Origin of the sequence: Kordia antarctica, from assembly GCF_009901525.1 — a bacterium.
GTDB classification, from domain to species: Bacteria; Bacteroidota; Bacteroidia; order Flavobacteriales; family Flavobacteriaceae; genus Kordia; species Kordia antarctica.
Window position 1 is genome coordinate 634,387 of sequence record NZ_CP019288.1, and the last position, 57,671, is coordinate 692,057.

60 protein-coding genes (2 of these 60 only partly in view) are annotated in these 57,671 nt (G+C 33.0%); 21 read left to right on the forward strand and 39 right to left on the reverse strand.

Annotation, left to right across the window (positions count from 1 at the left end):
- From IMCC3317_RS02765 to IMCC3317_RS02875, 24 genes are all read right to left on the reverse strand, one after another.
- A protein-coding gene (locus IMCC3317_RS02765; RefSeq protein ID WP_160127982.1) for a glycosyltransferase family 2 protein crosses the window boundary here: on the reverse strand, nt 1-495 show its 5' portion. 507 nt of this gene lie to the left of the window's left edge; only the first 495 of its 1,002 coding nucleotides appear in the window; its start codon is at nt 493-495; its stop codon lies off the left edge, out of view.
- 8 nt (nt 496-503) lie between these two features.
- Nucleotides 504-1,346 carry an FkbM family methyltransferase gene (locus IMCC3317_RS02770; protein WP_160127983.1) on the reverse strand — a complete coding sequence of 281 codons (843 nt, stop codon included), beginning with the start codon at nt 1,344-1,346 and terminating at the stop codon, nt 504-506.
- The gene (locus IMCC3317_RS02775; RefSeq protein ID WP_160127984.1) at nt 1,339-2,484 is read right to left on the reverse strand and encodes a glycosyltransferase family 4 protein; all 1,146 of its coding nucleotides are present in this window, start codon (nt 2,482-2,484) and stop codon (nt 1,339-1,341) included. Before IMCC3317_RS02775 ends, IMCC3317_RS02770 begins: the two co-directional genes overlap by 8 nt.
- Nucleotides 2,484-3,884, reverse strand: a complete 1,401-nt coding sequence (locus IMCC3317_RS02780) for a glycosyltransferase family 28 protein (protein ID WP_160127985.1) — start codon at nt 3,882-3,884, stop codon at nt 2,484-2,486. The genes IMCC3317_RS02775 and IMCC3317_RS02780 overlap by 1 nt, the downstream gene beginning before the upstream one ends.
- Complete coding sequence (locus tag IMCC3317_RS02785) at nt 3,869-5,443, reverse strand: hypothetical protein (RefSeq protein ID WP_160127986.1); 1,575 nt, start codon at nt 5,441-5,443, stop codon at nt 3,869-3,871. The genes IMCC3317_RS02780 and IMCC3317_RS02785 overlap by 16 nt, the downstream gene beginning before the upstream one ends.
- On the reverse strand, nt 5,440-6,138 hold the full coding sequence (locus tag IMCC3317_RS02790; RefSeq protein ID WP_160127987.1) for an acylneuraminate cytidylyltransferase family protein: 699 nt from the start codon (nt 6,136-6,138) through the stop codon (nt 5,440-5,442). The genes IMCC3317_RS02785 and IMCC3317_RS02790 overlap by 4 nt, the downstream gene beginning before the upstream one ends.
- Nucleotides 6,138-7,295, reverse strand: coding sequence for a UDP-N-acetylglucosamine 2-epimerase (gene neuC, locus IMCC3317_RS02795; RefSeq protein ID WP_160127988.1), 1,158 nt, complete (start codon nt 7,293-7,295; stop codon nt 6,138-6,140). Before neuC ends, IMCC3317_RS02790 begins: the two co-directional genes overlap by 1 nt.
- A gap of 143 nt (nt 7,296-7,438) precedes the next feature.
- Complete coding sequence (locus tag IMCC3317_RS02800) at nt 7,439-7,732, reverse strand: four helix bundle protein (protein ID WP_228054929.1); 294 nt, start codon at nt 7,730-7,732, stop codon at nt 7,439-7,441.
- A 67-nt stretch (nt 7,733-7,799) separates the two neighbouring features.
- A complete protein-coding gene (locus tag IMCC3317_RS02805) occupies nt 7,800-8,804 on the reverse strand; it encodes an N-acetylneuraminate synthase family protein (protein WP_160127989.1) in 1,005 nt (334 codons plus the stop codon).
- Nucleotides 8,805-9,090: 286 nt separating this feature from the next.
- Nucleotides 9,091-10,305 (reverse strand): glycosyltransferase, encoded by a 1,215-nt coding sequence (locus IMCC3317_RS02810; RefSeq protein ID WP_228055048.1) that lies wholly within the window; start codon nt 10,303-10,305, stop codon nt 9,091-9,093.
- Nucleotides 10,305-10,904, reverse strand: a complete 600-nt coding sequence (locus IMCC3317_RS02815; protein WP_160127991.1) for an HAD-IB family hydrolase — start codon at nt 10,902-10,904, stop codon at nt 10,305-10,307. Before IMCC3317_RS02815 ends, IMCC3317_RS02810 begins: the two co-directional genes overlap by 1 nt.
- A complete protein-coding gene (locus tag IMCC3317_RS02820; protein ID WP_160127992.1) occupies nt 10,897-12,498 on the reverse strand; it encodes a hypothetical protein in 1,602 nt (533 codons plus the stop codon). Before IMCC3317_RS02820 ends, IMCC3317_RS02815 begins: the two co-directional genes overlap by 8 nt.
- Nucleotides 12,499-12,500: 2 nt before the next feature.
- Entirely contained in the window at nt 12,501-13,142 is a 642-nt protein-coding gene (locus IMCC3317_RS02825) for a class I SAM-dependent methyltransferase (RefSeq protein ID WP_160127993.1), read from the reverse strand.
- A complete protein-coding gene (locus IMCC3317_RS02830; RefSeq protein ID WP_160127994.1) occupies nt 13,142-14,002 on the reverse strand; it encodes a UbiA prenyltransferase family protein in 861 nt (286 codons plus the stop codon). Before IMCC3317_RS02830 ends, IMCC3317_RS02825 begins: the two co-directional genes overlap by 1 nt.
- A gap of 31 nt (nt 14,003-14,033) precedes the next feature.
- Entirely contained in the window at nt 14,034-15,188 is a 1,155-nt protein-coding gene (locus IMCC3317_RS02835) for a glycosyltransferase (protein ID WP_160127995.1), read from the reverse strand.
- 9 nt (nt 15,189-15,197) lie between these two features.
- Entirely contained in the window at nt 15,198-16,151 is a 954-nt protein-coding gene (locus IMCC3317_RS02840) for a class I SAM-dependent methyltransferase (RefSeq protein ID WP_160127996.1), read from the reverse strand.
- Complete coding sequence (locus tag IMCC3317_RS02845; RefSeq protein WP_160127997.1) at nt 16,139-17,395, reverse strand: ABC transporter ATP-binding protein; 1,257 nt, start codon at nt 17,393-17,395, stop codon at nt 16,139-16,141. The genes IMCC3317_RS02840 and IMCC3317_RS02845 overlap by 13 nt, the downstream gene beginning before the upstream one ends.
- On the reverse strand, nt 17,395-18,285 hold the full coding sequence (locus IMCC3317_RS02850; RefSeq protein ID WP_160127998.1) for an ABC transporter permease: 891 nt from the start codon (nt 18,283-18,285) through the stop codon (nt 17,395-17,397). Before IMCC3317_RS02850 ends, IMCC3317_RS02845 begins: the two co-directional genes overlap by 1 nt.
- Nucleotides 18,286-18,301: 16 nt before the next feature.
- Entirely contained in the window at nt 18,302-18,679 is a 378-nt protein-coding gene (locus IMCC3317_RS02855; protein ID WP_160127999.1) for a hypothetical protein, read from the reverse strand.
- Nucleotide 18,680: 1 nt separating this feature from the next.
- Nucleotides 18,681-18,830 (reverse strand): DUF5989 family protein, encoded by a 150-nt coding sequence (locus IMCC3317_RS23195; protein WP_164484240.1) that lies wholly within the window; start codon nt 18,828-18,830, stop codon nt 18,681-18,683.
- Between the two features lie 4 nt (nt 18,831-18,834).
- Nucleotides 18,835-19,974 carry an SGNH/GDSL hydrolase family protein gene (locus IMCC3317_RS02860; RefSeq protein ID WP_160128000.1) on the reverse strand — a complete coding sequence of 380 codons (1,140 nt, stop codon included), beginning with the start codon at nt 19,972-19,974 and terminating at the stop codon, nt 18,835-18,837.
- Nucleotides 19,975-19,978: 4 nt separating this feature from the next.
- On the reverse strand, nt 19,979-21,871 hold the full coding sequence (locus tag IMCC3317_RS02865) for a carbamoyltransferase family protein (RefSeq protein ID WP_228054931.1): 1,893 nt from the start codon (nt 21,869-21,871) through the stop codon (nt 19,979-19,981).
- A gap of 18 nt (nt 21,872-21,889) precedes the next feature.
- Nucleotides 21,890-24,352 carry a tyrosine-protein kinase gene (locus tag IMCC3317_RS02870; protein ID WP_160128001.1) on the reverse strand — a complete coding sequence of 821 codons (2,463 nt, stop codon included), beginning with the start codon at nt 24,350-24,352 and terminating at the stop codon, nt 21,890-21,892.
- A 4-nt stretch (nt 24,353-24,356) separates the two neighbouring features.
- Nucleotides 24,357-25,160: a polysaccharide biosynthesis/export family protein gene (locus IMCC3317_RS02875; RefSeq protein ID WP_160128002.1), complete on the reverse strand. Its 804-nt coding sequence runs from the start codon at nt 25,158-25,160 to the stop codon at nt 24,357-24,359.
- Nucleotides 25,161-25,271: 111 nt separating this feature from the next.
- On the opposite strand from IMCC3317_RS02875, the gene IMCC3317_RS02880 reads away from it, so the two are divergent.
- Nucleotides 25,272-27,134 (forward strand): ABC-F family ATP-binding cassette domain-containing protein, encoded by a 1,863-nt coding sequence (locus IMCC3317_RS02880; RefSeq protein WP_160128003.1) that lies wholly within the window; start codon nt 25,272-25,274, stop codon nt 27,132-27,134.
- Between the two features lie 21 nt (nt 27,135-27,155).
- Nucleotides 27,156-27,920 (forward strand): O-methyltransferase, encoded by a 765-nt coding sequence (locus IMCC3317_RS02885; protein WP_160128004.1) that lies wholly within the window; start codon nt 27,156-27,158, stop codon nt 27,918-27,920.
- Between the two features lie 25 nt (nt 27,921-27,945).
- Here IMCC3317_RS02885 and IMCC3317_RS02890 read toward each other — a convergent pair whose 3' ends face one another.
- Nucleotides 27,946-28,374 (reverse strand): DUF4352 domain-containing protein, encoded by a 429-nt coding sequence (locus IMCC3317_RS02890; RefSeq protein ID WP_160128005.1) that lies wholly within the window; start codon nt 28,372-28,374, stop codon nt 27,946-27,948.
- Nucleotides 28,375-28,695: 321 nt separating this feature from the next.
- Between IMCC3317_RS02890 and IMCC3317_RS02895 the strand changes: the two genes are divergently transcribed.
- The 6 genes from IMCC3317_RS02895 (at nt 28,696) to secA (ending at nt 34,162) form a co-directional block, all read left to right on the forward strand.
- The gene (locus IMCC3317_RS02895) at nt 28,696-29,511 is read left to right on the forward strand and encodes a class I SAM-dependent methyltransferase (RefSeq protein WP_160128006.1); all 816 of its coding nucleotides are present in this window, start codon (nt 28,696-28,698) and stop codon (nt 29,509-29,511) included.
- A gap of 3 nt (nt 29,512-29,514) precedes the next feature.
- Nucleotides 29,515-29,670 carry a hypothetical protein gene (locus IMCC3317_RS02900; protein ID WP_160128007.1) on the forward strand — a complete coding sequence of 52 codons (156 nt, stop codon included), beginning with the start codon at nt 29,515-29,517 and terminating at the stop codon, nt 29,668-29,670.
- Complete coding sequence (locus IMCC3317_RS02905; protein WP_160128008.1) at nt 29,667-29,813, forward strand: hypothetical protein; 147 nt, start codon at nt 29,667-29,669, stop codon at nt 29,811-29,813. Before IMCC3317_RS02900 ends, IMCC3317_RS02905 begins: the two co-directional genes overlap by 4 nt.
- Nucleotides 29,797-30,372, forward strand: coding sequence for a cob(I)yrinic acid a,c-diamide adenosyltransferase (locus tag IMCC3317_RS02910; protein ID WP_160128009.1), 576 nt, complete (start codon nt 29,797-29,799; stop codon nt 30,370-30,372). Before IMCC3317_RS02905 ends, IMCC3317_RS02910 begins: the two co-directional genes overlap by 17 nt.
- Nucleotides 30,373-30,500: 128 nt before the next feature.
- Nucleotides 30,501-30,722: a DUF2795 domain-containing protein gene (locus tag IMCC3317_RS02915; RefSeq protein WP_160128010.1), complete on the forward strand. Its 222-nt coding sequence runs from the start codon at nt 30,501-30,503 to the stop codon at nt 30,720-30,722.
- 71 nt (nt 30,723-30,793) lie between these two features.
- Nucleotides 30,794-34,162 (forward strand): preprotein translocase subunit SecA, encoded by a 3,369-nt coding sequence (gene secA, locus IMCC3317_RS02920; protein WP_160128011.1) that lies wholly within the window; start codon nt 30,794-30,796, stop codon nt 34,160-34,162.
- Nucleotides 34,163-34,451: 289 nt separating this feature from the next.
- On the opposite strand, the gene IMCC3317_RS02925 is transcribed toward secA, so the two are convergent.
- Both IMCC3317_RS02925 and IMCC3317_RS02930 read right to left on the reverse strand, forming a co-directional pair.
- Nucleotides 34,452-34,844, reverse strand: a complete 393-nt coding sequence (locus tag IMCC3317_RS02925; protein ID WP_160128012.1) for a hypothetical protein — start codon at nt 34,842-34,844, stop codon at nt 34,452-34,454.
- Nucleotides 34,828-35,412: an RNA polymerase sigma factor gene (locus tag IMCC3317_RS02930; protein WP_160128013.1), complete on the reverse strand. Its 585-nt coding sequence runs from the start codon at nt 35,410-35,412 to the stop codon at nt 34,828-34,830. The genes IMCC3317_RS02925 and IMCC3317_RS02930 overlap by 17 nt, the downstream gene beginning before the upstream one ends.
- Before the next feature lie 402 nt (nt 35,413-35,814).
- On the opposite strand from IMCC3317_RS02930, the gene IMCC3317_RS02935 reads away from it, so the two are divergent.
- The 7 genes from IMCC3317_RS02935 to IMCC3317_RS02965 all read left to right on the forward strand — a co-directional run bounded on the left by IMCC3317_RS02935 (nt 35,815) and on the right by IMCC3317_RS02965 (nt 42,866).
- Complete coding sequence (locus IMCC3317_RS02935) at nt 35,815-36,165, forward strand: DUF6249 domain-containing protein (protein WP_160128014.1); 351 nt, start codon at nt 35,815-35,817, stop codon at nt 36,163-36,165.
- Nucleotides 36,166-36,497: 332 nt separating this feature from the next.
- Complete coding sequence (gene msrA / locus IMCC3317_RS02940) at nt 36,498-37,157, forward strand: peptide-methionine (S)-S-oxide reductase MsrA (protein WP_160128015.1); 660 nt, start codon at nt 36,498-36,500, stop codon at nt 37,155-37,157.
- 343 nt (nt 37,158-37,500) lie between these two features.
- The gene (locus tag IMCC3317_RS02945) at nt 37,501-38,436 is read left to right on the forward strand and encodes a hypothetical protein (protein WP_160128016.1); all 936 of its coding nucleotides are present in this window, start codon (nt 37,501-37,503) and stop codon (nt 38,434-38,436) included.
- Nucleotides 38,437-38,818: 382 nt separating this feature from the next.
- Nucleotides 38,819-39,751 carry a hypothetical protein gene (locus tag IMCC3317_RS02950; RefSeq protein WP_160128017.1) on the forward strand — a complete coding sequence of 311 codons (933 nt, stop codon included), beginning with the start codon at nt 38,819-38,821 and terminating at the stop codon, nt 39,749-39,751.
- A 240-nt stretch (nt 39,752-39,991) separates the two neighbouring features.
- Entirely contained in the window at nt 39,992-40,672 is a 681-nt protein-coding gene (locus IMCC3317_RS02955; protein ID WP_160128018.1) for a hypothetical protein, read from the forward strand.
- A 665-nt stretch (nt 40,673-41,337) separates the two neighbouring features.
- Nucleotides 41,338-42,117, forward strand: a complete 780-nt coding sequence (locus tag IMCC3317_RS02960; RefSeq protein ID WP_160128019.1) for a sensor histidine kinase — start codon at nt 41,338-41,340, stop codon at nt 42,115-42,117.
- A 107-nt stretch (nt 42,118-42,224) separates the two neighbouring features.
- Nucleotides 42,225-42,866, forward strand: a complete 642-nt coding sequence (locus tag IMCC3317_RS02965; RefSeq protein WP_160128020.1) for a response regulator transcription factor — start codon at nt 42,225-42,227, stop codon at nt 42,864-42,866.
- A 144-nt stretch (nt 42,867-43,010) separates the two neighbouring features.
- Here IMCC3317_RS02965 and IMCC3317_RS02970 read toward each other — a convergent pair whose 3' ends face one another.
- Genes IMCC3317_RS02970 through IMCC3317_RS02980 form a run of 3 tightly spaced genes read right to left on the reverse strand, consistent with a single transcriptional unit; the run spans nt 43,011 to nt 45,565 of the window.
- The gene (locus tag IMCC3317_RS02970; protein WP_160128021.1) at nt 43,011-44,462 is read right to left on the reverse strand and encodes a hypothetical protein; all 1,452 of its coding nucleotides are present in this window, start codon (nt 44,460-44,462) and stop codon (nt 43,011-43,013) included.
- Entirely contained in the window at nt 44,452-45,036 is a 585-nt protein-coding gene (locus IMCC3317_RS02975; RefSeq protein WP_160128022.1) for a hypothetical protein, read from the reverse strand. Before IMCC3317_RS02975 ends, IMCC3317_RS02970 begins: the two co-directional genes overlap by 11 nt.
- Nucleotides 45,020-45,565 (reverse strand): RNA polymerase sigma factor, encoded by a 546-nt coding sequence (locus IMCC3317_RS02980; RefSeq protein WP_160128023.1) that lies wholly within the window; start codon nt 45,563-45,565, stop codon nt 45,020-45,022. The genes IMCC3317_RS02975 and IMCC3317_RS02980 overlap by 17 nt, the downstream gene beginning before the upstream one ends.
- A gap of 546 nt (nt 45,566-46,111) precedes the next feature.
- Between IMCC3317_RS02980 and meaB the strand changes: the two genes are divergently transcribed.
- Complete coding sequence (meaB, locus tag IMCC3317_RS02985) at nt 46,112-47,197, forward strand: methylmalonyl Co-A mutase-associated GTPase MeaB (RefSeq protein ID WP_160128024.1); 1,086 nt, start codon at nt 46,112-46,114, stop codon at nt 47,195-47,197.
- A gap of 61 nt (nt 47,198-47,258) precedes the next feature.
- Here meaB and IMCC3317_RS02990 read toward each other — a convergent pair whose 3' ends face one another.
- From IMCC3317_RS02990 to IMCC3317_RS03010, 5 genes are all read right to left on the reverse strand, one after another.
- Nucleotides 47,259-47,429 carry a hypothetical protein gene (locus IMCC3317_RS02990; protein WP_160128025.1) on the reverse strand — a complete coding sequence of 57 codons (171 nt, stop codon included), beginning with the start codon at nt 47,427-47,429 and terminating at the stop codon, nt 47,259-47,261.
- 116 nt (nt 47,430-47,545) lie between these two features.
- On the reverse strand, nt 47,546-48,142 hold the full coding sequence (locus tag IMCC3317_RS02995; protein WP_160128026.1) for a phosphatase PAP2 family protein: 597 nt from the start codon (nt 48,140-48,142) through the stop codon (nt 47,546-47,548).
- A 21-nt stretch (nt 48,143-48,163) separates the two neighbouring features.
- Entirely contained in the window at nt 48,164-49,000 is an 837-nt protein-coding gene (locus IMCC3317_RS03000) for a hypothetical protein (protein WP_160128027.1), read from the reverse strand.
- Between the two features lie 19 nt (nt 49,001-49,019).
- Nucleotides 49,020-49,247 (reverse strand): hypothetical protein, encoded by a 228-nt coding sequence (locus IMCC3317_RS03005; protein WP_160128028.1) that lies wholly within the window; start codon nt 49,245-49,247, stop codon nt 49,020-49,022.
- A complete protein-coding gene (locus IMCC3317_RS03010) occupies nt 49,234-50,625 on the reverse strand; it encodes an MATE family efflux transporter (RefSeq protein ID WP_160128029.1) in 1,392 nt (463 codons plus the stop codon). Before IMCC3317_RS03010 ends, IMCC3317_RS03005 begins: the two co-directional genes overlap by 14 nt.
- Before the next feature lie 221 nt (nt 50,626-50,846).
- Between IMCC3317_RS03010 and IMCC3317_RS03015 the strand changes: the two genes are divergently transcribed.
- The 3 genes from IMCC3317_RS03015 to IMCC3317_RS03025 all read left to right on the forward strand — a co-directional run bounded on the left by IMCC3317_RS03015 (nt 50,847) and on the right by IMCC3317_RS03025 (nt 51,667).
- Nucleotides 50,847-51,026 carry a hypothetical protein gene (locus tag IMCC3317_RS03015; RefSeq protein WP_160128030.1) on the forward strand — a complete coding sequence of 60 codons (180 nt, stop codon included), beginning with the start codon at nt 50,847-50,849 and terminating at the stop codon, nt 51,024-51,026.
- A gap of 80 nt (nt 51,027-51,106) precedes the next feature.
- Nucleotides 51,107-51,304: a hypothetical protein gene (locus tag IMCC3317_RS03020; RefSeq protein WP_160128031.1), complete on the forward strand. Its 198-nt coding sequence runs from the start codon at nt 51,107-51,109 to the stop codon at nt 51,302-51,304.
- A gap of 168 nt (nt 51,305-51,472) precedes the next feature.
- The gene (locus tag IMCC3317_RS03025; RefSeq protein ID WP_160128032.1) at nt 51,473-51,667 is read left to right on the forward strand and encodes a hypothetical protein; all 195 of its coding nucleotides are present in this window, start codon (nt 51,473-51,475) and stop codon (nt 51,665-51,667) included.
- Nucleotides 51,668-51,792: 125 nt separating this feature from the next.
- Here the strand turns inward: IMCC3317_RS03025 and IMCC3317_RS03030 are convergent, their stop codons facing one another.
- Together IMCC3317_RS03030 and IMCC3317_RS03035 are read right to left on the reverse strand one after the other, a co-directional pair.
- A complete protein-coding gene (locus IMCC3317_RS03030; protein ID WP_160128033.1) occupies nt 51,793-51,987 on the reverse strand; it encodes a hypothetical protein in 195 nt (64 codons plus the stop codon).
- A 91-nt stretch (nt 51,988-52,078) separates the two neighbouring features.
- A complete protein-coding gene (locus IMCC3317_RS03035; RefSeq protein WP_160128034.1) occupies nt 52,079-53,740 on the reverse strand; it encodes an AraC family transcriptional regulator in 1,662 nt (553 codons plus the stop codon).
- A 348-nt stretch (nt 53,741-54,088) separates the two neighbouring features.
- On the opposite strand from IMCC3317_RS03035, the gene IMCC3317_RS03040 reads away from it, so the two are divergent.
- Entirely contained in the window at nt 54,089-54,421 is a 333-nt protein-coding gene (locus IMCC3317_RS03040; protein WP_160128035.1) for a hypothetical protein, read from the forward strand.
- Between the two features lie 120 nt (nt 54,422-54,541).
- Here the strand turns inward: IMCC3317_RS03040 and IMCC3317_RS03045 are convergent, their stop codons facing one another.
- Together IMCC3317_RS03045 and IMCC3317_RS03050 are read right to left on the reverse strand one after the other, a co-directional pair.
- Nucleotides 54,542-55,492 (reverse strand): phosphoribosylaminoimidazolesuccinocarboxamide synthase, encoded by a 951-nt coding sequence (locus IMCC3317_RS03045; protein ID WP_160128036.1) that lies wholly within the window; start codon nt 55,490-55,492, stop codon nt 54,542-54,544.
- 325 nt (nt 55,493-55,817) lie between these two features.
- Nucleotides 55,818-56,771: a PhoH family protein gene (locus tag IMCC3317_RS03050; protein WP_160128037.1), complete on the reverse strand. Its 954-nt coding sequence runs from the start codon at nt 56,769-56,771 to the stop codon at nt 55,818-55,820.
- A gap of 106 nt (nt 56,772-56,877) precedes the next feature.
- Between IMCC3317_RS03050 and IMCC3317_RS03055 the strand changes: the two genes are divergently transcribed.
- On the forward strand, nt 56,878-57,671 hold the 5' portion of the coding sequence (locus tag IMCC3317_RS03055) for an SAM hydrolase/SAM-dependent halogenase family protein (protein WP_160128038.1). Its footprint extends 37 nt past the window's final position; only the first 794 of its 831 coding nucleotides appear in the window; its start codon is at nt 56,878-56,880; its stop codon lies off the right edge, out of view.

The window sequence follows — 57,671 nt, forward strand, 5'->3', positions numbered from 1 at the left end:
TGTATCATCTAATAATCCAAATTTTTTGCGCAATCGGAAACGTAAAGATTCTTTTCGAAACCAACCATCATATTGAAATGATTTCGAAGTTGGTTGGTTATCATCTGAGATTTTTGTCCAAACAATTTCATTCGTAATATAACCGCCAACGCCTAAAGCATTCGGATGGATTTTATAGGTTTTGATTAAATTTTCAAAATACGTTTTATCTAAAATAGTATCATCATCCAAAAAACATACAATTTCGCTCGTTTCAGCAACATTTCTGATTCCGAAGTTGCGCTGTTTCGTCAAACCTCTTTCAGAATCTTCTACTTTAAAATAGATTAGATTTTTGAATGAATGCTGCTGCAATAGTTGATCAGTTTCATCATTTGTAGAACCATCGACAATCAAAATTTCATCAGGATACAAATTTTGTTCCGTAACCGATTGCAAGAGTGTTTGCAATGGTTTCGGGCGCATGTATGTACAAATGATGAGACTGAATTTCATGTTTAGTTTTACGATCTAATGAATATAGTGTTGAATTTATCAGTACGAAATGTGGTTTCTAGTGTGATTTCTTTTTTTTCAACATCATACGAAAGTGGTTTGAATCCGTAAGAAGTTACAAAATCGAATACTTTTTGATCTGATATTCCGAATTTATCGCCAGAATTATTGAATTCTAATAATATATACTTTAACGATTCTTTTTGTAAAGTTTCCATTGCGCCTTTTAAAACATAATATTCAAAGCCTTCCACGTCAATTTTTAAGAATGTTGGTTGCTCGTTTTTTAATACTTCATCCAATTTTTGAATAGGAATCGAAATTGTCGGAACATCTTCATTTTCAAGCGCTACTCTATTCATGACATCGTAGCCTTTTGTAAATTTTAGTTCGCCTTTTTCTTCGCCCAAACCAATATTTAAACAGTTTACTTTTTCTTCTAAATTATTTAAAGCTACATTTTTTAATAGCTTTTCATACGTATTCGGAATTGGCTCAATCGCAATTGTTCTTGCTTTGGAAACACCTGAAGCTAATAACGTAAAATGTCCCACATTTGCGCCAATATCTACAAAAAGATCATTCTCATGTAAATGATTAATCAAAAACATAGAATCCTCGTAATCAGCGAGTTTTATGTAAATATTAGATACGATTCCTGCGTCACCTTTTCTAGCAAAGAATTTTAAACCGTGAATCCAATTGTAAATTCTTGTCTTAGGTTTTATAGTTTGAATCGCATTAAATTTTATATATCGAAATAATGCGCCATTGCCATTTCCGTTCATTAATGGATGACTTTGGAACTTTTTACGCCGTTTTTTAAGCTTTTTGAGTACTTTTTTAATCATTCTTTGAAATTAGTGATGTGTACACTTTTATATTTTGCGTTGCAATTTCTGTAATATTGAATCTTTTAAGAGCTTCTTTTCGGGCATTTTTTGCCATTGTTGAAGCTAATTTTTCATCTGTCAACAAAATATTTATTTTTTTAGCAAATTCTTGATGTGATTTTGGATTCGCCAAAAAACCAGTTTCTCCATCAACTACAATTTCATGCGCCCAAGGATAATCAGTATTTACGAATGGTTTTTCTAACGCCATTGCTTCAATCGTAACCATTCCGAACGATTCTGCCAACGAAGGAAAAACGCAAACACTTGCTTCGTTAATCAATTCCTTCATTTTGTCATAATTGACTGTTCCGATATAATTTACTTTTGCTAACGCTTTTTTCGATACTTTTTCTTGAAATAGTTCCCAAGTAGAACGCTGTTCTGTTGCGTCAATTGCATCATTTCCAACCAATAACAAGCTACAATTTTTGTTTTTTTGAATCAATTTATTGAAAATATACGCCAACTCGAAGATTCCTTTTTTACGAATTAGAGTTCCAAAATATAACACAACTCCTTCTTTTCGTTTTGAAATTTCTGGCTGGAAATCATCTACATAAATTCCATTTGGAATAACTGTAATCTGTTTACTTTCAAAGAATAACGCGTTTGTTTTTTCTGCTACAAACTGACTTACCGCAATGATTTTGTCTGCTTTTTGAAATGCATTTTTTTCACGATTGAAATTTGCTTTTTTGATTTCTCGATCTTCTAAATGACAGAAAAATGTATCACTACCGTGCAATCGCATCACTTGCGGAATGTTAAAATTCATATTTGCTGAAATTCCTGTCCAATCTACAACTTCCAACACATCGATTTTATCTTTCTTGATGATTTTGTTGATGTATTTTTCTATGATTCCTTCGTTGAGTTTCCATGTCAACAAAGGATATTTGCGCAGTTTTATTTTATGAATTGTAATTTCTCCATCTTGAAATACTTCTTCAATATCTTGAAAATATGTAAAAATAGTGATCTTTATTTCGTTGTCAATCAACGCTTTGATTAAGTTTTGAGTACTCGTTCCTATTCCCGCTGATTTCGGAAGTTTTTCGTGTGGATATTCGGGAAGTAGGAAACCAATATGCATTAATTCAGTAGCTTTTTAATGGCAGTATGCATGCATTCTTTCACATTTTCTAATGGATATTGCGCAATACTTTCTGCCCATTTCTGTCGTTCATCACGATTTTGTTGTTCTAAGGTATCAAATTCTTGTAAAATTTGTGTCAAATCCTTTGCAGATCGTACCATATGAACCGCTTTTTTGTGTGTATCAAATGTTTTGAAATGTACAAAATTATACAAACGATCTATATCAAAATCTTTGTGTCCGTTTGCTTGTTCATAATAACAATAATATGCTGTTTTTCCGAGTAAAATCGCGTCAAGCGCCATTGTAGAACCTATATTGAAAATCGCGCTACTGTAATATAATGTACTGTATAAAACGCCAATATTCGAATTTACCTTGTAACTTTCTGGCAACGGATTTTCATCGTGATTCCATGTTGGAATGACTTCCGTAATGACATCTTTATAGTGTTGTAAAATAGGAATAAAACCTTCATTGTAATCTGCTGGATTTACGCGCAAAACCACATGAAATTTTTCTGTATTAATTTGATTATGAGATTTTACCGCTTCCGCTAGATCTTTTAAATATAACGGATCGTCCATTCCGATTGAGGTGAAATTTCCCGAAAAACAGAGTAATTTTTTGCCTTTTGGTATGTTGTATGCTTTGTAAAATAACTCTTTTGGAATCAAATATTCAGGTTTCGTATAACATACAAATTGCGGTGTTCCTGTAATTGTAATATTATTTTTCTTTATCTCATTTGGATAATATTGCTGTATTTCGGCTTTCATATAATCGCTCCAAACAAAATAATGATCGGCTTTTAGCATTTTATTTCCTTTCGGAAGATTATCCCAAGAATGTATAAAACTTATAACTGGAATTTCCAAGTCACGCGCCGCTAATACTGGCGCAAGCGATAAACTTGATACTTGATGTGAACAATACATTCCATCAGGCTTTTCAGTTTTTAAATACGCGAAACAGTCTTTGTAATATTGAGAAGTTCGGGTTTGTTTGAAAAAAGTATCTTCTAACTTCTGAATTCCTTTTTTAGAAGCGTAAAATTTTGATAATAAGTTAATTAAACCAAATTTCAACTTCTTTTTGAAATTGCTCTTTCCTGGTGAGACTCTATATAATAAATGATTTTTTTTTGCTTGAACTTTATCATTATAACGTAAAGTTGCTTTTGCTTTTAGATAGCGTAAAAAGTCCGTTTTCCCATTGTAATCAAAGCTTGGCAGTTGTTTTGTTTTAATAGAATTTGGTAATTTTTCCAGTGCTGACGATTTCACTTGGTGCCAAACCAACATGTCAAATTCTTGTGGAATGTCAAAGAAATCACTTGCATAATGATTTTCAAAACTTTGATATCCAACAAATATGGAAATTATCTTTTTTCGCATGGAGCAACAGCGTTATTGATAGTGTCGACAAATATAGCCATTGAAAGGATTCTAAAAAGAAAATACAGACCTCTATCTGGTGTTTTTTGTTGTTTTTTTGCCAATTTCAACACTTTTTCGGTATTAAAAATGGTTTCTAACGCATGAATGTGTTTTTGTAAGAGTTTGTATAACATAATTCCAATGTCACCAGAAATCCGATGATTCCAGTTTTGGACAGATGTTTCCATCTGAATTGGATTTTTAAAATACTGTAGTAAATCTTGATTTCCTTTGTAAATGATTTGCTCATGAATTTTATCACGTTTGTAGCGTTCATGCGGCAAATTATGCGTTTTCTTGATGAAATCTTCATGCAAAAACGGCGTGATTTTATTTCTGAAAACTGATAAAAGTTTGTGCCTGTTTCCAAAGTTTCCTGGCAAACGTCCGTTTCTGTAAAAGTTGATTAAAATTTTGGCATTCGAATTTCCTGTATAATTTTTTGTGATTTCTGTTGAAATATTCTCTGGATATTCTTTTAAAAATTCTTTATAATCTTCTGTAAATAAATCAACTAAAAATTCTTTTGGCGTTAAATAGTTATCCATCGCTTTCGCGAGATTTGCATCTTCTGGAAAAAACATACGCACACATTCACCAGCTTCTCCCATGACGTAACTGTACTTTTCGGGAATTGTTTCTGCAACAAATTTTAGCATATCAACATAGGAAGTTGTTGCCAATCCGCCAGAAATTGTGGCAATTTGGGTTGCATAGTATTCAAATTCATCTTCATCACATGATGTTGCAAACTTGTACTCCAAGTCGAGATTTATGGCAACTTCTTTTCCTTGGATGACATCTGCCGAATATACTTCACCAAAATTCCCAGCAATAATAGTTGCATTTCCTTCTTCTACTTGACTTAACAACGCTAAACTGTCTTTTCCTGCAGTTGCGCCAAAGAATAGATTTTCAGTTGCATTCATGCCGTCTTTCAATGAAAAATCGCCTGAATTATCAGAAAAATTGATCGTTAATTGTTTCGTTTCTGCTTTTAATTCAGCATCAAACGTATGCAGTTTTCCGCCTTCGATTCGTGCAACATTTTTGTATGGTAATGGAAATGGTTTCACTTGATATCCAAAAGCAAAATGTGCTTGCAATCCAACAGTATCAAATTCCAATGAAACCTCTAATTCATTAAAATTTTGAAAATTTAAGAAGAAGTTTAATTGATTATTTTTAGTTAAATAAAAACTTCCATTAACTCCGTATAAATCATTTACAATTAAGAACTTATTACTTTTTTTATTATGAATAAATAATTCAAAAACCCCGCCAAGTTGGTTATAAATATTGATTAGCGTTTCTTCAAAATTTTCATGTAATTTTTCTAAGAAACTTCGAATTTTTTCTTCCGCATGATCGGACGAATACCAAATGATTTCATAGGTTTCATCTTCCATCCAATACAACGTACTTCCTTGTTTTTCTTTTTTGAATAATTCCACATGAAATGCTTCTTTTCCAAAGGAAATATGAAAATTAGTTATAGTATGTTTTTGAAACTTCACAATTGTATTGTTTTAGCTAATGCTGTGGCTTTTTGCCAATCTTGTTGCGTGTCAATGTTTACGTAATATGCAGCATCAGAAATTATATATGCTATCGAATTTCCATATAATGAATTTTCTTCTTGGATAATATTCGTTTTGGTAATGTAAATACTTCCGTCTCTGTGATACGCTTTCGGCAATTCTTGTCGTCTTGGAATGATATTTTTTTCGCCAGTTGCAATGTCTAATGTACCATTTTTATTTGGTTCAAACGTCCAATGTGGATTGTATTCATGCGGAACTTCTAATACTGAAACCAACGAATCGGTTTGTTTTTCTAGGAATGTTTCCAGTGCTTTGTCTAAGAATCCTTTTGGTCGAAATGGACTTGTTGGTTGTAATAAACATATCGCATCAAACTGTTTTCCTTCCGTTTCAAAGTATGAAATTGCGTGTTGAATGACTGGCAATGTTGGCGTTGTGTCTTCCGCCAAGTGTTTTGGTCGTACAAAGGGTACATTCGCGCCAAGCGACTTAGAAATAGTAATAATTTCTTCATCGTCCGTCGTCACAACAACTTCCGTGATATAGTTGGATTGCAACGCCGCGTCAATACTGTATTGAATTAACGGTTTTCCATGAAGTAATTTCTTGTTTTTCCCAGGAACACCTTTGCTTCCGCCTCTTGCCGGTATAATTGCTAAAATTTTCATTAGTACATGATTGTTTTGTACGCAATTAATTTTGTGTTTGCCAATGCTTCCGCAATGCGTTTTCCGGAGTTTCCATCGCCATAAATTTCCTCTGAAAGTCTTCCTTTTTGGGCAATTCGTTCATGAATTGCTTTTTTGATTAATTCTGTATCGTAATCGACATCAACCACGTTTTTCCCACGTTCACGCCTGTTTTGACGATTTCCTATGTTCACCGTTGGTACACCAATAAATGAACATTCACGAATTCCAACACTTGAGTTTCCTATGAGACAGTCGCTATTTTTGAGTAAGTGTAAAAAGTCACTCGGTTCCATGTTTTTGAAAAAACGAATGTTTTCTGGATCGTTTACTTCTCTAAAATGACGAATTCCGCTCGAAGTTCCATCCGAACCTGCATCTACGTTTGGCCAAAACCAAAACGTTGGAATGTTTAGCTCATGAATCGCTTTTAGCGTACATAATACGTCTTCTCGCGCCGATTTGTACCGATTTGTTTCAGGATGTTGCATGACGACTAAATATCCGTTAGAAATGTCTAAATCAGCTCCAACACCGCCATATTTTTCAATCGGATTGAAGTTATGATTCGTATTTGCTAAAACTTCTTTTGCAATGTCAATTGACGGACAACCTGTGTTGATAACATATTCAGGATTTTCACCCAATTTCACAACTCTGTCTTTTGCATCTTCCGAAGCAACTAAGTGTAAATCAGCTAATTTCGTATTTGCATGACGTACTTTTTCATCAATGTTTCCTGTTACTTCTCCACCTTGAATGTGTACTAACGGAATGTTTTGATATGCCGCCGCAATACTCGTTGCAATGGTTTCGAAACGATCTGCAATTGTGATCACAGCATCAGGTTTTAGGTTATAGAATACGTTTGAAAGTTCCATAACACCTAAACCTGTCGTTTTTGCCATTGCCATTGGATTTTCGCCTTCTAAAACCATGAATACTTTTTCATCAATCTTAAAACCGTCTTTTTCAATAACATTGACTGCATTTCCGTAACGACCTAATAATGCGGAACCTGCCACAACTAATTGCAGTTCGAGTTCAGGATGTTCTTGAATGGCTTTTAGTGCCGTTTTGATTCTACTGTATGATGGTCGTGCGGTAATTACAGCACATATTTTTCGTTTGTTCATTTTCGGTTGTCAGTTTTCTGTTATCAGTTGTCGGTTGTCGGTTGTCGGTTGTCGGTTGTGAGTTATCTGTTTTAACTTGTTTTCCAATCTTTTTCTACATATTTGATAAAATTATATAGCTTTCCTCCTAGTTTATCATATTCTTATATTAATAATTTGACTTCTTTAATTTCATATAATTCATCTATCATTTGTAATTGAGAGAGACATTCCAACAGAGACGCATGTGCATATACTAGAAATTTGATGAAATCTGCTTTGTATTTTCTTCTTCCATAACCTTCAACAATATTATCTTTTATGCTTTTTGAAGAACGCCGTATTTGACTTCCTTGTTCGTATAATTCATATTTTGGCAATTCTAAAGACATTTTATGCACTTTTATTGCCAAATTAAAAGCGGTATTATATACATCTAAATCTTTATACGATTTCATTTTCCTAGTTTACTTTTCCATATTTCACTTCACTCATAACAGATAACCGAAAACTCATAACTCATAACTAAGAAACATCACTTTCATTCAAAAAATCCCACTGTTTCATTTCTTTAATAAGCTTCTTTCCGATAACTTCTTGAAATTTTGACGCTAAGATGCCGTAATTCTTTGGCTTTTTCGCTTCTAAATCATTGAATGTTAAGATATGTCCTTTTGATAAATTTTTATTGATTGCTAACGATTTTTCAAATATTTGTTTGAGTTCCGAAAATTGCGAATTGTCTTTTTTATCTATTGGATGATTCAACGCTTCGTCAATGTTTCTGACAGCTTTAACCAATTGTGCAGTTTCTGGAAACGTCAATGATGATTTTGCATCTGGACCAAACATTTCTTTATCAAATACGACATGAAATTCTAAGATTTCTGCGCCAAGCGTCACAGCCGCAATTCCTGCTTCGATTCCAGAGGAATGATCCGAGAATCCAACAGAAACTTGATACCGTTCTTTTAGTTCTTGAATCACGTTTAATCCAAACTGTTTTGGCGCTGTCGGATACGAAGTTGTGCATTGTAGTATAGAAAATTCACATTTTTTTTCTTTGAGAAAAGCCACAGTTTCATCCAATTCTTCAAATGAACTCATTCCAGAAGAAATGATAATTGGTTTTCCCGTATTTGCAATTTTTTCCAATAATAGAAAGTTATTGACTTCTCCCGAACCAACTTTGTATAATTTTACACCAATTTCTTCCAATAAATCGACAGCCGCATTGCTAAATGGTGACGAAATAAAGTCCAAACCAACTTCATCACAATGTGTTTTCAACGTTATCCATTGTTCCAACGAAAATTCCATACGCTGCCAATATTCGTAGCGTGTGGCATCTTGCTTAGAAAATTTAACTCTAAACGGTTCATGAATACTACTTTCCGCAGCAGCGATATGCGTTTGAAATTTGATCGCATTTGCGCCCGTTTTTGCCACAGCATCAATGTACGCATGCGCCATTCCGAGACTTCCGTCATGTGCTTGCCCGATTTCTGCGATGATGTAGGTTTTTTTCATTATTTGGGTTTTAGGTTTTGGGTTTTAGATTATTGTTTATCTCGGCTTTGCTCGATGTGTTGTTTATGTGATTGTTATTCGTGTATTTGTTTTTTGTTTGTTAGTTTATTTGACTCTAATTGTCAGTTCGAGTGAATTTGAATAGCAAATTTGTATCGAGAACTGCTACGAAACGCTAACTTTAAAGCTTTTCTCAATACTATTTTTTTTCATTTCGACTCCGCTCAATGTGCAAAAAATTACTCGAAATGACGTTTCGATTAACGATCACTTTTACATTTAAAATTTATAATACAACATTTATAATTTCAAGAAACTCCTCCAATTTCTCCACTTGCTTTTCAACTGTAAAATAGTTTTGAAACGTTTTTCGAGCATTATCGCCTATAAATATCCGCTTTTCTTGGTTTTTATACAAATCTACTAATTGTGTGGTCATGTGTTGTAAATTGTCACTTAAAATACTGTTTTCGTCGTGAATGACTTCTGGATAACAACTTGCCGCCGCTTTTGTGCATACCAAAACTTGCGCATAATTGAACACTAAAGGAATTCGCGTGCGCGTTCCTGTGTTGTATTCCCACGGAATGATGTGAATATCGTACGCTTTTAATTCACCTTTTAAATCTTCCACAAAACCTACACATTTTATTTGCGGATCTTTCAAGCGATTTTTTAGCGAATTAGAAGCGTATTTTAGATTTCCTATCACTTTTAACGTGACATTTGGGATTTGCTGTTTTAAATCGTTCCAACAAACTTCTAAAAATCGTTCCAATCCAAGTCTGTTTGCCGTTGTTCCCATTCCGCCTAAATGTACGATTGTCGGCGTTTTCATATCGTTTTTAGTAATTTCTACTTCTTCATAGGTTAATGGAATATATAACGCTTTCGGGTTTCCGTATGCTTTGATTTCTTGCATTTCCGTAAACGAAGCCGAAACGCATGCAGACACATTTTTTACCAATTCCAACTCTACTCTTTTCTTTTGTTTTAAGTGGAATTTTTCAAGAAATGACAAACTACTTTTTAATTTTCGCAACTTGAATTCCCAATCGTGGTGTGCGTACACTATTGGAACTTTTAAGTTTGAATAGTATGCTAAAATTGCTGTCCAACGCCATTCTGCCCAAACTAAATCTATGTTATGTATTGAAATATATTGTTTTAGTGTTTTTTTACTTTGAGAATTGACAAAGAAATATTCAAATTTTTCAGGTGTCGAAATCGCCGTTTTAATGCGATTTATAATTCCTTTCGGATGAATTTGTGCTACTTGAAAATGATTGATTTCACTATAAAATCCTTCAATTTCTTGAATGTATTCAGGATTCACATTTGATGAAATTTCCGCAATTGGTGTATCGCTAAAATCTACCATCAATATGTGAACATTGTAATTTAACTTTGTAAGTAATTGTAAATGACTGAAATACACAGATGCGCCGCCGTTAGCGTTCGGAGATATTTTAGTATTATTTACAAGGAAAAGTACGTTCATCACTTTTTTCTGAATGGTTTGTAATGTGTTTCTGTGGCAATTGCTAACATTTCTTTATCGCCATCACTATTTCCAAAAGCGATAATTTCATCATATGTTGAAAGGTCTGTTTCTTGTAATATACGTCGTACTTTTTCAGGACCTTTGCAATTTTCGCCTAAAAATTGTCCTGCAAATTTTCCGTGATGATATTTCAGTTTTGTTGCGATGAGTTTCATCTGTAATTCATCAGCGAATGGTTGCAACCAAAAATCTACCGAAGCAGATACTAAGTACATTTCTGCGCCTTCTTTTCTTAGTTCGTATAAATATGGCAACGCTTTTGGGCGTATAGTTCTGTATAAATATTGTTTGGTATATTCTTCTCCTAAAGCTATAATTTCCGTTTCCGTTTTTCCTCTTAATAATATTGAAATCAACGTTTCTTTTACTTTTCCTTTGTCACTTTCTGCAATAATTATTTTTATAATTGAACCTATGTTTAATAGCAAAAGCCAAGATACTTTTCGAAAACCATACATTTTCAAAAAGAAGTCTTTGAACGAATCTTTGTGCGTCAACGTTCCATCAAAATCAAATAGATACAATTTTTTACTCATTCAGGTTTAGTTCGTTATTTTCAATGATGACAATATTATTTATTTTAAGTGGTTTTATAAAGTTTTCAGCATTTGCTTCTACAAATTCAATTCCATATTCTTTGAATAATACTTTGTTTCCGAGATAGTTATCAAAATCCACTTTGATTGGTTTTTGTTTTTGTGCTAATTGCTGCAGCGTGTTTTTCAGTTCGTTTCCATCTTTATATTTTAAGCCTACACTGATTAATAGTGTGAATAACGCATTCATCACAATCAAACCGAAAAGTACTTTTAAAAATTTTGCATGCGCTCCATATCGCTTTAGCGAAAAATACAATAATACTGGTGTAAGCCAAAAATACGGCGTATATCGCAGCCACCAACCTGCTTTGTTGAGCAATATTAGAAGAATAATTAAACCGATCAATCTTTCATATTTTGACAACTTGAAGTTTCTCCCGATTTTGACGACACAAAAACCATAATATAGCAATGATAAAATCAATATTCCGCTCCACCAAACGCCAAAACTTCCAGTTCTTGGTGCGCCATTTCTATTTTTTTGTAATTCATTTTGCGTGAATGTAAATGGAATTTTCACATGCGAATCGCCTTTGTTTCCAATAGAAGCCAAATTAGTTAACACAAACTGAGATACACGTTTTTTATCTTTTAGCATTTCTGGTTCGTAATCTTGTATGAAATCTATTTTGTTTTCTCCCATTACAGGGTATAATGGATGTCCGTTTTGATAGAAGTTTAGAAAATACGGCGCTATTAAAAACGGAATTGCGACAATTGCAATTAAGAACGTTTCTTTGATGTGAGTTTGTAGTTTTTCTTTCCGAATAAAAAATCCATCAACTAAGAAAATACCATATAATATGCCTGCAAAAATAACTCCTGTAAATTTGATATTTATCAGTAATACCAAACCAATAATGACTTCCCAACGATATGACTTTTTTTCTTTACTTAATAGATATGCGAAAAATGTAATAATTGTTGTAGTGTATAAAAATCCATCAATTAAGTTGGTCATGAGTTGTATTAAAACTACAGGATTTAATGCAATAATTGCCGAAATTAGGATTGATTTTTGAAGTGATGCAGTTTTCCGAAAATAAATAAATGGATAGAGAAAACTTAAGATCAGAAACAACGTATTAATTGCTTTGATATATGTAATTTTATGAAAAACGCTGTAAAAAACTGCACCAATACTTTCGAATGCTTTTGGGTAATGCTGAACCCAAATATATAATGGATTTTCTTTCGGAAAACTTTCATATACAGGATTCCAACCATTTGCCATTTGAATCGACATTTCCTGATGATACGATTGTCCGTCATACGTTAAATCTAAATATAAAGTTGCAGTTCCAAAAAGAAAAGCTCCAAAAAGTAGAAATAATACATTGAGTAGTATCATTTTTTTATTCCACCCAATATCTCTATTGGCATTGAACCAAGCCGCTACTAAAATGAAAATACTTGCATAAAAATTTAACGAAACCCCAAATAAAAATAGAATTGTAAGCAACAGAAAGATGTTTCCTATAAAAAGGAAATTCAATCGTGCGAAATTTGTTATGAATTGGGTTAAATTCATTGTTATTTTTTACAAATAATAGTGTAATGCGGATATACAGCAATCGTTTTTTTCTCAACTGCAAGTATTTTAAAACCAATAGTTTCCAACGTTTCTTTTGCCGCTTTGCATGTAAGTTCGCGTCCTATTTCACGAGAAAATACCAAATCATGAATTTTGTTGAAATATACCAACGGACTTGCCGCATCAATGTCTTTTAACACAAAAACGGTATCGTCGGAAATGCTTTCATATATTTTCTTAAGAAAATCTGTCTGTACTTTTTGTGGCACATGATGCAACACATCATTTAGAAAGACTTTGTTATAATTTTTGATCGTTTCTGGAAAATGAATTCCGTCATACTTCACAAATTTCGCATCTGCTTTTGGAGCATGTTTTGAGAATAACGCGTTGGCATTTTTGACTAATTCCTCTTTAATTTCAATACCGCTAATTTTTTGTACATTTTTAAAATGATGCACTAATAGCGCAAATTGTCCCGAACCGCAACCAATATCAAAGAAAGAGTCTGTTTCTTCTAAATGACTTAATAACGATTCCATTGGAAAAATTAACGGTCGAAATTTAATTTTCAATCGATCTACAAAAGATTCATCCTTTGCTTTGTCACTCAAATATGTCAAATATTTATTCGATCCCATTAGAAATAGATTAAGAAATAAAAGGAACTCAACCACATCAAAATTATAATCAAAATTAATTTGTCTTTGAGAATATATTTTACCGGAGATTCCGTGTTATTATGTACAAATGTTTGTTGTAAATGGCGCAACATTGCCAATACTACAAATATTGTGGTGATGTAAATTTTATCTGTGTTGAAACGTGTAATTATCTGTTCATCAATTGTATACATAATATACGTTACAATGCTTACGCCAAGTACTAAAATCATGGCGCTACTTAGATATTGTTCGCTATACGAAGCCAGTACTTTTCGTGTTTGATTGTTCGTTGTATGTAATAATTCGCCTCTTCGCTTTGCAATAATTACATATAAAGCCATGAAAAATGTCAACATAATAATCCATTTTGAAGGAACTACTGAAACGGCAAATCCGCCAATGATAATTCTGAATACAAAACCTAATGAAATAATGAATAGCTCAATGATAGCAATATGTTTCAGCCAAAGTGTATATAAAATATTTAGAATGAAATAGATCAGCGTTACGTAAAATACATATAACGGAACATAGAATGAAGCAATTCCTAAAGCAGCAGTAATTAGTGCGATTAGTATGTATGCGTGTGTTTTGGAAATGGCGCCACTTGCCAACGGGCGATTTTTCTTTTCTGGATGTAATTTATCCTTTTCTACATCTTTCAAATCATTTACAACATAGACTAAACTCGCTGTAAATGAGAAGTATATAAAGACAAACGCCAATGTTTTGAGGTTTGATATTTCTAAAAGTTCGCCTCCAAAGAATGCCGTAAAAAAGATCAATATATTCTTAATCCAATGCTTTATTCTTAAAAGATGTAGTACTTGCATCATGGCGTTAAAGTTAGTAAATTATACGTTGTAGCTATACGTATTTAAGGTTTTGTTCAATCGTTTTGTATGCTTGCAATACTTTTTGCTGTATCTGATTATAAGCTAAAGTTTCACGGTATTTTTTATTGAGCTCAAAAGCTTCTGAAAGCAAGGTTTCATTCGTTAATCCTTGTTTAATGGCTTCCGTAATTTCTTGAATATTTTCAGCATCTTCAATTAACCAACCATTTTTTTGGTGTGTGATGTATTCTTCTGAAACTTTTCCAGGATTTGTCTGAATCGGAAATGCACCGTACAACATTGCTTCCAATAATGTATTTGGAATTCCGTCCGTAACACTGATTCCTATGGCAATTTTGGCTTGACCAAATTTAGACAACAACGAATCATGCGATTCTTCAATTCCACGCGCTGTATACGTTATATTTAGACTGAATTCGCTTTGTAGACGTTCAATTTCAGCAATGACAATTGGATGCGCTGCATACACATGAATTTGATAATTTTTGATCAATTCCAAATTATTTTCTAACGCTTTTAATGCATGTAATGCGCGTCCTGCCCAATGATGATAGCCTTTTACGAGAATTAATTTTCTAGTTTCTACTGGTTTAATAATACTTTCATCAATCAAAAATCCGCCGCCGCCAGGAAAACTTCCCAACGCTTTTCCTTGGAAACCGTATTTTTTAGCCAATGAAATATCACGTAAATTATCTGTAAAAAGAAAATCGATTTGACTTAACAGTTTGTCAATTCTTTTTTTATGAAATGATTCTTGGTAAAAATGATAAATTCCGCTTCCCCAAGTGGAACAAATCCAATTGAAAGTGATCTTTTTTCGAACTTGAATCAACGGATAACTTTCCGATTGTAATTCCATCGAATGCACAACATCAGGTTGAATTTCTTGAATAAGCTCTTGTAATTTTTTGGAAGCCGTTACTTTAAGAAATGGCTGTATTTTTTCGCTGAGCGAAGGAAAATGTTTTTTTAGAAATGTTTCTCCTATTAATGGTTTTATTTTACGCTTGCTCCAGTTTGTCGTGTAATTTGTCCATTGTAAATCTTGATGAATTGGACTGTCGAGACAATCGAACAAGTATATTTCGTGACCTGAATCTTTTAATTGATTGATCCATCTTGCGGAATGTATGTATTGCATTGCAACAAAAAGGATTTTCATTTGATTCTATTATTTTTTACGTAAGACTAAGATAACTGATTCTCCAAATATTTGATCTTTCTTAGCAATATTCTTACTCAACCCAAGTTTAGAAACTATTTTACGCACAAAACCATCTATTTTTAACGCACGTTTATCATTGACTAAAATATGTTCTTTCGGATTGAATAAATTTAAGACTCGATCTGTTATTTTATTGGAGACTAGGTTTTTATATAACTTTTCAGTGACAGGTTCATTATGAATAGCTACAATTTCGACATCAAATATGTTCGCAAAATTATGACATGTATCATTATACCAACGTGTAATGTGATGCGGCGGAAAATTCAGCACATGATTTTTATTATTTGTTAAAATTGAATTCGCAGAAGGCACGCCAATAATGAGCAAACCACCTTTTTTTAAAGTCGCCAAACTTGCATTTATAAATTCATTCGGATTTGGCACATGTTCCAATACTTGAAAGTTACAAGCAATGTCAAATGCTGTTTTGTGCGTTTTGGAAAAATCTTGAATACTTTGATTGATCAACGTCACATTTCGTGTTGCAGCATCTTCAATTGCTTTGTCATTGTATTCCAATCCAACATAATTTTCAGCATTTAATAAACTTGCAAAATACCCACTTCCCGCACCTATTTCAAGTACTTTATCGGTAGCTTTTATATGTTTTTTGGCAAAAAAGAACTCATATCTATTCGCATTATAATAAAAACCTTGTTTCTCTTGCAACAACTCATAAAAATTGGCGCTTCCGTTGCAAATTGGCGTGAAGAAATGAAGATTACATGACGTACATTTTACATAGTTAATAGTCTCATTATCTTTAAATTCTTCCGAAATTTCAACATGCAACCGATTTTTATACAACGTACTAATGTCTTCGGTTTTCAGTTGCTGAACCGTTTCCAACGTAGTTTTAGTACATAATATGCACGCTGTATTTTCTAATATTCCCATAATGTTATTCCGAAAGTTGATCCCCATTTTTTTGGTGGTGGCAATATGTGTTCGTGTTCCCAAAATACAGGAAATGTAATCGCATCTTCTATGATATCGATGTCAAATTTTCCGTTTCCTAAAAATAATGATACCGAATACGATGCTGGCGCTAATGGCAAATCTTTGATAATAATGTCAATACTATTTTTTCCTTTCTCGGGAAGCAACTTTTTACCGTATTGCATTGTATTTGAAGCCATTAAAACTTGCCCTTTTTCATTTTTGAATAAATATCCAATTGAAAATTCTTCTAATGAATTCAAATCAAGATCAACACGTATTGTTACATCTTTTCCAGAAATTACTTTGGAACTTCCGTCGCCAATCGTAATTTTCTGCATGAATTCTTGTGTTCCTTTTTTACGGTTTCTATGATCTTTCAAACTTTTCACATAGGTTTCTTCCGAATCTTGCAAATAGTGTTTTATTACGTCTTCCGTATCGCCATGCATAACCATTCCGCCGTTTTCAAGCAAAATAGATTTTGTACACAAGTTTTGAATATTCGTCATGTCGTGACTTACAAATAAAACCGTTCGTCCTTCGCCTTTAGCAATGTCTTGCATTTTTCCGATGGCTTTTTTCTGAAATTCTGCATCACCAACCGCCAATACTTCATCTACGACTAATATTTCAGGTTCTAAATGTGCAGCTACAGCAAATGCCAAACGTACTTTCATTCCTGAAGAATAGCGTTTTACAGGTGTATTTACATACCGTTGAACGCCTGCAAATGCTACAATTTCATCAAATTTTGATGCTATTTCGGCTTTGGTCATTCCTAAAATAGCGCCATTTAGGAAGATGTTTTCTTTTCCAGTTAATTCTGGATGAAATCCGGTTCCAACTTCCAATAAAGAAGCAATTCTTCCTTTAGAACGTATAATTCCCGTCGTTGGCATCGTTACTTTTGATAGCAATTTGAGTAACGTTGATTTTCCTGCACCGTTTTTTCCAATGATTCCAAGTACTTCGCCTTTTTCAACATTGAAAGAAACGTCTTTTAAAGCCCAAACATAGTTAGAATCTCCAACCGTTGTTCGTGCATTTTTTTCGCCGATTTTAAGATATGGATCTTCTTTTCCACGAATTTTATGCCACCAACGATTCAAATCGTGACTAATCGTTCCTGTTCCAATAACACCTAAACGATATTGTTTGGATAGATTTTCAATTTGTAATATGATATCTTTTTCCTCCATTATACCGTATCTATAAAATTACGTTCAGTTCTATTGAATATAACGAGTCCGAATAGAAAGACAATGAAAGCAACACCTAACATGGAAAGTATGGTGATTGACGAAAAATCATGTGTTGGATTTTTCATGTATGCGCCCGAAAAAACCATGTATCGAAATGATTCAATTACATGCGCTAACGGATTGTATTCTACAAGCCACGAAACATAGCTTGGTAATTTTTCTTTTACAATTGCAATTGGATACATCACCGCAGAAATGTACATGAATAACTGAATTCCAAATTGTACTAAGAATGTTAAATCGCGATATTTTGTGACCATTGAGGAAATAATCATTCCTAAACCTAAACCAAGCATTCCCATAATGAGTACAATTGCTGGCGTCCATAAAATATAGATGGAAACTGTTCCTGCATCGCCACATAATGAAAAATAGATGTAAAATGCGATAAATATGAACATTTGAATTCCAAACTTTAATAAGTTAGAAACCGTGATGGATAAAGGCATAATGACTCTCGGGAAATAGACTTTCCCAAAAATATTTTCATTCTTTTTAAACGTATCCGAAGTCGCTTTTAGACATTCTGCGAAGTAATTCCAAATGGTAATTCCCGCAAGGTTAAACAAAAAAGCATTTACAGTTCCTGTACTAATATCAGCAATTCCGTTGAAAACTAAGGTAAAGATCACCGAAGTCATTAACGGCTGAATTAGGTACCATAATGGACCTAAAACCGTTTGTTTGTAAAGTGTTACGACATCACGACGTACAAAAAGCATTAGTAAATCTCGGTATTGCCAAATTTCTTTGAACTTGAAATCTAAAGGATTGCTTTTTGAAGATATTTCAAATAACCATGTATTATTTTTTTGGGGTTTGTCCAAATTGGGTTGTTTTAGGTTACCAAATATTTTCTAAATCTTTTTTGGTGTAGGTGTGATTGCGTTCTACAAAAGTAGTATCAGATTCTTGTTTGAGTTGTAATGCGTTTTTTGAGAATATTCTTGATAGTAATGCAAAAGGCGTTAAAAAGATAAAAAACACAAGCGATAAAATGATTTTTGTATTAATCCATCCTAAAACTAGTGCAATTTTTCCCCAAATCCATACAATTAAGCGTTCTAATGGTGGAAAAAACGAAGCAACACCAATTCCTAATGCAATAAAGAATAGTATTCTTGCTGCATCTGTATGTTCAGTTTTCCATTGTAAATAAGTTGCGATGAGTAAAAACCCAACAACCATTACTAATATAACTTTGGTATTACTTTCTTTCATCCTAGAATAATGTGTAAATAAATGGTGCAATTGCTGATCCGCCGCCTAAAACCAAGATTACTCCTAGCAATAGTAATACGATAATCATTGGCAATAACCAGAATTTTTTTCGTTCTTTTAAGAAGTTGAACATGTCTTTCAAAAACTCCATACTCTTATTTATTTTTGTCTTTTATAAATTTTGCTAATTCGTCGCCCATTTTTTTGCTTCCCGCAGGATTAAAATGGCAATCATCATACAAATACGCACTTGTTTTTGGTATGATGGAATCTGTTTTAAATACAGGAATATTAAATCGTTTTCCTTCATTCACTGTAATCGCATTGATGCTATCTACTTTTTGTTGCAGTTTGAATGCATTGTATCGAATTCCGCCGCGAGACGTCATCCAATGCCAATTTTTTAGCGCTTCTTCTTCCGTATCCCAAGTCACTACTTGCGTCGCAAATATAAGCTTTATATCATTCGCCTGACAAATACCAATCAACGATTTTAATTTGTTGACATAATTGCCATAATCGGTTTCAGGCAACTGATTTTTAACAGATCGCGCTTGTGTTTTGGTTACTTTTTTTTGATAGTTTGATGCAATTTCTATCGTTTGTAGTGCATCTTCTTCACTTTTGAACGCATAGTATAAACGTCGTGGAATTTGAAATTCATACATAAAAACGCCTAACATATTTCCGAAACTGACTTCTTTTTCCTCTTTTTTAGTCACATTGAATTTGAGTGGATTTTTGTCCAACATTAAACGTGTAACTTCATTTATTCCACAAAAAACAATCACTTCATCAGGTTGCAAGTGAATGATTCTGTGTGACAACATTGCCAAATGATCTTGAATGTTATCTCCTGATTTTCCAGCATTGTAGACTCTAACAGTTGTTGAATCATTATTTTGGTTTAAATTTTCTTGTAAAACCTGCGTCCAAACATCTTTGTCATCTATATATAAACTTTCCGTTGAACTTCCGCCAATCGCAAAGATTCTGTATTCATTATTCGGTTTCGGCATGATGAGTTCATCGCCACGAAAACCATAATTATTTATTGTAAAGTCAGTCGTTTCTTTGTAGTTTTCAAATCCTAATAAACCTTCTTCTGTAGCAAGTTGCAATTTCATGTTTGGATCAAATTGCGATTCGATATACATATTTCCAATCGTTGGATAAAACATGTTTTTTTTCGCATTCTCATACGGATCTGACACGGGAAAAAACTGCAAAACTACTTCTATCAGCACTAAAAGCACTAACAGAATGATAAGATTATATTTGATTGTTTTCCACACAGTATTAATCTAATAAAAATTCTTCTTTCCAGTCGTCAGCATCTTGCCAAGTTGGTTGATTTTCTTTTTTATACACATAATTTCCAATGACCAAATAGTCCATTTCTGTACGCATGAAACAGCGATACGCATCGTCTGGCGAACAAACTATTGGTTCTCCACGTACGTTGAAACTTGTATTAACCACAACGCCAACACCTGTAATTTTTTTGAACTCATTGATTAAATTCCAATATTCAGCATTCGTTTCTTTATGAACTGTCTGAATTCTTGCAGAGAAATCAATATGCGTTATTGCTGGCAATGTAGAACGTTCCACATATAGTTTTTCACGAATTGGCAACTCGTGATAGTTTATAGGAACTTCTTGCTTTATTTTTGGATGAATTTTATGTACCAACAACATGTAAGGAGAAATGCCATCGTAATCAAAAAGTTCATTCACATCTTCTGCTAAAACTGATGGCGCAAATGGTCGAAATGATTCTCTGTATTTTATTTTTAGGTTGAGTTTTTTCTGCATTTCAGGATTTCGTGCATCACCCAAAATACTTCTTCTGCCTAATGCGCGAGGACCAAATTCCATGCGTCCTTGCATCCAACCGATTGCGTTTCCTTCTGAAATGTATTTCGCAACTTCTTTTGTTAATTCGTTAAAATCTGAAAAGTGTGTTGCTTTTGCATTGTATTTTCTATTCGTATTGTCTACATCTAAATCTGAAAATTCAGGGCCTAAATACGAACCATTCATTGCGTCATTTGGAACAATTTCGCGTTCTTGTTCAAAGTATAGGTGATATGCTACTAATGCTGCTCCCAACGCGCCACCTGCGTCTCCTGCTGCTGGTTGAATGAATATTTCTTTGAAGATGTTTTCATCCTGTAATTTTCCATTCGCAACACAATTTAACGCAACGCCGCCAGCCATACACAAATACTCAGCGCCAGTAATTTCTTTGGCGTGTTTTGCTAGTTTGATGATAATTTCTTCGGTTACTTCCTGAATTGCTAAACCAAGATCCGAATGTTGTTGTTCAAATTCTGACTCCGAAGTTCTTCGCGAGAAACCGAATAATTCTTCCCATTTGTCATCATATACCATTCGCAAACCAACAGCATAGTTAAAGTATTTTTGATCTAACCAAATAGAACCATCATCATTGATTTTGATTAACGTGGTTTTTATAATTTCTTTGAATTTATGTACACGTTCAGAATCGGGATTTCCGTAAGGCGCCAATCCCATGAGTTTGTATTCGCCTGAGTTTACTTTGAATCCTAAGAAATAGGTAAATGCAGAATACAATAATCCGACTGAATGTGGAAATTGCAATTCTTTGAGCATTTTGATATTTTTTCCTTCTCCAAGACTTATGGAAGCCGTTGCCCATTCGCCAACGCCATCTAAAGTTAAGATTGCTGCTTTTTTATATGGCGACGGATAAAACGCACTTGCCGCATGTGATAAGTGATGTTCTGGAAAGAGTAATTTTAGCTTTTTCTTGTCAAACGATTGAATTTCTTTTAATTCGTCTCTGATCAATTTTTTTAGGAACATTTTCTCCTTCAACCATACTGGAATTGCGGTAATGAATGATGCAACACCTTTCGGCGAAAAACCATAATAGGTTTCTAGTAAACGTTCAAATTTTAGCAATGGTTTGTCATAAAAGACAACTGCATCTAATTGATCTATGGTTTTTCCGGCGTAAGCCAAACAATACTCAACAGCATTCGTAGGAAATGCTGGATCGTGTTTTTTACGTGTAAAACGTTCTTCTTGCGCGGCAGCTATTACTTTGCCATCTTGGACAATTGCAGCGGCAGAATCGTGGTAAAATGCGGATATTCCTAATATCGTCATAATCGCTTTGTGCTGAAATACGTTTGATAGCATTTCATTGTTTGGGGATTTCTAGTTTTTTATTTTTCTTCTGAAAAGACTTTTTAGTCTTGACAACACTGTTTTTCGTTCGTCTTCATGATAGCCGTTTCCATAGCTTCCATAACCGTAACCGTAACCATAACCGTAGCCGTAGCCGTAACCATATTTCACTTTTTGACGGTAATCATTGAGTACAAAACTTATGTTTTTGACTTCTCCTTTTCTGTATTTGTCATTGATAATATTCAACATTGCCTTTTTTGTATAGTCTTGTCGAATAATATATATCGTTGCATCAGCGTGATTTAAAAGGTCCAATGCATCCGAAACCAAACCTACTGGCGGCGTATCTAAAATGACGTAATCATAGCGTAATTTCAGTTCCGCAATAAATTCATCTAATTGCTCACTGATTAATAATTCAGAAGGATTTGGCGGAATTGGTCCAGACGTAATAACGTCTAAATTTTCAAATTTTGTAGATTGAATTACTTCATCTAATGTTTTTTGTCCGATCAAATAATTTACAGTACCAAACTCGTTGGTAATTTCAAAATCGCCAAATATTTTTGGTTTTCGTAAATCCAATCCAACTAACACGGTCTTTTTTCCTGTTAATGATAACACTGACGCTACATTGATAGAGCAAAATGTTTTTCCTTCTCCACTAACGGAAGAAGTAATCATTACTGTTTTTGTTTTGCTTTTATCTAAATTTTTATAGATGAATTGTAAGCTTGATCGAATTCCACGAAATGCTTCTGCTACCGAGGATTTAGGATTTTCGAATACTGCTAAGTTTATATTCGCGCGACTGCGACTCACAATTCCTAATATTGGAATGCTAGATAAGTTTTTTATATCATCTGGCGTACTGATATTGTTGTCTAAAATAGTGACTAGGAATACAAATGCCAGCGGAATTAATAATCCAAGAAATAGCGCAATGGAATAGTTTTTCTTTGTGTTTGGTAGAATTGATTTTTGCCCTAAATCCTTCGCACTATCAATAATTTTTACATCCGAAACATTGGCTGCTTTTACAATTCCTGCTTCGTTTTTCTTTTCTAATAATAATGTATATGAAGCTTCACTCAATTTATAACTACGTTCAATATTGAACAATTGTTGTTCTTCTTCTGGTAGCTTTCTAAATTCGGCATTTGCTCTTGCCGTTCTACTATTTACATTGGAAATATCAATATTTGTAGAGGAACGTGCTGTTTTTACACTCTCGAGCAAGACACGTTTTGTGGCATCAATATCTTGGTCTATTTCTTTGAAGAAGATATTATTCTTAACGGTTTCCCCTAATTTTGCACGTCTGATTGATAATGCTACGATTTTAGAAACATTGGTCACAATATTTTCATCTTCAATTCCAGAAGATGCCGGCGCAGGCAACGATATGAAATCTGTACTATTAATTAGATAATCTTCTAGTAGTTTGTAGTATTGAAGTTTTAGTGTGTAATTATTTTTTTCAACACTAAATCGATTCAACTTTGCAAAAACTTCTTCTCCTTTCAAGGATGGATTGAATACTTTGTTATCTTGTTTGTATTTTTTTAGTTTTAATTCGTCTTTCTTTAAAGAATCTTCTACGCCTGTAATCATTTTATCAATAAACTCGAGCGTATTTGTTGCAAATTGATTCTTTTCTTCAAGTTGTTTTTCTTTTAAAATTTCTGTAGTAACATTTAAATAATCCGCTAAAATTGCTCTATTCGGACCAGATAAACTCAATACCAACATAGAAGCTCCTTGAACTTTTAGGTTGACTCCAATGGATCTGTATTTAGAAATTTCAGAGTTTAAGCTTGTAAATACAACGTAATATTCTTTTCCAACTTCAATTTCTGTGTCTCTTCGTGGCGTTAACGCAAATTTGTAGTAATCCGTAGCTGCTTCTTCATTTATAGAAAAATCGCCAGAGAATACTTCTTCTTTTGGAGAAACGCCAGCAGTTTTATTCAATTTATAATTTAAAGCGTAAAAACTTTCTGCATCCGCAAAATTGATACTTGTCGTATAGTTTTGATCGCTCGTAAATATAATTTTTATAGGTGTATTGAGGATTTGCGGATGGTTTTCATCCAAACTGACAATAAATGGAGCATTTGTATGAATGTCTTCTAAACGATATTCTCCTTGCTTTTTGTAATGAATATACGATTCCAACACACGCACAACATTTTCGTTATGCACTCTAGACTTTAAAATTGTTTTGATGGTTTCTACTTTATCACTTGCGCCGCCCCAATTGAACGTTAAGTTCATGCTAGACGAGAAGAAAGGATTTTGTTCTTCCTTTATAGAAATTAAACTATTTACACTGTAAATTCGTTCCAATTGCTTGTTATAAAAATACGTAGCAACGAAAGCTATTCCTAATGTAATCACAAATAAATACCAATAATTTAGCGCTCGAAAAGCAAGTGCCTTGATATCGAAAGAATTTTGTGATTTTAATTCTTCAAATTCTTCTTCCATATCACTATAAATTTCTAGAAAGTACTATTACACTTGTTACTAATGACAATACCGTAACAATGGTGGTTATAGATTGTATCAGCGTTGTTCCTGTTCCTAATGATTTTTGGCTTAATGGCTTTACATAAATCATATCATTAGGTTTTATGTAATAATATGGAGAGTTAAATGCATCAACACTTGTCAAATCAATATGATGTATTTTTTGTCCTTGCGGATATTGACGAATGACTAATACATCTCTTCTGTTTCCTACGGTTGTAATATCTCCTGAGCTTGCCAACGCTTCTATAATATTCACTCGATCTTGATATAAAACGACAATACCAGTTCTACCAACTTCTCCAGTAACGGTAAATCGCAATCCTGCTAATTTTACCACCACAAAAAGGTCTGCTTCTATTTTAAAATAGTCTTCTAGTAATTTTTTCTTGATAGATTCTTCTATTTCTTTCAACGTAAAAGCAAGCACATTCATTTTTCCAAGAATTGGAATTTCAATATTTCCATGATTGCTTACGGTAAATCCACTGTAATATAAACTTTGTTCAGATTGTGAAGCGTTCGTAGCATTATCGTTTGCAACTGGCTGAAACATTGCAACTAACTTTTGATCAGAAGATTTTATACTAATAGATAACAAATCACTAACTTGAACTCTATAAGGTTTTTCATTCAATTTAATACTCTGAGCAATCAACTCGTCATCGCTGCCTTTATCTCCAAAATAAGTCAAATCTTTATTGGAAACACAAGAAGTAAGTAAAAAAAATGTAACTAAACCAGCTATTGAGGCTTTCAATTTCATTAATGAATTCTATTAGTTTAATTAGCAAATATAAGTTTTACGCAGTAATAATAAAATTCTATGCAACATATCTGATCTTTTTATTTTTAATTTGCAGAAAATATCTAACAAGTGAATTACTTATCAGTCGAAAATATATCAAAATCTTTTGGAGAACGCGTTTTATTCAATGACATATCCTTTGGAATCAATAAAGATCAAAAGGTCGCTTTTATTGCCAAAAACGGTACTGGAAAAACTTCTTTATTAAACATTATTACCGGAATTGCAGAAGCCGATAGCGGACAAATTGTAATGCGAAAAGGCATTCACATGGCATTCTTATCGCAAAAAGAAAATTTGGATGAGAATTTAACTGTGGAGGAAACTATTTTCGCTTCAGACAATCCATTGCTGGAAATTATTTCCAATTATGAAACGGCATTATTAAAACCTGATGATGCAGAAGCATACCAAAAAGCGTTTGAAAAGATGGACGCGCACAATGCTTGGGATTTTGAAACGCAATACACGCAAATTTTATTTAAGCTAAAGCTAGAAGATTTACATCAAAAAGTAGGCAATTTGTCTGGTGGACAGAAAAAACGCCTTGGTTTGGCAACAGTTCTCATCAACAGACCCGATTTATTAATTTTGGACGAACCCACAAATCATCTGGATTTAGAGATGATTGAATGGCTAGAAGAATATTTCAAAAAAGAAAACATTACGCTTTTCATGGTTACGCACGATCGCTACTTTTTGGAACGTGTTTGTAATGAAATCGTGGAACTCGAAAATGGTCAATTATATAATTACAGAGGAAGTTATTCGTATTATTTAGATAAAAAAGAAGCGCGCGTTCAGGCGGAACAATCTTCGGTAGAAAAAGCGAAGAATTTATACAAAAAAGAACTCGATTGGATGCGTCGTCAGCCAAAAGCACGAACTACAAAATCGAAATCTAGAATTGACGATTTTTACGATATCAAAGAAAAAGCACACAAACGTCGTAACGAACACGAAGTGCAATTGGAAATCAATATGGAACGTGTTGGAAGTAAAATTCTGGAGTTGCATAATATTTCTAAATCATTTCAAGATAAAGTCTTATTAGACAAGTTTGAATATGTCTTTAAAAAAGGTGAACGTATTGGTATCATTGGAAAAAACGGAACTGGAAAATCTACATTTCTAAATATGATTACAGGTCGTTTAAAGCCTGATGCTGGAAAAGTAATTGTGGGCGAAACGATCAAATTTGGGTATTACACACAAAGTGGAATCAATCCGAAACCAGGTCAAAAAGTAATTGATATTATCAAAGAATATGGCGAATACATTCCTTTGAAAAAAGGAAAATTAATTTCGGCAGCGCAATTATTAGAACGTTTCTTGTTCGACAGAAAACGTCAATATGACTTTGTTGAAAAACTATCTGGTGGCGAATTAAAACGTTTGTATTTATGTACCGTTTTGATCCAAAATCCTAACTTTTTAATTCTTGATGAGCCAACCAACGATTTAGATATTGTGACGCTCAATGTGTTGGAAAGTTTCCTGCTCGATTTCCCCGGTTGTTTATTAGTGGTTTCGCACGATAGATATTTTATGGATAAAATTGTAGATCACTTATTTATTTTTAGAGGAGATGGCGTCATTGAAGATTTCCCCGGAAATTACTCAGATTTCAGAACTTACGAAGACAGTTCGGAGCCTGAAACGAAAGCTACGGAAAAGAAAGAAAAACAATCGTGGCGACAAGATGATACCACGCAAAAATTGACGCATAACGAACAAAAAGAATACAAACGTTTGGAAAAAGACATTCAGCGTTTGGAAGAAAAAAAGGAGAAAATAGAAGCTGAATTTGTTTCAGGCGAGTTGTCGCAAGAACAAATTCAAGAGAAGTCAATGAAGTTGCAGAAAATAATCAAGGATTCGGAAGAAAAAACCGAACGTTGGTTTGAATTAGCTGCAATAATGGAAGCGTAATTTTAGTAATGATATAAACTTATGTGGTATCAAATCTTTGCATATTTTAAGTTTTTGATAAAATCGACCAACGAACATGGCGTGCATTCGCCTTTTGTGTATGATTTGGTGACGAAATGTTTCTACGATACGGAATCGAAAGAAATTTATCAAACTATTGAAAGGTATCGCAACGAACTTTTAAACAATCACACAGAAATAGAAATTAAAGATTTTGGCGCAGGAAGCAGAGTTTTTTCATCCAATAAACGGAAAATTTCTGCTATTGCAAAAAATGCAGGAATTACATTAAAACGTGCAAAATTGTTAGCGCGACTCATCTCCTATTTCAATATTAAGAATAGTCTAGAATTAGGAACTTCGTTAGGATTGGCAACTATTTCCATGACGGAAGCGAACGAAGTTTTTACGTTAGAAGGTTGTCCTGAAACAGCAGCAATCGCACAGAAACAATTCGAAAAATATAAACTCTCAAATGTAAAAATGTATGTGGGCGAGTTTTCAATATCAATTCCGAAAATAGCCGATCAAAAGTATGATTTGGTTTATTTTGATGGAAATCATCAAAAAGAAGCAACGTTGCATTATTTTGAGCAATTACTAAAAACGGCACACAACAATTCGGTTTTTATTTTTGATGATATTCATTGGAGTAAAGAAATGTCAGAAGCTTGGGAGATTATCAAAAATCATCCAGAAGTTACGGTAACAATTGACACTTTTTTTTGGGGATTTGTATTCTTTCGAAAAGAACAAGAAAAAGAACATTTTGTGGTGCGTGTGTAAAATGGATTCTTGTTATCTAATCATATTATTTCAGACTATACTTCACTTTTCCGATAATCAACTCATTCAACTCTTTTCCTTGTGGAAATTCAAAATAAATAGTTCGTCTTACTTTTTTTCCTGATTTCAATTTTAAGATTTTTTTACTTGGAAGCCCAATTCCATACATGAATGAGAATTCATATTTATTATTTTCATCATCTGTCATTTTGAACGCATTAAAATTCACTTTTAAACTTTCTTCACCCTCATTTTTAAGTTTCAATTTTACCATTATAAAAGTCATTCCTTTTTTTGCTTGCTTGGCAGGCTCTGTATTAAATGAATTTGACCCAAAGGCAGAAGAAACATCATTTATTTTTATAATTTCCACATTCAAATCTTTCAATTCAATTTCTTGACCGAAAGAAATTGAGTAAATTCCTAAAAATAATATCGTAATAAATGTTTTCATAATTTATGTGCCAACATGTTCGTGTATGATTAATTGAGTTAGCTAGATCAAAATTAATAAAAAGAAAACGAACCAAAGGAAAATTCGCTGTAAAGTAGAGGCTATATATTGCTTTTTCGTGATTATCATTCAGCCGGATCGTTTTCTAAATCCTCTCCAAGAGATATAAGATTTTTAATGAAAAAGAACTGATTCCGTAAAAAAAAGAATATTTGTTGTATCGAACTTATAGTAATTACAATAATACTTATCAAATATTCATCAAAAAGCTATTAATTTTAGTTAATTTTGAAGTGATTATCATGTCCCAAGATCAATATAATGAGTAACACACAATTAGAAGAAGTATTAGAGACGAACAAAAAGCAGAAGGAATTCTACAATGTAAAGAAGAAGAATTTTGCAACGAAAGTTTGGTCTTTTATGCGGAATAAATTATTATCGGATTTTAGAAAAGAACTGCAAATCAACGAACAAGTGTATGAAAAACATAAAGTTTGGTTGGGCGATTTGTCGGATAAAAAAGTCTTAGATTTAGGCTGTTACGCAGGAAATCACTTGAGTTTATACTTAGCCGAACATTCTAAACGATATTTGGGAATTGACTTGAGCGATAAAGCAATTGGGCAATTAAACGAGCGTTTAAAAGACTTCCCAAATGCAGAAGCGCAAGCAGTTGATTTTCTATCGCCAGAATTTATAGAGAAAGATTTTGACATCATTTACGCATATGGCGTGTTGCATCATTTTGAAAGCTTAGACATGTTATTTGGAAAACTAAAAGAAAAATTAGCTTCTGACGGAAAACTCATTTCGTATGATCCGTTAAAAACAAGTTTGCCGTTGCGAATTATTCGTGGAATATACAGACCTTTTCAATCAGATGCCGATTGGGAATGGCCTTTTTCAAAGAAAACTGTAAAACGCTTTCATACAGAATTTAAAGTCGTTGAACGCAGAGCAATTTTAGGAAGTTCGAAATGGGCGTTTTTCTTAAATCTCATTCCGATGAGCGCAGATAAAAAATTAAATTACATTAAAAAGTTGCATCAAAACGATTGGGAACAATCGCAAACAAGCGATAAACGTTTGTATAAGTGCATGCATTTAACGATGTTGATGAAACAAAATAGCTAACAAATGAGCACCGAATTAATTGTTATTATAGTCATTGTTGGCGTATTGGCGCCATTATTACTTGTGAATACACGAAAAAATAAAAAACGCAATAGCAGTCGTAAAAATCGTGCTTTTTTAGATTCGCACAAAAAAGATGAAAAAAGGCAAGAAAAATGATTGTTATCCACTGGAAACTTCTATTTGCTATTCTCATTGGATTCATATTTGTGTATCTAAGCAATGTGAAAACACGAAAGAAATTGAAAGATCATTTTGATAAAAAAGAAAAAGAAGACAAAAACAATGAAAATATATACTAAAACCGGAGATAAAGGAACTACTGCCCTATTTGGCGGAACACGTGTTCCGAAACATCACATCCGAATTGATAGTTATGGAACTGTGGACGAATTGAATTCACATATTGGTTTAATTCGCGATCAAGACATTAACAAACACTATCAACATGTATTGATGGACATTCAGGATTTACTATTTACCGTTGGTGCAGTTTTAGCAACCGATCCTGAAAAGGCGACATTGAAGAATGGAAAAGACCGATTGAACATCAATAGAATCTCAGAAGATAACATTGCAGTCTTAGAACGTGAAATGGACACGATGAATGATGCGTTGCCGCCAATGACACACTTTGTATTGCCTGGCGGACACCAAACTGTGTCATTCTGTCACATAGCACGTTGTGTATGTCGCAGAGCAGAGCGTTTAGCATCAGCACTTTACGAAATAGAGCCTTTTGACGAAAATACGTTGAAATACTTAAACCGCCTTTCTGACTACCTTTTTGTATTGGCACGGAAGTTGTCGAATGATCTTCAAGCAAATGAAATAAAATGGGTTCCTAAAAAAAATTCGTAATCATTTAAAAACTAAGGGATTACATGTCCTTAAAAAAACGTTCTTAAAAATAATGTATAAATAATGATTTTTTTACTTGACTTTTTCATTTAAAAATTTATTTTTGCAAAAAATTAATATCAAAAAATATGTATTGGACATTAGAACTGGCGTCTCACTTAAGTGATGCTCCTTGGCCAGCTACAAAGGATGAGTTGATTGACTATGCAATTAGAACTGGTGCTCCCTTAGAGGTTGTTGAAAACCTACAATCTATTGAAGATGAAGGGGAAACTTACGAATCTATCGAAGAAATTTGGCCAGATTATCCTACAGATGATGATTATCTCTGGAACGAAGATGAATATTAAAACAAGTTAAACTAGGAAAAAGTCTCCATATTGAGGCTTTTTTTTGGTTTAATATAAAACCACATAAAACCATGAGTTTTTTAAATTCAATGTTGAAAATGTTTGTTGGAGACAAATCCAAGAAAGATATCAAGGGCTTACAGCCTATTATTGATAAAATCAAATCACACGAGCAACAACTATCACAATTGTCTCTTGATGATCTTAGGGCTCGAACAACAAACTTTAAGGCACAAATCGCGGAAGCGTGCAAAGAAAATAATGCGAAGATTGTTTCTTTACAAGAAGAAGCAGAAACAATTTCTGATATCGAACGTAAAGATGATATCTATCAAGAAATTGACAATCTTAGAAACGAAGAATACGAAATTACGGAAGCTGTCTTATTTGACATCTTACCAGAAGCATTTGCAGTTGTTAAAGAAACGGCAAAACGTTTTACAAATAATACGGAACTTACTGTTACGGCAACTCCGTATGACAGAGAATTATCTGGAAATCACGATTATGTAACACTTGATGGCGACAACGCTACTTGGCAAAACTCTTGGGACGCCGCTGGAAAGCAAGTCACTTGGGACATGATTCACTATGATGTGCAATTAATTGGTGGTATTACGATGCACCAAGGTAAAATTGCAGAAATGAAAACAGGAGAAGGAAAAACGTTGGTTGCAACGCTTTCTGTATACTTAAATGCATTGCCTGCAAAAGGTGTGCATTTGGTAACTGTGAATGATTACTTAGCAAAACGTGATAGCGCGTGGATGGCGCCAATATTCCAATTCCACGGATTTACGATTGATTGTATTGATTATCATCAACCAAACTCTGAAGCGAGAAGAAAAGCGTATGCCGCTGATATTACCTACGGAACAAATAATGAATTTGGTTTCGATTACTTGCGTGATAACATGTCGCATTCGCCAAATGATTTGGTACAACGTGCTCCCAATTATGCCATTGTCGATGAAGTCGATTCTGTATTAGTTGATGATGCTCGTACGCCATTAATTATTTCTGGCCCAATTCCGCAAGGAGATTTACATGAATTTGATGAATTAAAACCTAAAATTGCTGATTTAGTTACCAAACAACGTCAGTATTTAACAGGTGTTTTGGCGGAAGCTAAAAAAATGATTAAAGACGGTGAAACCAAAGAAGGTGGATTCTTATTGTTAAGAGTTTTTAGAGGTTTGCCTAAAAATAAAGCATTAATAAAGTTCTTAAGTGAAGAAGGTGTAAAACAATTACTCCAAAAAACAGAGAACACATATATGCAAGACAACAATCGCGAAATGCATAAAATTGATGCAGAATTATTATTCGTGATTGAAGAAAAGAACAATCAAATTGATTTAACAGATAAAGGTGTTGAATATTTATCTGGCGGAAGCAATGATGCAGATTTCTTTGTAATGCCTGACATTGGTGGAGAAATTGCCAAAATTGAAGCACAAGAGTTCGAAAAAGAAAAAGAAATTGAGCTAAAAGAAAAATTATTTAGTGAATTTCAAGTTAAAAGTGAACGTATTCATACCTTAAGTCAATTACTAAAAGCCTACACACTTTTTGAAAAAGATGTAGAATACGTAGTAATGGACAACAAAGTGAAGATTGTTGATGAGCAAACCGGTCGTATTATGGACGGACGTCGATATTCTGACGGATTACACCAAGCGATTGAAGCAAAAGAAAATGTAAAAATTGAAGATGCTACACAAACGTTTGCAACAGTAACTTTACAGAACTACTTCAGAATGTACCGTAAACTATCAGGAATGACAGGAACGGCAGTAACGGAAGCAGGAGAATTATGGGAAATCTATAAATTGGATGTTATTGAAATTCCAACAAATAGACCTATTGCACGTAAAGACAAAGAAGATTTAATCTACAAAACAAAACGTGAAAAATACAATGCCATTATTGATGAGGTAACTGAATTGTCTAGACAAGGAAGACCTGTATTAATTGGTACAACTTCGGTTGAAATTTCGGAATTACTAGGAAGAATGCTTTCTATTCGTAAAATTCCGCACAATGTATTGAACGCAAAATTACACCAACGTGAAGCAGATATTGTAGCGGAAGCTGGAGAACCAGGACAAGTTACGATTGCAACAAACATGGCAGGTCGTGGAACGGATATTAAATTGAGTGACGCTGTAAAAGCTGCTGGCGGATTAGCCATTGTTGGTACAGAACGTCATGATTCTCGTCGTGTAGATAGACAGTTACGAGGTAGATCTGGTCGTCAAGGAGATCCAGGAAGTTCACAATTTTATGTTTCTTTGGAAGATAACCTGATGCGTTTATTTGGTTCTGAAAGAGTTGCTAAAATGATGGACAGAATGGGATTAAAAGAAGGTGAAGTAATTCAGCATTCCATGATGACAAAATCTATTGAACGCGCGCAGAAAAAAGTGGAAGAGAATAACTTCGGAATTCGGAAGCGTTTGTTAGAATATGATGATGTAATGAATGCACAACGTGAAGTTGTATACAAACGTCGTCGTCACGCGTTACATGGAGAACGTTTAAAGGTAGATATTTCGAATATGGTGTATGACACTACCGAAATCATTACGCAAACAAATAAAGCCGCTAACGATTATAAAAACTTTGAATTCGAATTATTTCGCTACTTCTCTATCGAAAGTCCAATTTCGGAAGACGAATTTAAAAAAATGACGGAGCAAGAAATCATTGGTAAAGTATATACGGCAGCTTTCAAACACTACAATGCTAAAATGGAGAAAAACGCGGAAGCAGTTTTCCCAGTAATTAAGCAAGTGTATGAAAATCCAGATAACAAATACGAACGCATTGTTATTAAGTTTACTGACGGAACAAAAGAATTGAATGTTGTCAGTGATTTAAAAGAAGCATACGATTCTAAAGGAAAACAAATGGTGACGGATTTCGAAAAGAATATTTCGTTGGCTATTATTGATGATGCTTGGAAAACGCACTTGCGTAAGATGGACGAATTGAAGCAATCAGTTCAGTTGGCTGTGCATGAGCAGAAAGATCCGTTATTAATTTACAAATTTGAAGCTTTTGAATTGTTCAAAGGTGTGATTGATAAAGTAAATCGTGAAATTTTATCGTTCTTGTTTAAAGGAGAATTAGAAAATAATGATCCAAACAAAGTTCAAGAAGCACGTGAGCAAAAACGTAGAAAAGAAAACTATACAACTTCGAAAGAAGAAGTATTGAACAGTGATGAAAAATCTGCGGCAAATCGTCAAGCAATGCAATCATCTGGTCAAAAACGTCCCCAAGTTACAGAAACCATTGTTCGCGATAAGCCAAAAATTGGTCGTAACGAACGTGTTACCATCAAAAATGTAATGACTGGTGAAAACAAAACTGTAAAGTATAAACAAGCTGAACCGTTGATTTCTAAAGGACAATGGGTTATTGTTGAGGAATAACACTTCGAGTGCCTCAGTGTTCGCGCTGAGCCAAGCCTCAGTGTACTGATATATAATTTATATAAAACTCTCATGGAAACGTGGGAGTTTTTTTGATTAAAACATTAAAGGATTAAATGATTGAAAAATTACGTCTTTGCGAGTGTTTTGTTTACATTGAGCTGAGTTGAAATGAAAAAACTTGTGGTAATCTGTTTGTAGTTTAACAGATTGCTTCCCACGTGTCAAGCACGAGGTCGCAATGACGTTTCAAGTCCAGCAATCTAAGCGTTGACTGAGGTACTCGAAGTCAACTCTCCAAACTTCTCGAAAAACGTTTGCTTATAATATGTATTTGAATAAGAACGAAGATTCCTAAGAAAACTGTGCAATACACATATGTATTCGGAACGGAGAATGTGATGTTATATTTTTGGACGAATAAACCAGCTAAATTCCAATCGCCAAGAACAGAAAAACCAAGCGAGAAGCGTGTCAATACAAACGTGAATAGGAAGAATAATGACGCAATAAGCATCCAACCAACGTTGGTTATTAATGGTTTGTAGACTTTTACCGAAACTTTTTCTTTGGAAACTTCTGCCATGACTTTGGCTAAAAAATCTATGGAAGGTGTTGTCAATCCAGCTTCTTGGATGACATCTTTTGTGAATTGATCTAATTTTTTATTTTCTACTTCCATGACTCAAATATATAGGTTCTACAACATTTTTCAAGATATGATATAATTTTTTTCGACTGCGATGTAATTTGATTTTTACATTATCATACGATATTTTAACAATTTCCGAGATTTCTTTCAATGATAAATCTTCAAAATAAAACAACGTTAACAACACGCGCTCATCCTCAGGCAACTGTAACAATGCTTTTTCAATAGTTTGCTTTTTCTCTTTCGCTTCTATATAACTTAGTGCATCTTGCATTGTTCCAATATCACTTTCGTGAATTTCATCAATATGTTCTGAGTAAATGACTCTTTTGTTCTTTTTAATACAATCCAAACTCGTATTATAGACAATTCTGTACAGCCACGTAGAAAATTTAGACGTTCCTTTAAACGTGTCTAATGCTTTGTATGCTTTCACAAATGTATCTTGCGCAACTTCTTCCGCATCTTCCCTATTTCCTACCATACGCATCGCCAACGTAAAAATCATAGTTTGATATTTAGTCACAAGCATCGCATACGCATTCACGTTTCCTGCACGAATTTCAAGAATACAGTCTTGGTCGGTTTTTTGAGTCATTTGTTGTTAAGACGATTGCTTTGTTTGATTGGTTACAGTTTTTTGGGTTTTTTATTTGGTAGTTGGGTTTTATTAGGTAGTTGGGTTTTGGGTGTTAGGTTTTAGGATGTTTGCTATTTGTTAATTCGCGTTTTGTTGATTTGTTTTTCTGTTGGTAATTATTAGTTAAAATTTACTTTTACATTTTAAATTTCGTTATTCGTTATTCGTTATTCGTTATTCGGTGTTCATGTGTTCATGTGTTCATGTGTTCATGTGTTCATGTGAAATTACTTTTTAATTTAAAATTTATCATTAATAATTTATCATTTCAAAAAAATTTCACATTTTCTGTAACCAAAACAAAAAACCATTCGTCATAATGGGCAAATACAAAAACTAAACTTTAAAAAACAATTCATTATGGGATCAGAAGTAATTATAATGCCAGCAATTTTGGGAGTCATTTTCGGAATCTACTATTTGTACATTTCGTCAAGAAACAAAGAACGTTTAGCATTGATTGAAAAAGGAGCTGATGCTTCTATCTTTTTCAGCTCAAAAAAATCATTAACACCAACGTGGAAAGTATTGGTATTGAATCTTGCCGTTTTGATGATGGGAATTGGATTAGGCATTTTTATTGGAAATATGATGCATGTTTCTTTCGGTTTACATGAAAGTGTAGCATTTCCAGGAACGATTTTCTTAGTTGGCGGAATCTCATTATTCACTGGTTTCTTCTTAACGAAAAAACTAGTCGAGAATGCATAATTGATTTCATCAGTCAAAAAGCGCAGTTAGTTAATTACACTAAACGATTGTTTATCTTCGGATTCGCAGTCGTTTTTTCATTTTGAGTAGACTTCGAGAAAACCTCAGTCTACCTTATATTATTGAAAGATTTAAGAATTGAAAAACTTTCATCTTTGCAAGGTGCAAAAGCAATCTTTTACATACAAATTACTTCACTATCGTTCGTAATGACGTTTCAAACAATCTGAAATACCAGAATTCGTATCTTTACAGATGTTAAAAGTAACCCAAATTTTAAGTCGTTCCGTAAGTTTTTACCTTTGATTCGACTTAGATAAAAAATAATTAACATGAAATCGATATCTCTAACTTTTATAACCGTACTCTTTTTTACATTAAGTTGCAACTCAAATACAACATCGAAAGAAGCTGTACACAAAGAAAAAATGACACAACAAGATTTGGCAAAGTATGAAACTGCCTATTTTGCAAGCGGTTGTTTTTGGTGTGTGGAAGCTGTTTTTGAAAGCGTAAAAGGCGTGAAAGAAGTTGTTTCTGGTTATGCTGGCGGAAAAGCGGAAACTGCTAATTATCAATTGGTAAGTGCTGGAAGAACAGATCACGCGGAAGCGGTAAAAGTATTTTATGATGCAAAAGTCGTTTCATATGAAACTTTAGTGAAAGTATTTTTTGGTTCGCACGATCCAACAACGCTGAACAGACAAGGTCCGGATGCTGGTAGACAATATCGTTCGGCTATATTTTATAAAGATTCTAAAGAGAAAAAAATCGTAGATGATTACATTTCAAAATTAAAAACGGATAAAGTTTTCAGCGGAACAATTACTACAGAAATAACAAAATACACTGCTTTTTACGATGCAGAAGCATATCACCAAGATTACGAAGCAAACAATCCGAATAATGGATATATCAGAGGTGTTTCTGTCCCGAGATTAAAGCGTTTTCAAAAGAAATTTCCAGAATTATTGAAAAAAGATGCGCATTAGTTTGATTGAAAGATTGAAGTATTCAATGATTGAAAAATGATTGCGAAACCATAATTTATAGTATAAACCGATAGCGTTAGTTGTCGGTTTTTTTTATACGTTAACTTAGTCTCAAATTAAAAAAACTTCAACATTCGATATTCTTTGATTGATATTCGATATTTAAGCATCTTCCATTTCAAATTCAAATTCAAGTTCAAGTTCAAAAACACAACGCTCACAAAGAATATGCAACGCTTACAAAAAATAGTTTGTGAATCATTATCTTTTTCTTACATTTAGAAAGTAATTACATACAGAAAACGCGTTTTTTCAATTTTAACGAATTAAACACTTTTAAATTATGAAGAAAAAAATGATCTCATTTGCTTCTTTAGGACTTGTATGTGCTACATTTTTCCTGAGTTGCGAAACAAAAAACCAAGCAGAAGAAGAACAATTAGACTTAGCGTTGGAAGTTCCTACGAAAATAATTTCCAATACACAAGCGGCGAAACTTTTTCAAAACGATCAAACTACACGATTAACACGAATTGGAAAAGAAGATACTACGTTTGAAGACAAAGCAATTCATTTTGAACTTGAAACTTTAGATACTTATATCAATCATTTAGAAACTATAGTTGTTTCTAAAAACATTCCGATTACAGGTCTCAGTTTTATTTTTGGCACTGATGCAAATGGCAAAAGAACAACGTTTTTAATGCCGTCTACACGAAATGCAACGCTAGATTATCAAGAATCTTTCACTATTGAAAACGGAAAATTTCTAACATATAAACATATTAATTCTTCTTTAAAATTGCAAAATAGCTCGCAAAATGATGAAAACTTAGTATTATCAACAAATGGTTATTTGTCTTTTAATGAAGCTGTTACACTTTTTAACACCTATCAAACACAATATATTCAGCCGTTTCAAGCTAAAGTCAAAAAGGATTATTACACAAAAGCGGTTTGGTATTCGTTGGAAGAAATTAAAGGATATATTGACTATCTAAAGAAAAAATCTACGAATCATAATTTAGCAATTACAGGTATTGATGTCTTTTTTGGTGTGTATAATAATGATGCTAGTCTGGAATTGAAATCAAATGCACAAACTGTTTTCTTAGCAGCAAGTACGCAACGACAAACTATTATTAATGTTGAAGGGGAATCATTGAAAGGTTTTGCTCAAAATAGTTTTATTGCGAAAGAAAGTGATGAAAATATGGATGGAAGTTTAACTTTTAATATTGGAGAACTCTCTCCACCGCCACCAAGAGGTCATCATTAACAATGAAAATAATTATATAAAAGTTCAAAACCGACAACTCACCTTGTCGGTTTTTTTGCTTCGAGTACTTTAGTCTATCTTTCTACAAACAGAATGCCTAATTCTAATTTTACATACGATTCATTTTTCTGATATCTATAAATTGAAAGTGTGCGTTTTGATGACAATTACACATAAAAAAACGACAGATACACATCTTCTTCAAATCGGTAGAATCTTTTTATTACTTTTAAATAGTAATTACACCTCCAAGTCGCAATTTTTAATAAAACTCAAGTATGAGAAGTCTGTAAAGACGAACTCAAAACCGTACGTTGAATCAATTCTGCTGAAAAGTGGAATCATAATTCATATCAATTATTAATATCAAAAACTAACCACCATGAAGAAAAGAATGTTATCATTTGCTTCTTTAGGACTTGTCTGTGCGACACTTTTCCTAAGTTGTAATACACATAACCAACACGAAGAAGAACTACTCGATTCAGCGTTAGAAATACCTGCAAAGATTATTTCTAACGTAGATGCAGCCACACTTTTTCAGAACGATCACAGCACGCGACTTTCTCAAATTGGGAAATCAACAACTACGTTTAAAGACAAAGCAATTCATTTTGAACTTGAAACTTTAGATACTTATATCAATCATTTAGAAACTATAGCTGTTTCTAAAAACATTCCGATTACAGGTCTCAGTTTTATTTTTGGCACTGATGCAAATGGCAAAAGAACAACGTTTTTAATGCCGTCTACACGAAATGTAACGCTAGATTATCAAGAATCTTTCACTATTGAAAACGGAAAATTTCTAACATTTAAACATATTAATTCTTCTTTAGAATTGCAAAATAGCTCGCAAAATGATGAAAACTTAGTATTATCAACAAATGGTTATTTGTCTTTTAATGAAGCTGTAACACTTTTTAACACCTATCAAACACAATATATTCAGCCGTTTCAAGCTAAAGTCAAAAAGGATTATTACACAAAAGCGGTTTGGTATTCGTTGGAAGAAATGAAAGGATATATTGACTATCTACAAAAGAAATCTACGAATCATAATTTAGCAATTACTGGTATTGATGTATTTTTTGGTGTGTATAATACTGATCCAAGTTTGGAATTAAAATCAAACGCGCAAACGGTTTTTCTAGTTGCGAGTGCACAACAACAAACAATTATTAATATTGAAGGGAAATCACTGAAAACCTTTATACAAAATGATTTCTTTTCAAAAGAAACTTCTACTACTGATGATGATGAAAGCTTGACTTATAATATGGGGCAATTATCTCCACCGCCAGTAAACAATTAAAAAATAACTTCCTCCAAGCCTATTTTATTTCTTCATAACATCTTATTGATTTTCTTTTTCACATACCATCTACACATAATTTTCAACATTCTACACATTTGTAGTCATTTTCTCCACTTTATTTCTTTTATCACTTTTTAGTTAAAGGGAAAAACACCCATTTTTCAAATACAAATTTTTTTTCTCGAAAGTTTGGTTAATTTTAACAAAAATTAAACAGACTAACAAAACTACAACCTTATGGAAAATTCAGTACCATTAATAATTGTTGCTTTACTCGTGGGAATTGCAATTGGTTATTTTATTTGTAAAAAATTAAGTGAGAACAACAATGGAAATCCTGATGCGAAAGCTCCTGAGGGCATCATTGAAGTAACTGATGCTGTAAACTTGCATGAAAACTATGTAGCCAAATTAAATGATCCTTCGCAAGGAACAACAACTAATCCTGATTTTAAAGAAACACAATTCGCTTGGTTTTCAATAGAGAAAATCCGTAACTATATTCAATATTTGGATAATGTAGAAAAAGTAAATCCAGAAAATCCTGAGATTTCTGGAGTTCGGGTATATTTTGGAAAATATAATCAACATAAGGATTATCCTAATCAACAAACAGTCTTCTTTACACCTACTGTTGATACAAAATTATCTGAAGAGTATCATAATATGAAAAATTTACCTTTTTCAATTATTCCAAACGATCCTTCATCTCCATTAGTTGGTAGATATAAAGTAATCACAAGATTGTTATTAGATGAACATAATGCAGATACAAGAGCGAATGAAGCTAATTTAAGTTTAGGTCATAAAACAAGTGAAAACTTAGTTCAAAAATCAAGTGCTGAAAATGATGATGATAATGGTACAAGTCTATCGTTTAATTTAGGACAATTAAGTCCGCCACCGCCGAGAGGATAATTATTTGAATAAAATTTCATGAATGAATTCTTAAATCAATTTACTTTTTCAATAAAAGATATAACACTTTATATAGAAATAACTGCTGCCATAATAGGTAGCATTTATTTCTATAAATATAAGAATTCATATCTGAGATATTTTTTAATATTCCTATGGTATGTTGTTGTAAATGAACTTATAGGAAAATATATTGCGGATGTTCTAACACACGATAATCTTATTTATTATAATGTTTATCTCTTTATAAATTTTCTTTTTCTTTTTTCAGTATATTGGCATTTCTTGAATAGAAAAAAATACAAGAAAATTGTAATCTACTTTAGTTTAACATATGCCATTTTTTTCATACTAAATGGAATTTTTATTGAAAATTATTACTCAAACCTTGTATCTATTCCATTTATTATTGGATCATGCTTTCTAATTATAACTATAATTTTCTATTTTGTAGAAATTTTGAACTCAGAAAGAGTACTATTTATGACTAGGTATCTTCTATTTTGGATTAGTGTAGGAGTATTATTATTCAATATAGGTATTATACCTTGGCTTATTTTTAGAAAGTATTTTTTTGAGACATATGAAGCTAATTTTGAATGGATGAATATTCTATCTTTGAGCTTAAGTTTAATTCTTAACATATCATATATTATAGGTTTTATATGCAGTTACAAAGTGGAGAAACAACAACCTTAGCAGCGATAGCAGCTGTTATTGCAACAATAGTTTTTATTTTACTTATTGTTGTAATTATTATACTTTTCTTGGTATTCATCAAGCGAAAGAACAAACTCTTGTCCGAAAGGCAATTAGCGCAACGAGAATTTGAAAACGCGATTGCAGAGACACAAATAGAAATCCGAGAACAAACACTTAGAAATATAAGTTGGGAATTGCACGATAATATCGGACAACTTCTGACGTTGGCTAAAATACAACTACATCAAATAGCAGATAGAAATGAAGATGTCGCGGAAGTTAGTGATACCATTTCAAAGAGTTTGACAGAGTTACGAGCGCTTTCAAAACTCATCAATCCAGATGCTTTGAAAAATCTTATGTTACCAGAAGCTTTAGGTTTGGAAGTCGCACGTTTTAATCGGTTAAATTTTATTGAAGCCACGTTAACCATAAACGGCGACGAAGAAATTATTGATGATAAAGCTGAAATTATTCTATTTCGAATCTTGCAAGAATTCTTTTCAAACACCATTAAACATGCAAAAGCTTCCACGCTTGACGTAACGCTGACGTATACACCTGAAAAACTGACAATTGCCGCAAAAGACAATGGACAAGGTTTTTCAGCATCAAATGATAAACTTACCAAAGGAATCGGATTACAAAACATGAGAAGTAGAGGAAAACTAATTGGCGCAGAAATCGAATTGGAATCTGAATTGGAAAAAGGCACAAACCTAACGATTATTCATTATCTTTAGCTTTCAAATATCGTAATTTGAATTACTTTTAGGAACATTAATTTTTAAATCTTTTAATAATTTAATCTTTCAATTATATTTAAACAACCACCAAAAATCACACAATTTTGAAAACATATTCCGTTGCAATCGTTGAAGATCATGTATTATTATCACAAGCCATTGGCGGCTTAGTCGATTCATTTGATCGCTTTAAGGTAAGTTATTTATGCAAAAATGGAAAAGAATTAATTACACGCTTGCAAGAAAATTCAAATCCGCCAGACATTGTTTTAATGGACATTAATATGCCAATTATGAATGGTATTGAAACTACGACTTGGATTACGGAACATTTTCCAAATATTGACGTTTTAGGACTTTCTATTGAAGAAGACGAACGTACCATAATTCAAATGTTACGCGCTGGTGCAAAAGGATATTTGATGAAAGATGTAGAAAAAAGTGTCTTAGAAATGGCACTGAATGAAGTTACTATCAATGGTTTTTATCATTCAAAACATGTCACGAATATTCTAATTGGTTCATTAAGCGGAAAAGGAAATAATGGCGCAAAACTGAAAGAAAATGAAATCTGTTTTATGAAGTTGGTGTGTACGGAAATGACATACAAGCAAATTGCAGATCAAATGTGTTTAAGTCCAAAAACGATTGATGGATATCGTGATGCATTATTCGAAAAATTGAGTGTAAAAAATCGAATTGGATTGGTAATTTATGCTATTAAAAATAAAATTTATTTGCCGTAGGTTTGTTGCTAGTTGCTAGTTGCTGGTTTCTAGTTATTAGCGTAAACTTATAAACCGATAAACTCATAAACTAAAAAATCGAGCATCGCGAGAAAACCTAATTCCTAATGCCTAATGCCTAATGCCTAATACCTAATACCTAAATTACGATTTCCCCTTCAACGAAACCTCACTAAACTTTGCATTAATATTAATCTCACTTCCCGAAGTATTCACTTTCTGATATCCGCGAACAATAGTATTAAACTGTGTTTTATTTTCAGTGCCAATGACTGAATCTGGATACGAAATACTAGATTTTGAACCTATATAATACAATTTAAAAGCAGCATCAGGCAATTGAATGCGCGCATCTGTATTTTCGAGAATAATATCTAACGTTTTAAAATTATCACTAACGTTATGAATCAATAATTTGCCAAAAGTTCCACTAATAATTCCCTTCTCTCCTAGCGTTCCCAAACTTACTTTGGACGAATTTGACATTAAATTAATAGCATTCACAAATTGTAAATCTACTGTATTCACAAAATTTACTTTCAATGTGCCATTATTCCATCTAGTTACATGAATAGGCGCATACGACGATTCTATCGTCGTATTTGCACCATTAATCACATTTGCATACAAAGCTGCGTGAGACAGCTTTGCGTTTACATTTTCACTTGTTGCCGCCAACGTTACTTCTCCATGTCGAACATTGAGTTTTAACTTGGTTTTCTTTGGCATTTTTATCTTGATGGTTTTCTTTACTTTATAATGTTTATTTCCTGATGAGATAAAGAAAACATCACTTTCGTTTCCATTTCTATTAAGATTAATAACACGATTATTTTGCAAGTTTGATTCTTGAATTAATTCGAATCTGTTCAATAACTCTTCTTTTTGTTTTAGCAATTCTTGCTTATTGAATGCTCTTCCTTTAGCAACAACTTTTCCTTGAATTTCTACAAGCCCCTTTTGTTGCTTTTCATTTACACTTTTCCGCAATTTATCTCGCTCTTCTTGTAGCTTCTCAAACTCAACTTTCCACTTTTCCATACCTTCTTTAAACTTCTTCTCATCAAAGCCATCTTTCCATTGCTTCTGCCATTTTTTCATATACGCTTCTCCATCTTTTTGATACGCTTCATAATCAAACTTTACACCTTCCATAGATTCCATCACTAAATTTGGCAACTCAGGAATCTCTGGGATTTCAGGCATTTCAAAAATTAATGGTCTTTGTAGTTGTTCAATAATAATTGGATCTGATAATGTAAATTGTCTGCTTTCGCCAAAAAATGAGCTGCTTCCTTTAGAAGTTACCGTTACTTTTTCGCTGTTTCCTATTGCTTCAAAATTCCACTTTTTAAAATACGCTTCTATCTCTTCTTCGGTTGCGTCTTCAATTTCAATAGTAGCAGTAATTTCGATTTTGTTTTTATTCCAAGTATCAAATTCAACATCAGCATGCGACGTATTAATTTCTAACGTAACATCTTTATTTACGGTGAAAACTTCCTTTTTTGTTCGTTTTTTTGATTGCGAATATCCAAATGTAATGATCAACAAAGCGATCAATACACATGATTTCATTTTTGATTTATGCATCATTTTCTGATTTTTTTAGTTCGTTCAATTTTTCCTTTAATTGGTATAGCAATTTCAGTCTAAACTGTAAGTTATCAATCATAGCATTAATAGTTTGCTCGTTTGGTCCTATTTCGTTCAACTCTTCTTGAAGCACTTTTTGTTCTTCATTCAACAAAGAAAGTTTTTCCATGTAGCTACTAAATAATTGTTTCCCAACTTCGGAAACTTCTACTTGTGTCAATTCATAATTGATGTTTGCTACATAATAATCTTCAATCTTTTTTAAATCGGGAGAAATATCGCCTAAGCTTACCGAAGATTTTTTAGTGGTTTCAGTATCAGTTTTCACAACTTCTTCTCCTGAAATGTCAGGTTTTTGCTGCAATTGATGATAAGTCAAACCTCCTAAACTCACAATTAAAAGTACAGCCGCAGCAATTTTATAAAAAGAGAAAGAACGCTTTTTCGTTGGCTTTTCTTTTGGTGACATCGCTGTATCCAATCGATCTAAAAAACGTGCTTCATGTCCGTCAGGCAATTCATTTTGAATATGTAACGGTTCTGTTTTCAACAAATCTTTAATATCCTGTCCCATAGTTCCTTTTTTTTAATGCTTGCTGTAATTTCTTCTTTCCTCGTAATAACTGTGTTCGTGATGCCGTTGTTGAAATATTTAATATTTCCGAAATCTCTTGATGATCGTAGCCTTCAAGTAAAAAAAGCATTACTACAATTCTATATTTCTCAGGCAAATTTTCAATCTCGTTTTTTACTTCTTCCAACGTGGTTTCATCACTTGTTTCCCAACTATCTTCATCGGCAACAATTTCTAAGTGCGCTTCATCAATAGTTAGATAATAATTTTGTTTAGCACGTAATTTGTCTAAACTCTTGTGAATGACAATCTTTTTTAACCATGCACCAAAACTGACTTCAGCCTTAAATTGATCAATTTTTTGAAATGCGTTAATAAATGCTTCTTGCATTGCATCTTCGGCATCTTCTGTATGTTTCAAGAATCGATTGGCAACAATAAACATTCCTTCACAATACTGCCTGTACAAATGCAGTTGCGCTTTCCTGTCGTTATTCTTACACTTCTTGATGAGCTCGGTTTGAAACATACTCAAGTTGACTGTTTTCTGGTTTTGGTTAATTGCTATACATCTCTAAAGACGTAACATATTTTAGAATGTTGCAATAATGTAAAAAAAACGTGCTAATTAATACGTTTTATAGTTTAAAACTTTATAATATGTTCGCTTTCGCGAGAATTTACTCATGGAGAGACTTTCCTGGATTATTGGACTTCTTGGATTTTTAGACTTTCTTAGATACTTTGATTCGTCATTACGAACGATAGTGAAGTAATCTGTAAATCGAGAAACAGATTGCCACAAGTTTTTTCAAAACTTTCGCAATGACGAATCATAATCCGAAATTGCAAAGAGTCAGATAGCAAAATTTTTGTTTAAAAGTTGAAAGATTTATAAGTTTATCTAATGTGTAAATAATTCATATACTAACATACCAAAATACTAAAAGCACTTGCATTGAGCGAAGTCGAAATGAAGCGAGTCTATTTTTAAATCTTTCAATCTTTTAATTCTTCAATCAAAAACAAAAAAATATCGTAATTTCGTTTTTATAGCTTAAATTTCATCAAACTTTTGACTTCTAAAAAAACACATACATCAGCCTTACATGAAAAAGATGGGATTTCCAAACCAGATTTTATCAGCAAAACTTCGGTGGATACTATCAAAAAGAACAGAAGAAAACAACCTTCGGTAGACGAATTGGTTACAGGAATTTTGAATCATGATAAAGTGGCTTTGAGCAGAGCAATTACGTTGGTAGAAAGTAAAAGTGTGACACATCTAGCGAAAGCTACCGAAATTATAGAGAAATGTTTGCCACATGCTAATACGTCAATTCGCATAGGAATTACAGGCGTTCCAGGTGTTGGGAAAAGTACATTTATTGAAGCTTTTGGAAAACATTTGACAGGTTTGGGCAAAAAAGTTGCCGTGTTAGCTGTTGATCCAAGTAGTTCAATTTCTAGCGGAAGTATTTTAGGCGATAAAACTCGAATGGAAGATTTAGTAAAGGATGAAAATGCTTTTATTCGTCCGTCAGCTTCTGGTGATTCACTTGGTGGCGTTGCTCGAAAAACTCGTGAAACGATTATTTTATGTGAAGCGTGTGGTTTTGATACAATTGTGATTGAAACTGTTGGCGTTGGGCAAAGTGAAACTGCCGTTCATAGTATGGTAGATTTCTTTTTATTGTTAAAATTGGCTGGCGCCGGAGATGAATTGCAAGGAATCAAACGTGGAATTATCGAAATGGCTGACGCTATTGTGATTAATAAAGCCGATGGCGATAACATAAAACGTGCGCAAATAGCGCGAACTGAATTTAAGCGCGCATTACACTTATATCCGCAGAAAGCTTCTGAATGGCTTCCTAAAGTAGTTACGGCTTCCGCCTTGAAATATGAAGGAATTGACGATGTTTGGCAACTAATTTCGGAATTCTGTGAAACGACGAAAGCAAATCATTACTTTGAAAATCATAGAAAACAACAAAATCGTTTTTGGCTGTTACAAACCATTGAAGAACGCCTGAAACATAACTTTTATAACAACGAACACGTAAAAAGTGTGTTAGACGAATATTTGAATGCTACCGAAAACAGCACAATTTCTCCGTTTCATGCTGCACAACAGTTATTGGATTTGTTGAAATTTTAAAACATATTCAAGCATAAAAAAAGCGAACCGAAGCTCGCTTAATTCATGTATTTTCTGTTTTTTACAATTCGCAATCCCAAACGGTATGACATTCGGTGTCTGTACAATTTCTTTCTGTTTCACAAGCACACCAAGAGTTATTTGTCCAGTTTCCTCCATTGAGTTGATTCACGTGTAAACTAGAAATTAAATCTTTGTTAAGTTTTAATGATGTCAGATTACTTTTTTTCATAATATAAATTTTATTTGGTTAAGTCATAAATTTAGTGAAATGAACATCATTAACATACAATTTATCAATTCATTAACAATGTTTTCAAAACTGCACTAAAGTAAAATCTATAAAATTTAAGCATATTTCCGAATCAAAAACTGTTGTAATTTAAAGATAATTCCGCCATAAATTCCACCAAAAATCATTCCTGTGAGTACATCTCCAGGAAAATGTACGCCAATGTAAATTCGGCTATAACCAACACATGCAGCCCAAAATAAAAGTATGAATACGATGTATTTGAAGTGTTTACGTAAAACCAAGCCAATAAATGTAGCTAAAGCCATTGCGTTGGAAGCATGACCTGAAAAATATCCAAATTGTCCGCCACAATAAGGTTCTAATTTACCATTTATTAAAGTCGTTTTCACCAATCGCATGTGATCTATTAAATCAGCTGTGTGACAAGGTCTTAGACGTAAAAAGAGTGTTTTTTTGAATAGATTTGCGGTTTGATCGGTAATTGTAATTAATAATGCTACCAATACAAGTGTAAAGAATATTTCTTTCTTATTGTGTGTTTTTAAGATGAGAATCAACAAAAAAGCATACAACGGAATTGCGTAGTATTTATCCGTGATAAACATCCAAAAACCGTCCCAAGTTGGCGTTCCGAGTCCATTTAAGAATAAAAATAATTCTTTGTCGTAATTTATGAGTTGATCGATCATATTTATTATATACCCAACTATTTACCTATTGAATCTAAAAGTAGAATCAACAGCAATATTCTTTTTATTGATTAAATCGTTTCGTATTTTTCCTTCAAGCGAAAGCTCATTGACTCTTGTACTACTACTTGTTGTATAAAAAGAAATTTGATCTCCGTTTGAAGAAATTATCATTTTTTGTTCAATTCTCTCAAGAGTTTTAAAGTCGTATACGAACGCGTGTGTCAAAATGTAACCACTAATAAATTCTTTATTTGTAGCATCTAAAACAGGCGGAATAAGTAAAGCATCATGTACCAAAACTACATAATCTATTTCTTTTAATTGATTCAAACCTTTGTGATAACGCGATTCAATACGAACTTTTTCGCTCATAGTAATGGAATCCATAACTGCAATGCTAGACTTTTTTTGCATAGCTTCTTCCCAAATTTCTTTGGCATTTCTTGTATCATAGGTTGATGTAGGAAATTTCAAACTATAGCCAGTTCTAGCTCGTTGAGCATTTGTTTTACGGAATGAATCGTAATTAACATTATTTTTATTATGAATAAATAATGTGTTATTCTCTGTCATTTTCAACGAATCTATGTTTATTTCTTCTTCAATAGAAGTGTCAATAATAGCAGAAATAATTTCCATTTCATCTTTGGTATGAATTACTTTGACTGCAGTATTAAATTCTTGAAGCTTTTCAATAGAAGCGACTTTGGTAATCATTGAATCTAATTCACTATTTGTTTCTGTTGCTAATTGGTTGTAGACTTCTGAGCGAATTGTTACGAATGGTTCTGGTTCAGTATTACAAGAAGTAAAAATGCACAAGCATATGCATATTAGTAGTAAAGGTGTTCTCATTTGTTAATTGTTTTTAGGATTAATCGTCATATCTAGATAATTCGCGATCATAAAAGTCGTTTGCGGCTTGGATTAAATTTTCGGATTCAGAAGCCAATTCTTTTTCGTCTTCTTTATCAAATTCTTCTAACCATTCTACTTCATCATTTTCTAGATTGATGATGAATCTTGGGAATTCGGTATGTATAATGAAAATTGCATCGGGATAATCTGTATTATCGCCCAATAAAAATTTAGGAAACTCCATAAATAGCTTGATTTTTAATAAGTTTTTTTGATAAATAATTGAATCTAATATACAATAATATTGCAGAAACGGTCAATCCGACGAGTAAACCCACCCAGATTCCTGCACTTTTGTATTCGGTGTGTAATCCGAGATAGTACGAAGTTGGAAAACCAACCATCCAATACGCGAAAAATGTGATGAATGCCGGAATTTTAACATCTTGTAAACCGCGTAAAATACCCAAACCAACCACTTGAATTCCGTCTGAAATTTGAAAGAATGCAGCAACTAAGAGTAATTTGCCCGCAACCATAATTACTTCCTGATTGTCTACAAAGTTTACAGTATCTGTTTCGTTGATATATAAGGTTGGAAACCAGTTATTAAACACCATAAACATGATTGCGAAAAATATGTCAATAATCAACACTAATAGAAAAAGAGAAAATGCAATTCGGCGTAATTCTCCAAAACGACGCAATCCTTTTTGATTTCCTACTCTGATTGTTGCCGCAACACTTAATCCCATTGCAACCATAAACGTCATGGAAGAAAGGTTTAATGCGATTTGATTTGCCGCTTGTGAATTCTTCCCTAAAATACCTGACAACCAAATGGCAGCCGTAAAAATTCCTACTTCAAAAAGCATTTGTAACGACGATGGAAAACCTAAGGAGATAATCTTTTTTAATACTGATTTTTTAATTTCTTTAAAGTTGAAATTGGTAACGTATTCTTTAAATTTGTTTTTGTAACGTAATAATAACCAGATAAATACCAACATGACTATTCGTGAAACTAAGGTTCCGATTGCTGCGCCAATAATTCCCCATTTAGGGAAAATCCAGATTCCAAAAATTAAAAAATAGTTGATAATGATGTTTACTACATTTGCCAATAATGTTGCCCACATGGCGTATTTTGTTTGCGATAAACCATCTGCAAATTGCTTAAATGCCTGAAATATAATCAACGGAATTAAGGAAGCGGCAACTAAGTTTAGATACGGAATTGCTAAATCGACAACTTCTTCTGGTTGATCCATGATGTACATTAACGGTTTGGACATAATAGCACCAACAAAAACGATAATTGCAATAATAGTACAAAGGATTAAACCATGTTTGAGCGCGCCTTTTACTTTCGCGGTATCGCCTTCAGCATCAGCTTCTGCAACTAATGTTGTAATTGCTGTTGAAAAACCGATTCCAATTGACATGGCAATGAACAGAAAACTATTACCTAATGAAACTGCTGCAAGTTCCGCAGTTCCTAATTGACCAACCATTGCATTATCTACAAAACCGACAAATGTATGTCCTAGCATTCCCAAGATAATTGGAGATGCAAGCTTCAAATTATAGGCAAATTCTCTGGTGTAGTTTTGTAAAATCACTGGTTATTTTTTCAAATGGCAAATATAGTCCACTTTTGCTTTTACAGCTACATTTCTAGCCTAATTTATCCTTTCCATTTTATAAATTGAACAGCTATAATTTGTAAACTGTGTACTAGACTCCTTTTATTTTCGAAATATGAATCGTATTTTTAATATTATAAAAAGGTGAACCCTGAAAAACCTCAAAAAGAGTAAGGACAACTTAAAACTAAAATACCATGAAAAAAGACATTTTAAACATCGTAGGAGCAACAGTTATTTCAAAAGAAAATCAAAGTCAAATAAATGGTGGCGCTGGTTACGATTTATCTAAGTGCGGATGCGATTGCGCAGGACGCGTTACTGGACCAAAATATTGTAAATGGTACACAGCTTGTCCACAAATATATACTTGTTAACAGTATTTAAAAATCTAAATAAAGGTGAACCCAGAAAAACCTCAAAAAGAGTAAGGAAAACAACTTAAAACTTAAATATCATGAAAAAAAACATTTTAAACATCGCAGGAGCAACAGCTATTTCTAAAGAAAATCAAAGTCAAATAAATGGTGGTGCAGGTTGGTCATCAAACTGTAGTGGTTGTGGATGCGATTGCGCAGGACGTGTTACAGGACCAAAATGTTGCCAGTGGACTATTGCTTGTCCTCAAGTGTATACTTGTGGCAGCGAAATATAAGTTTCCAATACATAGCTACGGTTCTGTTTTATGTTGAAGCAGAAAGGAAATAGAAACGATTTTAAACTATCATTTTAGAGTTTATTTGGTATTATATAAATATAACTTAAAGGTGAACCCTGAAAAACCTCAAAAAGAGTAAGGAAAACAACTTAAAACTTAAATATCATGAAAAACAACATTTTAAACATTAAAGGAGCAACAGCTATTTCTAAAGAAGGTCAGAGTCAAATTAATGGTGGTGCAAGCGGATGCAATTCATCAAAGTGCGGATGCGATTGTGCAGGACGTGTTACAGGACCAGCATGTTGTCAATTGATTTGGGGTTGCCTACAAGTATACACTTGTGGTAGCGACATGTAAGTTTCCAATACAAAACTTTAGTAAATTATAGATTTTCAAATAATATCTATAAAATTTAATGAACAAAAAGGCTTCTTGAAACGATTTCAAGAAGCCTTTTATATGTAAAAAATAGATTTCGCAGTTTATATATCTCCAGTTTCACAATCTAGTTGATATGAATCTGTTAGCGTTTTCCTTCCTCCTTTTGGAGTTCTTGAGTTATCAATAGTACATGGCTGTGTAGAATTTTGAACAGTTCCTTTACCAAGAATACTAAATGAATTTATTTTTGCTATTTGTATTTTTTTGAGATTTAAAAGTTTTCGTTTCGTTTTCATATGAGAATTTGTATTAGTTTCATACAAGATACATAACTGTATGTAATGAATGTTGAAATAGTATTGCTGTTTTATAAATTGAACAACCTTTTTAGCGTATTTTTTTGAGAAATGTAGATGGGTTTTCGCCTGTTTTTGATTTGAATGCACGCGAAAATGAACCATGACTCCTATAGCCTACTTCTTTGGCAATTGCCTTTATGGTATACATCCGAAACTTTTTATCATTTTCAAGCCTGTCAAGTGTATATTGAATGCGAAGGTTGTTTAGATATTCTGTAAAAGTCATCTTTTTTTGCGTATTCAAAATACTTGACAAATAGGTTGTATTTGTGTCTATTTTTTTGGCAGTCGCATATAAGTTATATTTTGGATTTAAGTAAAATTCGTGTGTTTCTAAGTTTTTTAATTTTTGAAGAATCTCATCTACAGTTTTATCACTTTTTATAGCATTTTGTGGTGCTGGTTTAGGGATAATCTTTTCTTCGGCAACAACAACAACTTTCTTTTTAGTAAATTGTTTGTACAATAAGAAACCAAATATTCCGATGACGGCAATAGCAATACATAAAAATATGTAGAATCGTTTTTTATCTTTTTGTTGTTGTGCTTGAAACTTGTTTTTAATCTTTTCAATTTCGTACTTAGTTGCAGTTTGAAGCACCGTTTCTTTATTTCCATTGGCTAGAATACTGGCGTTTAAATCTGTTGATTTTTGCCTATAGATTGATTCCTTTTCAAATTGTTTGCTGCTTTTGTAAATATTAGCTTGCAACAGTAAAACGTCATGACAATCTGTTATCAACATTTTGTTTTCTTGGTAACGTATTTCAAGATCGTTCAAAAAAGACAATGCTTCTGTGTATTCTGTTTTTTGAACATGATAATTTGCCAACAAATACATGATTTTAGAAATTTGTATATCGTTTTCTAAAACCTCAAAAATTTCTTTTGCTTTTATTAGGTTTTCATATGCTTCAGGGAAAAGTTCCTTTGCAGTATATGTTTTTCCTTTTAATTCGAATAAATACGCTTTTCCTTCAACATCGTTATAATAATCAGCGATAATAATGCCTTTATCAATGTAAAATAATGCAGAATCTAGCTTTTTTTCAGCCTGATACGCTTTTGCAATAAACATATGATAATTGATATAATTTTCTACATAATTAATTGAATCTTTTTCGATTAACTTTTTTTCTTCAATAGTAGTAATGGCTTCTTTAAAGATTTTCTTAACTTCTGCATAATTTTCAAGTTCTAAACCCAAAATCTCCATATTTCCATTAATATGAATAAGTTGTGAGGTTCTTTTATTACGCTGTGCAACTCCGTATGTGTCTAGTAAAATTTGACCCGCTTTGTATTTATTGCCCAATTCTATTTCGGTTGTTGCTATTGCTAATTTTGTTTGAATATAACGTGCGCTATCCGCATCATCAGAAATATTTTGCAATGCTTTTTCATATTCAGACATCGCATCGTTGTAAATTCCTCTACTTTGGTAAAACTCCCCTAAGTAATAATGCGCGCGATATATGTGTACAGAGTCATTCATAGTTTTTGCCTTATGAAAATACTCCATCCGAAGTTCTATCATCGAATCTATTTCAATTCCTTGATATGTTAATACAGCTTGTTCTGCTTCATCAAGAATTATTGTGATGTCTTTATTGGCTTCTTCTTGTGAAATAGTATCCGCACAAGAAAATGCTAAAAAACTAAGCAAGCATATGAGTAAAAAACGATTCATATTTATAAATTATATCCTTTTGAGAAATATACTTTTTTTACAATTAGGACAAAGAATTATCTGCCCTTTTTTTATGGGATTCCGCAATTGTACTATAAGAAACCCATTTATAATAGAAATAAACCCTTTATATTCTTTTTTAACTTCATTTTAAGAAATAAAGTAGCAACTATTTCTTCAAAAATTCATAAAAAGACATCAAATTATGATCCCTTTTTCAATTACAAATATCTGATAAACAATTTATTAGTACAAACACCTCATTATTGAATCACGTATTTGTACGTTAAATCTTTCCATTTATTGTTTATAAATTTGACATAATTATTAATCATAACAAATACTATCATGGCTGGAAAGAAATTTAACAACAAATCAAAAAATTACATCAATGTAACTTTATTAATTCGTCAAGGGACAAATATTCAAAAGCCTTCTTTAGAGCAGAAATTCTCTTTAGATGCTGGAGAATCTAAATTTGTAGAGTATGGAAATGCAACCAATATTTTCTTGAACGGTTTGGTACTTGAGTATAAGGATAAATCATCACAATCGCTTACAAATGCAAGAGAAGAAGTGATTGCTACAGGAGTTGCACCAACTTTTGATTGGGTTTTAAATACACATAGTGTTATTACCATCAACAGTACAAACGGATTGGACATTTCTGCGAGTAACTAAAAAAGTAAAAGCGGCATTTTCGTATTGAAAATGCCGCTTTTTTATGTTTTGGGTTTTGGGAATTTAAACGCAAAAGGTGTATCTCAATTTTTAAATCATTTAATTTTTTAATTAATTTAACTACTTCTTCAAAAAAGAAACTACGTTCTCCTCTATTCTGTCCATAATATTTGAAACATCGCCTTTTACAAAAGTTTCTCCTGTAATATTCTCATACAATTCTATATAACGCTCAGAAACTGAGTTGACATATTCATCGCTCATCAAAGGAATTTCTTGTCCTTCTTTTCCTTGAAAATCGTTACCAATTAGCCATTGACGGACAAATTCTTTCGATAATTGTTTTTGTGGTTGTTGCTTTTTCTGCAGTTCGTTATACGTATCCGCATAGAAATAACGGGAAGAATCTGGTGTGTGAATTTCGTCAATCAATACAATTTTTCCTTCTTTAGTTTTACCAAATTCGTATTTTGTATCAACCAAAATCAAACCTCTTTCTTTGGCGATTTTTGTTCCTTCTTTAAATAATAAATAGGTATATATTTCTAATAGAATATAATCTTCTTCAGAAACAATTCCACGAGAAAGTATATCTTCACGAGAAATATCTTCATCATGTTCGCCCATTTCTGCTTTGGTTGCTGGCGTAATAATTGGCGAAGGAAATTTATCATTCTCAATCATTCCATTCGACATTTCCACGCCGCAAAGCATACGTTTTCCCGCTTTATATTCACGTGCTGCATGACCTGACATATAACCTCTAATCACCATTTCCACCTTAAAAGGTTCACACGCGTGACCAATAGCAACATTCGGATCTGGCGTTGCAATCAACCAATTTGGCACCAAATGTTCCGTAGCTTTCATCATTTTAGTGGCAATCTGATTTAAAATCTGCCCTTTATACGGAATTCCTTTTGGCATCACAACATCAAAAGCTGACAATCTATCAGATGCAATCATCACAAGCAAGTCGTCATTAATTGTATATACTTCGCGTACTTTTCCTGTGTATTTTGCTGTTTGCCCGGGAAAATTAAAATTCGTCTCAGTAATCGTAGTGCTCATTGTTTGTTGGGTCTATTGTGATTTGTTTATTCGTTAATTTGCTTTTCTGTTAATTCAGTATTCGTGAAAAAACTTCTTAAATCAAAAATCAGCATTCGTTAATCGTTATTATTTGCTTGGTATTAGGTATTAGGTATTAGGTATTAGGTATTAGGTAAAAAAAACATTTATAATTAAAAATTCCTCATTAAATTTCCAAAACGTCATTTCGAGTGATTTTCACCAGAAAATTGTATCGAGAAATGTTATGTTATTCTAAATGTTCTAGAAAACTTTTCACTTTTCACTTTTCACTTTAAAATTTCACATTCAACATTTATAATTTCTAATTAGTATGTTCAATAGTTCGATACGCTTCAATCACTTTTTTCACAAGTCTGTGACGCACAACATCTTTATCGTCTAAATAAATAATTCCAATTCCTTTGACGTCTTTTAGTACTAATAACGCTTCTTTCAAGCCAGAAGTGACGCGTCTTGGTAAATCAATTTGTCCAGGATCGCCTGTCAACATAAATTTTGCATTTTTTCCCATACGTGTCAAAAACATCTTCATTTGCGCATGTGTTGTATTTTGAGCTTCATCCAAAATTACAAACGCATTATCCAACGTACGACCACGCATAAACGCCATTGGCGCAATCTGAATAGTTCCGTTTTCTATATAATTGGTTAATCTTTCTGGCGGAATCATATCGCGCAAAGCGTCATACAAAGGTTGCATATACGGATCTAACTTTTCTTTTAAATCGCCTGGCAAGAAACCTAAACTTTCGCCAGCTTCTACTGCTGGACGTGTTAAAATAATTCGCCTAACTTCTTTATTTTTCAATGCTCTAACAGCCAAAGCAACTCCTGTATACGTTTTTCCCGTTCCTGCTGGACCAATGGCAAAAACCATATCATTTTTCCCCATCATTTCCACCAACTTTCGTTGATTTGCCGTAATTGCTTTTACTAATCTTCCATTGGTTCCGTGCAACAAAACTTCTCCACTTTCGTTGGAAGTATCATAATCTTTGGAACTTTCGCTAGTTAACACACGTTCAATGACATTTTCGTCAATTTTGTTGTACTTGCTAAAATGTTCCATTAGCATGTTCAATCGTTTGTCAAATTCTTCTAATAAGACTTCATCTCCGTAGGCTTTTATCTTGTTTCCTCTTGCTACAATTTTGAGTTTTGGGAAGTATTTTTTTAGCGATTCTATGTTGGTATTTTGTTGACCAAAAAACTCTCTTGGACTGATCTCAGAAAGTTCAAAAATAATTTCGTTCAAAAGCGACTGGTATTAAGGTTATATTTCCGTTTTGTTTTTTTAGATTTGCATAGCAAAGTTACCATTTTTTATAGATTAAATTTAAAGAAATATCAACAATTCGCCAATGGCAATTATAACTTTAACAACTGATTTTGGGGAGAAAGACCATTTTGTGGGCGCAGTTAAAGGAGCTATTTATAGTGAACTTGATGATATTCGCATTGTTGATATCTCACACAGCGTAGATCCTTTTAATATTACGGAAGCGGCGTATATTATACAAAATGCGTTTAATAGTTTCCCGAAAGGCAGCATTCATCTTATCGGAATCGATTCTGAGTTAAACCCTGAAAATAAGCATATTGCAGTAAAATTGGACGGTCATTTTTTCGTCTGTGCTAATAATGGAATCATGAGTTTGATTGCTTCTGAGATTCTTCCTGAAAAGATTGTAGAAATAAATATTCACGACAGAATCGAGACAAATTTCCCAGTTTTAGACGTTTTTGTGAAAGTTGCGTGTCACATTGCGCGCGGCGGAACCTTAGAAGTTATCGGGAAAACAATTCAAGAAATAAAATATTTAACAGGCATTAAACCTGTCATAAATAATGACGAATCGCAAATTATTGGAAACGTGATTTATATTGATAATTATGGAAACGTTGTTACCAACATCACGCGAAAAATAGTAAAAGACGTCGGAAAAGGGCGTGATTTCGAGATTTCGGCGCGTACTTACAAATTCAAAACGATTCACGAACGTTACAGCGATGCTATCAATTTTACAGTAGAACGTCACAAACGTGAAGAAGATGGCAAAAAATTAGCGTTGTTTAATTCTGCAAATTTTTTAGAATTGGCCATTTACAAAAGCAATCCGCATACAGTTGGTAGCGCTTCTAGCCTATTTGGATT

Excerpts from the sequence above, each read along its gene's own strand:
- IMCC3317_RS02770 (WP_160127983.1), bottom strand. The coding sequence starts at position 1,346 with ATGATTAAAAAAGTACTCAAAAAGCTTAAAAAACGGCGTAAAAAGTTC.
- IMCC3317_RS02775 (WP_160127984.1), bottom strand. The coding sequence starts at position 2,484 with ATGCATATTGGTTTCCTACTTCCCGAATATCCACACGAAAAACTTCCG.
- IMCC3317_RS02780 (WP_160127985.1), bottom strand. The coding sequence starts at position 3,884 with ATGCGAAAAAAGATAATTTCCATATTTGTTGGATATCAAAGTTTTGAA.
- IMCC3317_RS02790 (WP_160127987.1), bottom strand. The coding sequence starts at position 6,138 with ATGAAAATTTTAGCAATTATACCGGCAAGAGGCGGAAGCAAAGGTGTT.
- neuC (WP_160127988.1), bottom strand. The coding sequence starts at position 7,295 with ATGAACAAACGAAAAATATGTGCTGTAATTACCGCACGACCATCATAC.
- IMCC3317_RS02800 (WP_228054929.1), bottom strand. The coding sequence starts at position 7,732 with ATGAAATCGTATAAAGATTTAGATGTATATAATACCGCTTTTAATTTG.
- IMCC3317_RS02805 (WP_160127989.1), bottom strand. The coding sequence starts at position 8,804 with ATGAAAAAAACCTACATCATCGCAGAAATCGGGCAAGCACATGACGGA.
- IMCC3317_RS02810 (WP_228055048.1), bottom strand. The coding sequence starts at position 10,305 with ATGAACGTACTTTTCCTTGTAAATAATACTAAAATATCTCCGAACGCT.
- IMCC3317_RS02815 (WP_160127991.1), bottom strand. The coding sequence starts at position 10,904 with ATGAGTAAAAAATTGTATCTATTTGATTTTGATGGAACGTTGACGCAC.
- IMCC3317_RS02820 (WP_160127992.1), bottom strand. The coding sequence starts at position 12,498 with ATGAATTTAACCCAATTCATAACAAATTTCGCACGATTGAATTTCCTT.
- IMCC3317_RS02825 (WP_160127993.1), bottom strand. The coding sequence starts at position 13,142 with ATGGGATCGAATAAATATTTGACATATTTGAGTGACAAAGCAAAGGAT.
- IMCC3317_RS02830 (WP_160127994.1), bottom strand. The coding sequence starts at position 14,002 with ATGATGCAAGTACTACATCTTTTAAGAATAAAGCATTGGATTAAGAAT.
- IMCC3317_RS02835 (WP_160127995.1), bottom strand. The coding sequence starts at position 15,188 with ATGAAAATCCTTTTTGTTGCAATGCAATACATACATTCCGCAAGATGG.
- IMCC3317_RS02840 (WP_160127996.1), bottom strand. The coding sequence starts at position 16,151 with ATGGGAATATTAGAAAATACAGCGTGCATATTATGTACTAAAACTACG.
- IMCC3317_RS02845 (WP_160127997.1), bottom strand. The coding sequence starts at position 17,395 with ATGGAGGAAAAAGATATCATATTACAAATTGAAAATCTATCCAAACAA.
- IMCC3317_RS02855 (WP_160127999.1), bottom strand. The coding sequence starts at position 18,679 with ATGAAAGAAAGTAATACCAAAGTTATATTAGTAATGGTTGTTGGGTTT.
- IMCC3317_RS23195 (WP_164484240.1), bottom strand. The coding sequence starts at position 18,830 with ATGGAGTTTTTGAAAGACATGTTCAACTTCTTAAAAGAACGAAAAAAA.
- IMCC3317_RS02865 (WP_228054931.1), bottom strand. The coding sequence starts at position 21,871 with ATGCTATCAAACGTATTTCAGCACAAAGCGATTATGACGATATTAGGA.
- IMCC3317_RS02870 (WP_160128001.1), bottom strand. The coding sequence starts at position 24,352 with ATGGAAGAAGAATTTGAAGAATTAAAATCACAAAATTCTTTCGATATC.
- IMCC3317_RS02875 (WP_160128002.1), bottom strand. The coding sequence starts at position 25,160 with ATGAAATTGAAAGCCTCAATAGCTGGTTTAGTTACATTTTTTTTACTT.
- IMCC3317_RS02885 (WP_160128004.1), top strand. The coding sequence starts at position 27,156 with ATGTGGTATCAAATCTTTGCATATTTTAAGTTTTTGATAAAATCGACC.
- IMCC3317_RS02890 (WP_160128005.1), bottom strand. The coding sequence starts at position 28,374 with ATGAAAACATTTATTACGATATTATTTTTAGGAATTTACTCAATTTCT.
- IMCC3317_RS02895 (WP_160128006.1), top strand. The coding sequence starts at position 28,696 with ATGAGTAACACACAATTAGAAGAAGTATTAGAGACGAACAAAAAGCAG.
- IMCC3317_RS02900 (WP_160128007.1), top strand. The coding sequence starts at position 29,515 with ATGAGCACCGAATTAATTGTTATTATAGTCATTGTTGGCGTATTGGCG.
- IMCC3317_RS02905 (WP_160128008.1), top strand. The coding sequence starts at position 29,667 with ATGATTGTTATCCACTGGAAACTTCTATTTGCTATTCTCATTGGATTC.
- IMCC3317_RS02910 (WP_160128009.1), top strand. The coding sequence starts at position 29,797 with ATGAAAATATATACTAAAACCGGAGATAAAGGAACTACTGCCCTATTT.
- IMCC3317_RS02915 (WP_160128010.1), top strand. The coding sequence starts at position 30,501 with ATGTATTGGACATTAGAACTGGCGTCTCACTTAAGTGATGCTCCTTGG.
- secA (WP_160128011.1), top strand. The coding sequence starts at position 30,794 with ATGAGTTTTTTAAATTCAATGTTGAAAATGTTTGTTGGAGACAAATCC.
- IMCC3317_RS02925 (WP_160128012.1), bottom strand. The coding sequence starts at position 34,844 with ATGGAAGTAGAAAATAAAAAATTAGATCAATTCACAAAAGATGTCATC.
- IMCC3317_RS02930 (WP_160128013.1), bottom strand. The coding sequence starts at position 35,412 with ATGACTCAAAAAACCGACCAAGACTGTATTCTTGAAATTCGTGCAGGA.
- IMCC3317_RS02935 (WP_160128014.1), top strand. The coding sequence starts at position 35,815 with ATGGGATCAGAAGTAATTATAATGCCAGCAATTTTGGGAGTCATTTTC.
- msrA (WP_160128015.1), top strand. The coding sequence starts at position 36,498 with ATGAAATCGATATCTCTAACTTTTATAACCGTACTCTTTTTTACATTA.
- IMCC3317_RS02945 (WP_160128016.1), top strand. The coding sequence starts at position 37,501 with ATGAAGAAAAAAATGATCTCATTTGCTTCTTTAGGACTTGTATGTGCT.
- IMCC3317_RS02950 (WP_160128017.1), top strand. The coding sequence starts at position 38,819 with ATGAAGAAAAGAATGTTATCATTTGCTTCTTTAGGACTTGTCTGTGCG.
- IMCC3317_RS02955 (WP_160128018.1), top strand. The coding sequence starts at position 39,992 with ATGGAAAATTCAGTACCATTAATAATTGTTGCTTTACTCGTGGGAATT.
- IMCC3317_RS02960 (WP_160128019.1), top strand. The coding sequence starts at position 41,338 with ATGCAGTTACAAAGTGGAGAAACAACAACCTTAGCAGCGATAGCAGCT.
- IMCC3317_RS02970 (WP_160128021.1), bottom strand. The coding sequence starts at position 44,462 with ATGATGCATAAATCAAAAATGAAATCATGTGTATTGATCGCTTTGTTG.
- IMCC3317_RS02975 (WP_160128022.1), bottom strand. The coding sequence starts at position 45,036 with ATGGGACAGGATATTAAAGATTTGTTGAAAACAGAACCGTTACATATT.
- IMCC3317_RS02980 (WP_160128023.1), bottom strand. The coding sequence starts at position 45,565 with ATGTTTCAAACCGAGCTCATCAAGAAGTGTAAGAATAACGACAGGAAA.
- IMCC3317_RS02990 (WP_160128025.1), bottom strand. The coding sequence starts at position 47,429 with ATGAAAAAAAGTAATCTGACATCATTAAAACTTAACAAAGATTTAATT.
- IMCC3317_RS02995 (WP_160128026.1), bottom strand. The coding sequence starts at position 48,142 with ATGATCGATCAACTCATAAATTACGACAAAGAATTATTTTTATTCTTA.
- IMCC3317_RS03000 (WP_160128027.1), bottom strand. The coding sequence starts at position 49,000 with ATGAGAACACCTTTACTACTAATATGCATATGCTTGTGCATTTTTACT.
- IMCC3317_RS03005 (WP_160128028.1), bottom strand. The coding sequence starts at position 49,247 with ATGGAGTTTCCTAAATTTTTATTGGGCGATAATACAGATTATCCCGAT.
- IMCC3317_RS03015 (WP_160128030.1), top strand. The coding sequence starts at position 50,847 with ATGAAAAAAGACATTTTAAACATCGTAGGAGCAACAGTTATTTCAAAA.
- IMCC3317_RS03020 (WP_160128031.1), top strand. The coding sequence starts at position 51,107 with ATGAAAAAAAACATTTTAAACATCGCAGGAGCAACAGCTATTTCTAAA.
- IMCC3317_RS03025 (WP_160128032.1), top strand. The coding sequence starts at position 51,473 with ATGAAAAACAACATTTTAAACATTAAAGGAGCAACAGCTATTTCTAAA.
- IMCC3317_RS03030 (WP_160128033.1), bottom strand. The coding sequence starts at position 51,987 with ATGAAAACGAAACGAAAACTTTTAAATCTCAAAAAAATACAAATAGCA.
- IMCC3317_RS03035 (WP_160128034.1), bottom strand. The coding sequence starts at position 53,740 with ATGAATCGTTTTTTACTCATATGCTTGCTTAGTTTTTTAGCATTTTCT.
- IMCC3317_RS03040 (WP_160128035.1), top strand. The coding sequence starts at position 54,089 with ATGGCTGGAAAGAAATTTAACAACAAATCAAAAAATTACATCAATGTA.
- IMCC3317_RS03045 (WP_160128036.1), bottom strand. The coding sequence starts at position 55,492 with ATGAGCACTACGATTACTGAGACGAATTTTAATTTTCCCGGGCAAACA.